The organism is Dactylosporangium maewongense (assembly GCF_039531485.1).
GTDB lineage: Bacteria > Actinomycetota > Actinomycetes > Mycobacteriales > Micromonosporaceae > Dactylosporangium > Dactylosporangium maewongense.
This window is the reverse complement of sequence record NZ_BAAAQD010000027.1, coordinates 115,344-164,817: the sequence shown is the minus strand read 5'-3', so window position 1 is coordinate 164,817 and position 49,474 is coordinate 115,344. Positions and strand designations below refer to the sequence as shown.

The window sequence follows — 49,474 nt, the reverse complement described above, 5'->3', positions numbered from 1 at the left end:
CGGAGCTCATGCCGTTCTGGCTGGCCGAGGCCATGTCCGACCAGTTGGTGAACAGGCCGAAGCTCATCGAGCCGTACGACCCTCCACTGGAGACGTTCGACGCGTAGACCAGGTGCTTGCCGTTGTAGACGACGCTGGTGAAGTCCTTCAGCGACACCCACCCGGACTTCGGGTTGGCCAGCGCGCCTGTCGACGTCCACCGGTACGACGACGGCAGCGAGCACGACCCGCCCGGCGGCTGGGACGGCGACTGCGACGGCGAGGACGGCGGCGGCGAGGTCGGGCCGCCGAGCGAGACGAGCTTGAACTGCTGGTTGGCCTGGCCGTGGCAGTCGTACAGCTGCACCTGCTGACCGTTGCCGGTGCCCCACACGTCCAGGCAGCGCCCGGATTGCACGCCGCTGATCGTGCCGTTGGCGTTGACGTTCCACTGCTGATTGGTCCCGCCGTTGCAGTCCCAGATGATGATGGCGGTGCCGTTGGCGGTGCCGTTGGCGTTGGCGTCCAGGCACTTGTTGCCGTACACCTGCAGCGCCTTGCCCGACGTGTACGTCCATTGCTGGTTGGACTGGCCGTGGCAGTCGTACAGCTGCACCCGGGTGCCGTTGGTCTGCGTGGCGTTGGGGACGTCGAAGCACCTGCCGGACTGCGTGCCGACGATCTCGTTGGTGCCGCCCGGCGTGCCGGGCGGGGTGCTCCCGGTCGGCGAGGAGGTCGGGCTCACCGTCGGCGAGGTGGTCGGGCCGGCGGCGTTGAGGGCGTTGAGGACCGAGGTGTAGGCGGCCTTCTTGTTGCCGCCGCCGTCGAACAGCAGCGGGCTCTCGTTGGACCGCCACGAGTCGCTGTCCCGCACGCCCCAGACGGTGATCCCGACGCAGCGCGGCACGTTCATGCACGCCTGGGTCAGCCCGCCGTACTGCGACGTCGAGGAGTTCGTGACGTCGACCTCGGTCAGCGCCACGTCCACCCCGAGCGCCGCGAAGCTCGACAGCGTCGTCTGGAAGTTCCCCGGCAGCGAGCTACCCCCGGTGAAGTGGGTCTGCAGACCCACACAGTCGATCGGCACCCCACGGGACTTGAAGTCCTGGATCATCCGGTAGACGCCCTGCGTCTTGCCGTAGGACCAGTTCTCGATGTTGTAGTCGTTGTAGCAGAGCTTGACGGACGGGTCGGCGTTGCGCGCAGTGCGGAACGCCACCTCGATCCAGTCGTTGCCGGTGCCCTGCAGGTTGGACTGCCGGCGGCTGCCGTCCTCGTTGAACGCCTCGTTCACCACGTCCCAGTAGGCGAGCTTGCCCCGGTAGTGACCCATCACCCCGTTGATGTGGTCGATCATCGCCTGCCGCAGGTTGCTGCCGGACAGGCTCTGCATCCACCCCGGCTGCTGCCCGTGCCACGCCAGGGTGTGCCCGCGCACCTTCATCCCCCGCTGGGTCGCCCAGTTGTAGATCTGGTCGCCCGAGCTGAAGTTGAACTGCCCCCGCTGCGGCTCCGTCGCATCGGGCTTCATCTCGTTCTCGGCCGTGATCATGTTGAACTCACGGCCGGCGATCGTCGTGTACGTCGAGTCGCCCAGCCGACCGGCCGCGACCGCCGTGCCGAAATACCGGCCCGACTGCGCCGCCGCCGCACCCAGCGTGCTCGCCGCCGCGTCCGCCGCCGGCATCATCACCGCGGCCACGGCGACGGCCACGACACCGACCACACCAGCGGTCAGCGCTCTGATGGCGGACGATCTCTTCCGCCGGCTTCCAGCCACCTCGGTCTCCCTTGCTTCCGGTAATCGATGCACCGCGTGAGCGCTAACATCCCAGACCGGGCGTGACCTTGGCGCCAGCAGCGCCGGCCAATCAGCGAGCGCCTGGCGGAACGTTCGCACCTGAGACCGCGACGCTGCCAGAATCGCCGGCAACATTCAAGTCGAACGACTGCAGAATCGTACCCGAAAATACATATTCCCAGTTGGGACGACCTGCCTGTCGATCCACGGATTGCGTAATTTTCGGCGACGACCCGGCCGCATGGTCACGAATAACAGTTTTCCGGAGCCAATTCCGGGGACCCGAACAGCGGCCACGGTTTTCGAAACAATTGACCCGCCAGACGCATGCACGCAGAATTCAGCAATCGATCAATATCGAATTCTAAGGAGCGCCATGACCGACTCGCACATCGCACCCGGCGGTCGCAGACGACCGGCCGTCGCGGCCGGCGCCCTCGCGGTGGCCGCGGCGCTCGCCGGCACGGTCGTGGCCGCCCGCACCCCGGCTCTCGCCGCGCCGATCGTGCCGGGACAGAGCACACCCATCGTCGGTGCCCAGTCGGGACGGTGCCTGGACGTCAACGGCGCCTCGACCGCCAACGGTGCACAGACGCAGCTGTGGGACTGCACCGGCCGCACCAACCAGCGGTGGACGTACACCTCGGGCAGGCAGCTGACGGTGTTCGGCACCAAGTGCCTGGACGCCTACGGGCGCGGCACCACCAACGGCACGGGGCGACCCACGACCAGCGCGGCGTCTCCGCCTTCAGCCTGGCCGACCGCTCCCGCACGACGGTCGCCGCCGACTACGACGGGCGGCTGTTCAACTCACCCAACGACCTCACCGTCGCCGCCGACGGCACCGTCTACTTCACCGACCCGACCTACCAGCGCGGCAACCGGCCCGATGCCATGAACGGCGTGACCGGCGTCTACCGCGTGCGCGGCGGCCGCGTCGAGCTCGTCGACGGCGGCCTGCGACAGCCCAACGGCATCGCCCTCGCACCGGACGGCCGCACCCTGTACGTCGCCGCCATGGGCACCAACCAGATCTTCCGGTACCCCGTCGGCGCCGACGGCAGCATCGGCGCGCGCACCCTGTTCGCGTCGATGAACGGCCCGGACGGGGTGACGATCGACTGCGCCGGCAACCTCTACTGGGCGTCGAACCCCGACGGCACCGTCCAGGTGTACGCCCCGAGCGGCACGCGGCTGGGCACCATCACCGTCGGCCGCGGCACCACCAACGCGGCCTTCGGCGGCCCCGACGGCCGCACCCTGTTCATCACCTCCGGCACGCCCTCGTCGGGCTCCGGCATCTTCAGCGTGCGCCTCAACCTGCCCGGCAACCCGTACTGACCCGGGCCGCGCCACACGCCGCCCAGTGCCGCCCGCGGCGTCCGCCAACGCCGCGGGCGGCGGGGCGCCGCACGGCCGGCCGGTGGATCCGGCCGGCCGTACGACCCAGGCAGCGAAAGCCTTCAGCCGCGCAGGCTCCACTGCTGGTTGCTGCCGCCGTTGCAGGACCAGAGGATGATCTTCGTGCCGTTGCCGGTGCCGGCTCCGTTGGCGTCCAGGCACAGGCCGGACTGCACGCCGGTGATGGTGCCGTTGGCGTTGACGTTCCACTGCTGGTTGGCCTGACCGTTGCAGTCCCAGATCACCACGGCCGTGCCGTTGGTCGTGCCCCGGCCGCTGGCGTCCAGGCACTTGGTGCCGAACACCGTCAGCTGCTTGCCCGAGGTGGCGGTGAAGCGCTGGTTGGTCCCGCCGTGGCAGTCCCACAGCTGCGCCTGCGTGCCGTTGGCCGGGTTCGTGCCGCCGATGTCGACGCACCGGCCGGACGCGCCCCCGGCGATCATCACGTTCTGCTGGCTGCTGCCGCCGCCCTGCTGCCGCACGAGCCACTTCGACTCGGCCGACCGGTTTCCCTGCGCGTCGAGCACGAACAGCCGGTACTCCCCCGCCGACGCCGGCACGGCGATGGACGTCGCGGTGCCACCCGCGCTGGTCATCGTCGGACCGGCGACGAAGCTGGTCGTGCCCGACGGGGCCAGCCAGACGGTCCTGGTCGCGTCGCCGGCACTGCGGATCGGGACGCTGGCCGTCGCGCCGGCGACGAAGGTGCTGGCCGGCAGCACGAGGTTCGCGGCCTGACCCGAGGCGACGATGTCGCGGTACGGCTCCTCGATTCCGGCGTTCACGGCGATGCCGTACGCGGCCGCCGGCCACACGTAGTCGGCAGAGACGACGATGTCCTGGACGGTGCTGTTCGGCAGCGTCTTGTTCGAGACCTTGTTGATGGCGCCGTACGTAGCAGTGATGCTCAGGTCGTGCTTGCGGCCCCAGTCGTCGGAGTTGATGAGCCACGTGACGTTCTTGTCGACGCTGAGCACGTTGTCCCTGAAGGTGATGTACGCCGATCCTTCGTCCGGATGCAGTCCGTACTTGTGACCGGCCGGGACGCCCTCGAGGTAGTTGTTGGTGACGGTCGTGCCCGGCTGGCTGCCCAGCGTGTAGATCGGGGCCGTGTCGCTGAGGCGCTGCACGGTGTCGATGATGTGGTTGTAGCTGATGGTGTTGTTCCGCGCCGTGGTGGTCGGCCGGTTCGGCGCGATCGAGCCCGCCGACCCGTCGAAGTTCCACCAGCCCCAGCCGAGGGTGATGCCCGCCCAGGGCGCCTTCTCGATCCGGTTGTGCTGGATGCTCAGCGTGTCGGCGAAGTACGCGGAGACGGGGCTGTGCCCGTTGAACAGCACGGCGCTGTCGTACAGGTAGTTGTTCTTGATCTCGATGTTCTTGCTCAGGCCCTCGACCTGGGCGGAGTACTTCTCGCGGTTCGTCGAGGTGCCGTCGCCGATGTACACGTGCTGCGGATGGCCCACCGTGACCGCGGAGCCGGCGATGTCGTTGGTGGCGTTCCCGATCAGCCGGCTGTTCTGCACGTCGTTGACCATGTTGACGCCGTCGGCGCCGGTGTGCTGGATGCGGTTGCGTTCCAGCACGATCCCGTCGGCGTTGTCGATCTGGACGGCACCGGGTGCGACGTCGACGTTGCGGTAGTAGTAGTCGTGGAAGTTGCCCTTCGCGTACGCGAAGGCACCGAGATTGCCCTGCTGCGCCTGCTTGAAGGCGGAGCCGGCGACGTTGAACAGGTTCCAGTCCGAGTGCTCGACGGTGAGCCCGGAGAAGGTGATGTTCCGGACGTGGCTGCTCGTGGACTGACCGGCGACCCGCAGCGCGGTGGTCACGTTGTTCGGCGCGTACACCGGCGCGGTCGTCATGTCCTCGGAGCTCGACTTGTAGTAGTACAACACCCGGCTCGTCTTGTCGAAGAAGAACTCGCCGGGCGCGTCCAGGAACTCGTAGGCGTTCATCAGCTTGTGGCTGCCGCCGGCCTGGGCGTCGCCGTTGTACGAACCCTGGGCGATCGCCGCGCCGGGCTGCTGGAACAGCGCCACCCGGTTCGCGCCGTCCGCGCTCGTGGTGACCTGGCGGACCCCCACGATGGCGGTGGTCCAGGTCGTCGCCGTCTCGATCTCGATGTCGTCCTGGTTGCGGGCGACGGCGGGGAAGTCCGCGAGGCTGTACTTGGACCCGTCGCATTCCGAGCCGGACTCCCACGCCCAGGCGGCCTGTCCCGCGCTGACGGTGTAGGTGCCGTAACACCCGGCCGAGTTGACGGTCTTGGTGGCCATGACCGCCCGCTTGCCGTTCACGTACAGCGACCGCAGCTTGTTGCTCCGGTTGAGCGGTGCCTTCCAGATGTTGCCGCTGTGCTGCGTCCAGCCGGTGACCTGAACGCCGGCCTCCAGCACGGGGCGCTCGTTCTGGTAGGCGGCGTACACGACGCGGTAGCCGTTCGTGCCGGAGTCGCTCGGCGTGAACTCGATGGTGCTGGAGATCGGATAGCTGCCGCCGCGGAGGTACACGTAAATGTCGCCGGTCATGTTCGCGTTGACGGTGCGGACGGCGTCCCGCGCGCGCTGCACGGTCTTGAACGGCGCCGCGATCGTGCCGGCACTGGTGTCGCTACCGTCGGGGGCGACGTAGAACGTCGCCTGCGTGGCGGCCGCGGCCGGTGGCGGGCTTGCGACGGCCGGCAGCAGCACGGCGGCGACGGACACCGCAACCGCCGTGAGCAACCTTCCAGCGGTGGAGAACGCTGACTTCACGTTTCGGTCCCTTCTTCTCTGCCCGTCGGCGGGGCTCGCCGGCCGTTCGTTCGGCGGTGAACGGCGCGCCGGCGGGTGATCGCGTCGGCTGGGGTGCCGGTCGGCGCAGGGCTCTCACAGGGCGGCCCGTCACCTCGGACCGACGCGCCACCACGCAGAGAGTAAACATCATACGTATGAGGAGCAAGGTCTTGCATGTGTCGATGCTTCCCTCTGCGCGGAATGCGGCCGTGCGCGTCGAAGCCGCCGGGAAAGTTCCGGAACACCGCGCCGGCCCAGGACGGTGCCGCCGCCGGGAACGTCGGCTACGACGGCGGCATCGCACCGGTCCGCCGGGGAGCGCCCGGCACAGGTGACGCGCCCGGGTCATCGGCCGAGCCAGCCTCCGTCGACCGGGATGACGGCGCCGTGCACGTAGCTCGACGCGTCGGAGGCGAGGAACACCGTGACGCCGGCCAGGTCTTCGGCCCGGCCCCAGCGCCCGGCCGGGATCCGCTCCATGATGGCGCGGTTGCGGTCAGGCTGGTCCCGCAGCGCCTGGGTGTTGTCGGTGGCGATGTAGCCGGGTGCGATCGCGTTGACGTTGACGCCGCGGCCGGCCCACTCGTTGGCCAGGGCGCGGGTCAGACCGGCGATGCCGGACTTCGCGGCGGCGTAGCCGGGCACCGTGACGCCGCCCTGGAAGCTCAGCATGGACGCGGTGAAGATGATCTTCCCGGCGCCGCGCCGCAGCATTCCCCGGCCGACGTCGCGGGCGAGCACGAACTGGGCGCTGAGATCGACCTCGAGGACGTGGTCCCAGTCCTCGTCGGTGTGCACCTCGGCCGGAGCCCGGCGGATCGTGCCCGCGTTGTTGACCAGGATGTCGACCGTGCAGGCCGGCCCGCTCAGCCACGCCGCGAGCTCGCGGACGGCACCGCGGTCGGACAGGTCGGCGCGGTACGGCGTGAACGACCGGCCTTGGCGCTCGACCCTTTCGGCGATCTCGCTGCCGGTGTCCTCCAGCGCGGCGCTGACGCCGATGATGTCCGCGCCGGCGCCGGCCAGCGCTTCCGCCATCGCCATGCCGATGCCGCGGCGGCATCCGGTCACCACGGCGAGCCTGCCGGTCAGGTCGAACGGGTTCGGGACCGACGGGCTCACGTGTCGCCTCCGCAGTCGACGAGCACCTTGACGTCGCCGCCGGCCTCGAGGGCCTGGAACGCGGCCGCCACGTGCTCCAGCGGCACGATGCGGGAGATGAGCCGTCCGGCCGGCACCTGCCCGCTGTGCACGAGGCGGACGGCCTCGTCGTAGTCGTCGCGTTGGTAGACCCGGACGCCGATCATCTCCAGTTCGCGCCAGAAGACGCGGTGCAGGTCGACCTCGCGCGGGGCCGGGTGGATCGCGACGACGACGAGGCGCCCCCGCACGGCAAGGAGTTCCGTGGCCGTTCGTACTCCGGCAGCGGATCCGGACACCTCGAACACCACGTCGGCGCCCGCGCCGCCGGTGGCGTCCCGCACGTGGGCGGCGGGATCGAGCGCCACCGGGTCGACGGTCGGCAGGCCGAGGTCCGCGGCGACGGCACGGCGGTGCGGGTCGAGCTCCAGGACGGTGACCGCGGCGCCGGTGGTCTGGGCGACCTTGGCGATGAGCAGCCCGACCGGGCCGGCTCCGATGACGACCGCGTGCTCACCGGCGCGGAGCCGGGAGCGGCGCACGTCGTGCACCGCCACCGCGGTCGGCTCGATCAAGGCCGCGTGCCGCAGGGGCAGGTCCGCCGGGAGCGGCACCAGGATGCCGGCCGGCACGGTCCAGCACCGTTGCATCGATCCGGTCGAGTCGATGCCCACGAAGTCCAGCCGGTGGCAGATGTGGGTGTGCCCGGCGGCGCACGCGGGGCAGTTCCCGCACCAGTTCAGCGGCATGACCGTCACCGGATCGCCGACCGTGTGCCCGGTGACGCCCTCGCCGAGCGCTGCGATGCGGCCGGACATCTCATGCCCGATGACCGCGGGCAGGCGCACCCGGTGGTCCATGGCGCCGTGCAGGATGTGCAGGTCGGTGCCGCAGATGCCGGTGTACGCCACGTCGATGCGCACCTGCCCCGGACCGGGTGGCACCGCATCGGTGTCCTCGACGACGAACGTGCGGTCGCCCACGTAGCGGGCACTGGGGTTCATGCGTCCTCCTCGTTCAGGTGCCACACCTCGCGCATCGGGGCCCACCAGTGCCCGGAGCCGGGCTCGGCCAGGGACTCCTGACACGGGTCGGTGAGCGTCCACCACTGCTGGGTCTGCGGGTCCGCGGCGATCCTGGCCTGGTCGGCGGCGTGGTCGGCGCCGACGTACTCGTAGTAGCCGAACAGCAGATCGCCGTGCAGGAAGATCGTGTAGTTGCGGATGTTCGCCTGTCGCAGCGTCCGCTGGACGCTGGGCCACACGGCGGCGTGCAGCCGCAGGTACTCGTCCCGGTGCTCCGGCCGGAGCCGGATCACGGAGCCGTAGCGTTGCATCTGGGTCCTCTTTCGGATGTGGTGTCGTTGTCCTCGCCGGAGCCGGCACGGCCGGGGTGTCCGACCGCGGCAAACATCTGATGTATCTATAGTGGAGGTCCGCCGGGACGCCTCCCGTGCCGGCGGGTCCAGGACCGGCTCGGAGGAGACGCGGTGGCACTGACCGACGAGGCGATCACCAGGATCCGCACCATGATCCAGAGTGGTGAGCTGCCGCCGGGTTCGCGGCTGCCCCCGGAGCAGCAGCTCGCCGCACAGATGGGGCTGTCGCGCAGCGGGGTGCGGGAGGCGGTGAAGGTGCTCGAGTCGGCCCGCGTGCTCGACGTGCGCCGCGGGGACGGCACCTACGTGACGAGCCTCGCGCCGCGGCTGCTGCTGGAGGGTCTCGGCGTCGCGGTCGAACTGCTGCGCGACGACACCCTGCTGGAGGTCATGGAGGTGCGGCGCATGCTGGAGCCGGTGGCGACCGGCATGGCGGCGCTGCGCATGTCCGAGGATGACCTCGACGAGCTCGCGCAGATCCTCGAGGACATGCGCGGCGCCGCCGGCGACGCGGAGAAGCTCATCGGGTTCGACACGGCGTTCCACCGCACCGTGGTCGCGGCGACCGGCAACGAGACGCTGACCTCGCTGCTGGACGGGCTGTCGAGCCGCACCCTGCGGGCCCGGGTGTGGCGCGGGCTGATCGAGGGTAACTCGGCGCACAAGACGATCGACGAGCATCACGCCATCTACCTCGCGCTGCGGTCCCGCGATCAGCTGCTCGCCCACGCCAGCGCGTTGCTGCACGTCAACACCTCCGAGGCGTGGCTGCGCGCGGTGCTGTCCGCTCCGATCGGCGACGGCCGGTAGCAGGACGCGGCGCGGCAGGCGGCCCGCGACGGCGCCGCGGGTCATGCCGGCGCGCCGGACCGCCGTGCGGGCCGCAGCCGCCCGGCCAGGCCGTAGGTTCGGATCGCCGTCCCGGCGAAGATCTCGGCGTGGTCCCCCGGCGACAGCGCAGGCAACGCGTCGCGCAGGGCGGCGAGCACGCCGCGGTAGTCGGCGACCAGCAGGCACACCGGCCAGTCCGAGCCGAACATCAGCCGCCCGGGGCCGAAGCACTCCACCGCGACGGCGACGAACGGGCGCAGCGCCTCGACCGACCACCCGGGCCCGGCCTCGGTGACCATCCCCGACAGTTTGCAGGTGACGTTGGGACTGGCGGCGAGGGCGGCGAACGGTTCACGCCACCGCCGTAACCCCTCCTCCCGCTCGTCGATGCGTGGCTTGCCCAGATGGTCGAGCACGAAGCGCAGGTGCGGCACCGCCCGCGCCGCACGCGCGGCGCTCGGCAGCTGATCGGCCCGGATCACCAGGTCGAAGACCAGCCCAGCCGCGCCGATCTCGGCGAGGCCGCGCCGCACGGCGGGCCGGTCGAGGTAGTCGGGGTCGTCCTCACCCTGCACCTGCGCGCGCAGCCCGACCAGCAGCTCGCCGCCACGCAGCCGGCGGTACCGCCGGATGGTCGCCGCCACACCGGTTGCCGCCACGTCGATCCACGCCACGACGCCGGCGATCGCCGGGGTGTCGGCGGCGTGTCCCAGGAACTGCGCGGCCTCGCCGGGGTGGCAACGGCCGCCCTCGACGAGGACGGTGCCGGCGACACCGGCCTCGGCGAGCTCGGCGGTCAGGTCGGCGGGTGTGAACGGCCGCCGGATGGCTTCCAGGCCCGGCTCGTCGAGCCAGTGATAGCCCTGTTCGGGCTGCCACAGGTGGTGGTGGGCGTCGAGGATCACGTCGCCTCCGTGGTCGTGGTGGATGCGGGCGTCAGGCGACGGTGGTGAGCGGCTGCGCCTCCGCGGCCCATTCCGGGCCGTCCGGGAAGCGGAACGCGGCCAGCGACGCGGGGACGATCTGCGCGCTCATGCCCGGCGCCGTCGGTGCCAGGTAACGGCCGCCGCTGATGCGCACCGGGTCGACGAAGTGCTCGTGCAGGTGGTCCACGTACTCGATGGCCCTGTCCTCGGTGCTGCCGCTGACGGCGACGAAGTCGAACATCGCCAGGTGCTGCACCAGCTCGCACAGTCCCACGCCGCCGGCGTGCGGGCAGACCGGCACCCCGAACTTCTGCGCGAGCAGCAGGATCGCCAGGTTCTCGTTGACGCCGGCGACCCGGCACGCGTCGATCTGCACCACGTCGATCGCGCCGGCCTGCAGCAGCTGCTTGAACATCACGGCGTTGTGGCCGTGCTCGCCGGTGGCGACCTTGACCGGCGCGACCGCTCTGCGGACCGCGGCGTGGCCCAGCACGTCGTCCGGTGACGTCGGCTCCTCGATCCAGTACGGGTCGAAGGCGCTGAGCTCGCGCATCCATCCGATGGCGTCGGGCACGCCCCAGATCTGGTTGGCGTCCACCGCGATGCGGATCTCCGGACCGACGGCCTGCCGGGCGATGCCCATCCGGCGCACGTCGTCGGCCAGGTTGCCGCCGACCTTCAGCTTGATCAGCTGATAGCCGGCGTCGACGGCCTCCCGGCACAGCCGGGCGAGCTTCTCGTCGTCGTAGCCGAGCCAGCCCGGGGTCGTGGTGTAGGCCGGATAGCCGCGCTCCAGCAGGATCCGTTCCCGGTCCGCCCGGCCGCCGGCGGCGCCCCGCAGCAGCGCGAGCGCCTCGTCCTCGGTGAGCGCGTCGCGCAGGTAGTGGAAGTCGATCTGGGCCACCAGCTGCTCGGGGGTGAGGTCGGCCAGCAGCTTCCACAGCGGCTTGCCGGCCCGCCGGGCGGCGAGGTCCCACACGGCGTTGACCAGCCCGCCGGCGGCCATGTGCACGACGCCCTTCTCCGGTCCGAGCCAGCGGATCTGGCTGTCGCCGGTGAGGCGCCGGGCAACGGCGCCCGGGTCGGCCAGCAGCTCCTCGACGGGCTGCCCGACGATCATCCCGGCGAGTGACCGCATCGCCGCGACCGCGATCTCGGTCCCCCGGCCGACGGTGAACACGAGCCCGTGGCCTTCCGCGCCCGAGGTCGTGCGCAGCACCACGTAGGCGGCGGAGTAGTCCGGGAACGGGTTCATCGCGTCGGACCCGTCCCGGTGGCGGGAGGTGGGGAATCGGACGTCGACGGTGTCCACGGACGAGATGCGCTCAGTCACCAATGCTCCTTGGAGGGTCGTGGGGTCTCGGCGCTGCACGGCAGCACCGGGCGATCGCGGGCCGGCTTACGTTTGGGCCTTGCCCCCGGTGATCCGGGACAGCACCAGCGCGACGAGGATGACGGCGCCGTTGAGGAAGTTCGTCCATTGGGCGGGCACGCCGGCCAGCGTCAACACATTTATGATCATGAACAGCAGCAGGACGCCGGTGAACGCACCGAACACGGTGCCCTTGCCGCCGTTGAGGCTGACGCCGCCGATGACCGCCGCGGCGAAGACCTGGAAGATGGCGCCGTTGCCCTGCGCGGCGGGCACGGCGGCGAGCCGGCCGCTCATCATCAGGCCCGCGAGCGCCGCCAGCGCACTGGCGACGATCAGCGTGGTCCACAGGATCCGGTCGGTGCGGATGCCGGCCGCGCGGGCCGCGTCGACGTTGCCGCCGATCGCGTAGAGCGCGCGGCCGGGGCGGGTGTAGCCGAGCACGACGATCCCGGCCGCGAACAGCAGCAGCGAGATCCAGACCGATGCGGGAACCCCGAGCCAGGCGGTGGAGCCGAGGTAGGTCATCGACGTCGGCAGGGCGAAGAAGGTCTTGCCGCCGGAGATCCCGGTCAGCAGGCCGCGCAGGACGATGAGCATGCCGAGGGTGACGATGAACCCGTTGAGGCCGAAGCGGACGATGAGCAGACCGTTGAAGGCCCCGACCAGGACGCCGACGAGCAGCACGACCGGGATGGCCAGGGCCGGCGGCAGGACGTGGACGCCGAGGCCGTGGGTGACGGCCGGGTCGATGATCAGCCAGGCGGCGATGCCGGGGGCGAGCCCGAACGTCGACTCCAGCGACAGGTCCATCTTGCCGGTGATCAGCACCATGGTCTGGGCGAGCACCAGGACGGAGATCTCCGACATGCTCTGCAGCACGTTGACGATGTTGTCCGACTGCAGGAACACCGGATTGACGATGTATCCGACGACGGCGACGGCGACGATCGCCGGCACCAGCGCCAGGTCCCGAAGCCGCGCGAAGGCCAGACTCCGGCGTACCTCGGACGGCGCGGACACCGCGGTCTCGGGCAACGTGTCAGTCATGGTCGACATCGACCCCCTCCATGGCGGCTACCAGTTCGTTGTCGGTCCAGCCGTGCGCCTTCTCCCCGACCACCCGGCCCCGGAACATCACCAGCACCCGGTCGCACTGGCGCAGGTCGTCCAGCTCGTCGGAGACGATGAGCACGGCGGTGCCTTGCCGGCGTACCGTCTCCACGACGCCGAGCAGCGTCTGTTTGGAGCGCACGTCGACGCCGGCGGTCGGCGTGATGAGCACGAGCAGCTTCGGGTCGCCGGCCAGGGCGCGACCCATCACGACCTTCTGCTGGTTTCCGCCGGAGAGCTCGGAGACCGGCACATGCGGGCCGGGTGCCTTGACGGCGAGGTCGGCGATCGCGGCACGGGCGAAGACGTCTCGGCGGGCCGGGGAGATGAACCCGTTGCGTCCGATGCGATGCGGGACGGTCATCGTGACGTTCTCCCCGATGGACAACTGCGGCACCAGGCCCTCCCGGTGCCGGTCCTGCGGCACCAGGCCGACGCCGGCGTCGAGCGCGTCCGGCACGTCGCCCGGGCGCAGCACCCGGCCGTCGAGCACGACCGTCCCGGCCGCAGGGCGGGACAGGCCGACGATCGCCTCGGCGACCTCGACCTTGCCGCTGCCGCCGCCGCCGGCGATGCCGACGACCTCTCCCGCCCTCGCGTCCATCGACAGCTCGGCGCCGGAGCGGGTGGCCAGCCCGCGGACGGACAGCAGCACCGAAGCGTCGGCCGCCAGCGGCCGGTGGGTGGCCTCGGGCATGCTCACGTCCTCGCCGGTCATCGCGGCCACCAGCGCCTGGCGGCCCAGGTCCGCCACCGGCGCGGTGAGGATGTGCCGGGCATCGCGGAAGACCGTCACCTGATCGCAGATCTCGTAGATCTCCTGCAGGTGATGGCTGATGAACAGGAAGGTGACCCCCTGCGCGCGCAGGTCGCGGATCCGTCCGAACAGCCGGTTGATGCCGGCGGCGTCCAGCTGCGCGGTCGGCTCGTCGAGGATGATGAACCGCGCACCGAACGACAGAGCCCGCGCGATCTCCACGAACTGCCGCTGCTCCACGGACAGCGTTGAGGCCGGCTGGCGTACGTCGACGTCGACCGCCCAGGTGGCGAGCAGTTGCTCGGCCTCACGCCGCAGCGCGGACCAGCGGATCAGCCGGCCCGGCCCGCGTGCGTGCCGGTTGAGGAAGAGGTTCTCCGCCACGGTCAGCGCCGGGATGATGGTCGACTTCTGGTACACGCACGCCACGCGCCGCCGCCACCCGTCTCGATCGCCGAGCGACGGCGCCGGCGTGCCGTCGAAGGCGACGGCGCCGTCGTCGGGCGCCTGCAGGCCGGTGAGGATGCTGACGAGGGTCGACTTGCCGGCGCCGTTGCGCCCGACCAGGGCGTGCGTCTCGCCCTGGTGCACCACGATGCCTGCCTCGGACAGCGCGACGGTCGAGCCGAACCGCTTGGTGATGTTCACGGCCTCGACGACGGGCCGGCCGCTGGGGACCGGCCCGTCGGTCGTGCCTTGCCGGGTGGAGCTCATACGCTGTTGCCCCACAGGGACTTGTCGTCGAACTTGAGGCTGGGCTGGCCGCCGATGGTGGCACCGTCCTGGGTCACCAGCGGCGCGGCGAGCTGGTCCTCGAGCAGGCCGTCGCGGACCTGGATGATGGTGCTGCCGTGGTCGGTCGGGCCGGGCTGGAACGTCTTGCCGTCGATCGCCGCCTTGACGTAATAGAGCCCGTACTTGGCGTAGAGGTCGGCCGGCTGGCTGACGGTCGCGTCCATGGCGCCGCTGCCGATGTTCTTGAGTTCTTCGGGGATCCCGTCGTTGGAGACGATGAAGACGTGCTTCGGGTCCGACGGCGGGACCTGCATGCCCTTCTGCTTGAGGATCTGCAGCGTGCCCGACAGCGCGAACGACGACTGCATGTAGATCCCCTTGACGTCCGGGTCGGACGCGAACCGGGTCTGCAGCTTCGCCGCGGCGACGTCGGCCTTCCAGTCGGTGGCCTCGCCGAAGACGGTGATGCCGGGGAAGTCCTTCTTCATGCACTCGTTGAAGGCTTCGGTGCGGTCCCGGCCGTTGATCGAGGCGAGGTCGCCCTGCAGCATGACGACCTTGCCCTTGCCGCCGAGCTTCGTGCCCAGGAACTGGCACGCCTTGGTGCCGTAGGCGCGGTTGTCGGCCCGCACCACCATGAACACCTTGCCGGTGTCGGGCCTCGTGTCGATGGTGACGACCGGGATCTTCTTCGCCTCGAACTGGCCCAGGGTCGGGGCGATCGCCGCGGTGTCCTGCGGCGCCATCACCACACCCTTCACGCCCTGACTGATGAAGGTCTGCGCGTTGGAGATGAGGTTCGCGATGTCGTTCTGCGAGTTGGTGGCCTTGAGCTCGACACCCAGCTCCTTGGCGAACTGCGGCGCGTACTTGATGTAGGAGTTCCAGAAGTCGGTGTCCGAACGCGGGTAGTCGACCCCGACCAGCGGCGCCGAGCCCCCTGTGGTGCCAGTCCCGGACCCGCCGTCGTTGCCGCAGCCAGTGGTGAGCGTGGCCACGCCGAGCGCGACAGCCAGACCGCAGCCGAGCAGAGCTTTACGGTTCACGGGTCTCCTTTCGTAGTGCGCTTCGAAATGGGTGCGCGCCGCGAAGCGCAGGTCGGCACGGTCGACCGCCGCTGCCCGCGGACGCGGGAGCGTGGACCGGATGTCGGGGTGTGGGTGGCGCAGGCGGCGCGCGAGGGGGTGTTGTGCGGGGCGTACAGCGGACCTGACTGACGAGGAATCCGCCAGACATCAGATGTATTTATAGACCAGGCTTTGAAGGCTGTCCATAGCCCTGCGCTGATGACCCACCGTCACCGACACTACCGGCGCTTTTCGACTGGAACATCTGATGTTCCTGCCATCGACGCCGGCGGTCAGACCGCGGTGACGGTCCACTGCAGGTTGGTGCTGGAGCCCGCCGCCCACAGCTTCACCCGCGACCCGACGGTGGTGTCGCCGCCGCTGTCCAGGACGGTGCCGGTGCCGCGGTTGACGATCTGATAGCGGCCGTTGCCCATGCTGTCGAGCCGCCACTGCTGGTTGTTGCCGCCGTTCCACGGCGCCTGCCGCGCGGTCGCGCCGTTCGCGGTGTCGCCCCAGCTGTCGGCGACCATCCCGTTGGTGCGGTTCACGATGCGATACCAGCCGCTTCCGGCGTCGACCAGCTGCCACTGCAGGTTCGCGCTGCCGTCCCAGCTCCACTGCTTGAGCTGCGATCCGGACGCGACGCTGCCGCCGCTGTCCAGCGCCAGGCCCGTCGCGACGTTGGAGATCCTGGCCCAACCGGTGGGGACACCGGTGCCGCCGCCGAGCGCCGGGATGGAGCCGGAGAAGGTCAGCTTCACCACGTACGCAGGAGCGCTGTACGGCGCCGTGCCCGACGGCATGGTGATCCGCAGGCCGCCGCCGTCCTGGGTCCGGGTGGGCAGGTTGATGTACGTCCCGGCGGTGGAGCCCAGCAACTGCACGGAGGTCAGCGTGCCGAGGTTGATCCGGCTCGCGGACAGGGTGGTGATGTTGACCGTGCTGCCGGGCCAGCCGAGGATCGTCGCGTACAGCACCCGGTTGTCCTTGCTGCGGGTGAACCGGATGTCCTGCGCGGTGCCGGTCCGCGGCGTCTGGAACGTCCCGCCGCCCATCTGCGTCGGCCCCTCGCCGTAGGCGCTCCAGGCCCGGGTGCTGTAGACGGACTCGCCGAAGCGGCGCAGGTAGTCGCCGATGCTCAGCAGGACCGTGCGCTGCCCGGACGGGATGGTGCCGTCGGCCATCGGCGCGATGTTGAGCACCATGTTGCCGTTCTTGCTGACCCGGTCGATCAGCGCGTGCAGCAGCGCGTTGGCCGAGTAGTAGCCGATGCCGACCGTGTAGCACCAGCTGGAGCTGGAGATGCTGTCGTCGGTGAGCCAGTACGGGCTCTGGATGCCGGCCGGCCCGCCGCGCTCGAAGTCGAAGACCTCGCCCCTGGTGTTGAAGCCGTCCTTGTAGGTGGCGACGACCTCCTTGTTCCAGGCGACCGCGCGGTTGTAGTAGTACGACAGGAAGTCCAGCCGCCGCGACTCCGGCAGCTGCGACAGGTTGAAGTCCTGCCACAGGATGTCGGGCTGATACCCGTCGATCACCTCGCGCAGCTTGTCGTACCACAGCTGCTGCTCGGCGGCGGCGCCGAGCTGGCCGTAGAGCTTGCGCAGGCTCGCGTCGGACTGCGCCGGCACCCACTGGTAGAAGCCGGTGAAGTTGTACGCGTGGTGCATCGCGACGAGCAGCTTCAGGCCCTTGCCGCGGATCGCGTCGGCGTGCAGCCGCAGCAGGTCGAGTCGGGGTCCCCTGCTGACCGAGTTCCACTCGTTGACGGTGCTGTTCCACATGGAGAAGCCGTCGTGGTGCTCGGCCACCGGCCCGGCGAACTTGGCGCCGGCGTCGAGGAACAGCTGCGCCCACTCGTCCGGGTCGAAGTTCCCGCCGGCGGAGCGCAGCCTGGGCGCGAACTGCACGACGTTGCCGGCCTTGTCCCGGGCGCCGTCGATGAAGTTGTTGTACGGCCACACCGACGGGTCGCCGAAGACGCTGCGGTGGTGGTTGTTCTCGTTCGAGCCGTTGTTGTACATGTTGCGCGGGTACCACTCGTTGGCATACGCGGGCACGCTGAACACGCCCCAGTGGTAGTAGATGCCGAACTTCGCGTCCTGGAACCACTCAGCGGCGGGTGGATGCTGGTCGACCGACGCCCACGTGGCGGAGTAGCTCGCCGGCCCGGGGATGGCGGCCGCCGCGGGCAGGGCGCGGATGAGCTCCGCGCCGCCGGCGGCCACCGCCGCGCCGGTAGCGCCGAGCACGGTCAGGAACCGGCGGCGGGAGAACGGGGATCGAGGCATGTGATCCTCCAAGAGACGGTTGCAGCACACACCTGCCGGACGCACGTCTCTGGCCGGTGCGCGGCAACGGGTGCCGTTGTGAGCGCTCACACGCAAGGCGGTGCGGTGCAGCGGATCAACGACGGCTTCGGCGGAATCGCTCGGATCGAGCGTCCACTGACAGTGCCAGAATGTCGCGCGGGCTTCAAGGGGTGAACAGCAGCGGAACAGCGCGCGGTCCACATCGGCACGACTCGGCGAGGAGGCGTCAGATAACGCTTTCCTCGCGGCCTGCACATCTACCTCGGCTGATGTTTGCGTTCTCACGCACGGCATTGACGAGAGACATCAGATGTTTGTAGCCTGGCCGCCGCAAGGGCCCATCGGCTTTGGAGACCCAGATGCCTGAAGTTTCACGACGGCACGTGCTGATGTTCGGAGCGGCCGGAGCCGGCGCCGCACTCCTGCCGTGGACAGCCGACCCGTCGGCGGCCGCGGCGCCCCCCGAGGTGCGCGCCGCCGGCGACCTCGCGTTGTGGTACGACCGCAGTGCCGGCACCGACTGGCTGCGCGCGTTGCCGATCGGCAACGGCCGCCTCGGTGCCATGGTGTTCGGCAACTCCGATGTGGAACGGCTCCAGCTCAACGAGGACACCGTCTGGGCCGGCGGGCCGTACGACCAGAGCAACCCCCGCGGCGCCGGGTCCCTCGCCCAGATCCGCCAGCTGGTCTTCGCCAACCAGTGGAGCCAGGCACAGAGCCTGATCGACCAGAACATGCTCGGCATCCCCTCCGCCCAGCTCGCCTACCAGACGGTCGGCAACCTGCGGCTCACGTTCCCCAGCACCGCGGGGGTGTCGGAGTACTCCCGCTACCTCGACCTGACCACCGCCACCACCGCGGTGTCCTACCTGCAGAACGGCGTACGGTTCCGGCGAGAGGTCCTCGCCAGCGCGCCGGACCAGGTGATCGCGATGCGCCTGACCGCCGACAGGTCCGGCTCCGTCACGTTCTCCGCCCGGTTCGACAGCCCTCAGCGCACGACGCTGTCCAGCCCCGACAGCTCGGCGGTGGCGGTCGACGGCATCTCCGGGGACCAGCGCGGCCTCGCCGGCAAGGTCAGGTTCTACGGACTGGCCCGGGCGGTCGCCGACGGCGGCACCGTCAGCAGCTCGGGCGGCACCCTGCAGGTGACGGGCGCCAACAGCGTGACCCTGCTGATCTCCATCGGCTCCAGCTACGTCAACTACCGTGACGTCTCCGGCGACTACCAGGGCATCGCCCGGCGCCACCTCGACGCGGCCCGCACGCGGACCTGGGACGACCTGCGCGGCCGGCACGTGACCGACTACCAGCGGCTGTTCGCCCGCACGACGCTCGACCTCGGCCGCACCGCCGCGGCCGACCAGCCCACCGACGTACGGATCACGCAGCACGCCACCGTCAACGACCCGCAGTTCTCGGCGCTGCTGTTCCAGTTCGGCCGGTACCTGCTGATCTCCTCCTCGCGGCCGGGCACCCAGCCGGCCAACCTGCAGGGCATCTGGAACGACTCGCTGAGCCCCTCGTGGGACTCCAAGTACACGATCAACGCCAACCTGCCGATGAACTACTGGCCGGCCGACACGACCAACCTCCCGGAATGCTACGAACCGGTGTTCAAGATGGTCGGTGAGCTCGCGGTCACCGGCGCCCGCACGGCGCAGGTGCAGTACGGCGCCGGCGGCTGGGTGGCCCACCACAACACCGACGCCTGGCGGGGCTCATCCGTCGTCGACGGGGCCCTGTGGGGCATGTGGCAGACCGGTGGGGCGTGGCTGGCCACCATGATCTGGGATCACTACCGCTTCACCGGCGACGTCGCGTTCCTCCAGGCCAACTATCCGGCGCTGAAGGGCGCCGCCCAGTTCTTCCTCGACACCCTCGTGCAGGAGCCGGCGCTGGGGTATCTGGTCACCAACCCGTCCAACTCCCCGGAGCTGGCGCACCACTCCGGCGTCAGCGTGTGCGCCGGACCGACGATGGACAACCAGATCGTGCGGGACCTGTTCACCGCCGTCTCCCAGGCCGCCCAGGTGCTCGGCGTCGACACGGACTTCAGGACCCGCGTGCTGGCCGCACAGGACCGGCTCCCCCCGATGAAGGTCGGCTCACGCGGCAACATCCAGGAGTGGCTCTACGACTGGGTCGAGCCCGAGCGCACCCACCGGCACATCTCCCATCTCTACGGCCTGCACCCCAGCAACCAGATCACCAAGCGTGGCACCCCCGCCCTCTACACCGCCGCGCGACGCACCCTCGAGCTGCGCGGGGACGACGGCACCGGCTGGTCCCTCGCCTGGAAAATCAACTACTGGGCGCGGATGGAGGAGGGCACCCGCGCCCACGACCTCATCCGCATCCTCGCCACCCCGGCCAAGCTCGCACCGAACATGTTCGACCTGCACCCGCCGTTCCAGATCGACGGCAACTTCGGCGCCACCTCCGGCATCGCCGAGATGCTGCTGCACAGCCATGCCGGTGAACTGCACATCCTGCCGGCGCTGCCGGCCGCCTGGCCGAGCGGCAAGGTCCAGGGGCTGCGCGGCCGCGGCGGCTACACCGTGGGCGCGACCTGGAGCAACGGCCAGGCCACCGAGATCACCATTCGGTTCGACCGCGACGGCACGGCCAAGGTGCGGTGCCGGGCCTTCACCGGCACCGTCACGGTCACCGACACCACCACCGGCGGCACCGTCACCGTGACCCGGCCGGAGACCGACGTCGTGCAGCTGCCGGGCCTGTCCGGACGCACCTACCGCCTCACGGTCCAGACGCAGGTCCAGGGGTACGTGCGGATCGCCAACGCCACCACGGGCCTGGTGCTGGACAGCGGCGGGAACGTCGCCTCCGGCAGCGGCGTCAAACAGTGGAACTGGGACGGCAGCACCAACCTGCAGTGGCAGATCATCGACCTCGGCAGCGGCTGGTGCCGCATCGTCAACCGCACCAACGGCCTGGTCCTGGACAGCCAGGGCAACACCGCCAACGGCGCCCCGTGCCGGCAGGCGGCGTGGAGCGGCGGCGACAACCAGCAGTGGCGCCTCGACGACGCCGGCAGCGGCCGCCGGCGGATCGTCAACCGTGGCACCGGGACCGCGCTGGACGGCATGGGCAGCACCACCGCCGGCTCCGCCGTGGCGCTGTGGGCACCCAACAGCAACACGAACAACCTCTGGACCGTCACAACGCTGTGATGCCACGCCACCCGGCACCGGGCGCCGACGGTGCGTGGCGTCAGCCGGACCCGCGGCACCGACCAGCGCCGCGGGTCCGGATCGTCCGGTTGCAGGTCGCCGGTGCGGACGGCAGGAATGGATGGTGCGCGGCTCGCCCGCCGGGTCAGTCCGCCGCCAACGGCAGGCCGACGTGAACAACGAACCTCCCGGTGATCATGCCGGCCGTGAACCGGCCGCCGGCCGACTCGGCGCGTTCCCGCATGCCGATCATGCCGTGGCCCGTGCCCGGTCCTTGCACGCCCGGCTGCGCAGGATTGGCGAGCATGATGTCGAGTGTGTCCTCGTTGTACCTGACGTCCAGGTCCACGGCTCCCCCGCCACCGTGCTTGCGGGCGTTGGTCAGTGCCTCCTGCACGATCCGGTAGGCGGCGAGGTCGGCGGTGCCGGTGAGCGGTCGCGGGGCGCCGGCGCGGGTCAGGCGGACTTCGAGCCCGGCCTGGCGGAACCCGTCCAGCAACGCGTCGAGCCCGGCGAAGGTGGGTGCCGGTTGCCGGTCGTCCGGCTCGTCGTCGGCCCGCAGCAGGCCGACCGTCGCCCGTAGCTCGTCCAGGGCCGCCCGGCTGGTCTCCTTGATGCCGGCGAGGGCCTGGTAGGCGCGGTCCGGATCGGTGCGCAGCAGGTGGTGCGCGACGCCGGCCTGTGCGTTGACCAGGGTGATGTGGTGAGCGACGACGTCGTGGAGGTCGCGGGCGATACGGACGCGCTCCTCGCGCACCTGCCGGCGGGCCTCCGTTTCGCGGTCCCGTTCGGCCTCTGCAGCCCGGCGACGTTCCTGGGTCAGGAGCGTGCGCTGGTTGCGCACCGAATCGCCGATCGCGACCGCGGCAGCGATGTAGTTCAGTGGCAGGAGGTTGCGGATGTCGAAGAGATGCCCAGGAAGCCACCACATGGAGCTGCCGGTGAGCAGCAGCACGGCGACGGCACCGTACGCCGCCGCGGTGCGCCGTCCGGCCCGCAGCGCGAGGGTGTACAACGCCACCATGGTCGGCACGTCCGCCAGCACGAGGTGCGGCGGGAACGCCGGCAGGGCCGCCCCGCACAGCACCGTGACGACCACGACCGCGCGAGGGTGGCGCTGCCGCAGCAGCAGCGCCCCGGCCCCAACCAGCACGAGCACGAGCTGGGGAATCGTCGGCTTGAACAACCCGGGGCCGTGGCCGTAGGCGATCTGCGCCAGACCGATCAGCACGACCACCAGCGAGAGCCCGCCGGCCCGCAACCCGCGCACGGTCAGCTCCGTCCCGGTGTGACGAGGCCCGTCTCGTAGGCGAACACCACGAGCTGGGCGCGGTCGCGCGCGCCGATCTTCATCATGGCGCGGTTGACGTGTGTCTTGGCGGTCGCGGCGCTGATCGACAGCCGCCGGCCGATCTCGTCGTTCGACAGTCCCGTGCCGGCCAGCGCGACGATCTCCCGCTCTCTCGTGGTGAGCTCGTCCAAGCGGGCGTCGGAGCCGGCGGTGGCCCGGTCCGGCATCGTGAGGAACCGGCCGATCAGCGCTGTCGTCGCGGCCGGCGACAGCAACGACTCACCCGCGGCGACAGTGCGGATCGCCTGCAGGAGGTCGGCGGGGTCGACCCCCTTGCCGAGAAAGCCGCTGGCCCCGGCGCGCAGCGCGGCAAGGACGTGCTCGTCGGTCTCGAACGTGGTGAGGATGAGTACCCGGGTGCCGGTCAGGCTCTGCGCCCCGGCGATCCGACCGGTGGCGGCGATGCCGTCGCTGCCGGGCATCCGGATGTCCATCAGGACGACGTCAGGGCCGGTCTGCAACGCCTTCGCGACGGCCTCGTCGCCCGTGGAGGCCTCGGCGACGACCTCGATGTCCGCGGCGGCGTCCAGCAGCAGCCGGAAGGTGGCCCGTAGCAGCGCCTGGTCGTCGGCGAGGAGGACGCGGATCGTCACGTGCAATGCCTTCCCTGGTCATTCGGTCGGTTCCATCATCCGCTGACGGTGGGGTGCCCGGACACGGGACGCATGTCCGGGCACCCCGTACTGCACTCAGCCGACGGCGGCCGGCTCCCGTTCTTGTGCCGGCTGCGTCTCCGGGGTGCCCTCGACCGCCACATGCGGCGTGACCTTCTCCGCCCAGCGCGGATACCACCAGTTGTACCGGCCGAGCACCGTCATCAGCGCCGGGACGAGGGTCATCCGCACGACGAAGGCGTCGATCAGCACGGCGACCGCCAGGCCGACGCCGATCGCGGCGACGATCCGCTGGCCACCGAACGCGAAGGAGGCGAACACACCGACCATGATCAGCGCAGCGGTGGCGATGACCCGGCCGGTCTCGCTCACGCCGACCCGCACGGCCCGGCGGTTGTCGCCGGTGTGCCTCCACTCCTCATGCATCCGGCTGACCAGGAACACCTGGTAGTCCATCGACAGACCGAACACGATCCCGACGATCATCACGGGGACGATGTACATGATCGGCCCACCGGAGCCGACCCGCATCAGCTCGCTGCCCCAGCCGAACTGGAACACGGCCGTGATGGCGCCGAGGCCGACCAGGATGCTCGTGATGTTGCTCAACGCCCCCACCAGCGGCACCAGGAAGCTGCGGTACGCCACCGCCAGCAGCAGGAACCCGAGAACCGCGATGATGCCCAGGTACAGCGGAAGCCTGCCCATCAGCGCGTCGGCCAGGTCCTGACTCGAGGCCGCCTTCCCACCGACGTAGACGCGCAGGCCGGTCCCGGCTTCCGCTGACGGGATCACGTCACCACGCAGACGCTCGATCAGGTCCGCCGTCTCCGCGGCCTGCGCGCTGCCGGCGGGGACGATCGTCGTCATACCGGCCGTGCCGTCCGCCGACGCGCTCACCGGAGTCACCGAGACCACACCGGGCACCCCGGCGAGCCGGTCGGCCAGCTGCGCGAACGCCTGCTTCGACCGGGCGTCGGGGGTGCTCGCCGCGACGACGAGCGGGTTGTCGAAGCCCGCGCCGAACGCGGTCGACGTCATCACGGCGTACCGGTGCGACCGCGACCCGGACGGGTCGCTGCTCGCGTCGGTGTCACCGACGCGCATCTGCAGGACCGGCGCCGCGAGCACCACGACCGCCACCAGCGCGAGCGGAACCACCAGCCACGGCGCCCGTTGGACCAGACGGGCCCACCCTGCGGCGAGTCCGCCCGGGCGGTGGTCCTCGACGACACCCTCGGCCAGCTGCGCGCGCTGCCGCTTCGACAGCACCTTCACCCCCAGCGTGCCCAGCAACGCCGGCAGCAACGTCAAGGCGGCCAGCACCGTGCACGCCACCGTCACCGCGGCCGCCTCGCCCATGCCGGTGAGCACCCCCATGCCGACGACCCGGATCCCGGCCAGCGCCACGATGACCGTCAGCCCGGCGAAGACCACCGCCCGGCCGGAGGTGTCGGCCGCCCGGACCACCGCATCCGCGACCGAATGACCGGCGAGCAGCCCTTTGCGGGTGCGGTTGACGATGAACAGCGCATAGTCGATGCCGACGGCCAGACCCATCATCGACGCCATGGTGATCGACGTCGCATCCAGCGTGACGACGTGCGAGGCGACCACGACGAGCAGCAGCGACACGACCACGCCGGCGATCCCGGTGATGAGCGGCAGCCACGACGCCCACCACGACCGGAACATCAGCATCAGCAGCACCAGCGCCACGACCAGGCCGACGGCCTCACCGCCGTGGCTCGGCTGCGGCTGGTGGTCGAACGCGGTGCCGCCGTAGGTCAGCTCCACTCCTTTGAGCGCAGCCCGGTCCAGGACCTGCTCGACGCCGGCGACGTCTGCGTCGGAGCGCAGGATCACCTGGGCATATGCCGTGTTCGCGGACGGTGCCACCTGTCGAGCGCCGGCCTCGCCGTACGGACTCACCACGGAGACCACGCCCGGCTGCCTACCGACCTCGTCCAGCAGGCCATCGATCTGCTGTCGCACCTGCGCCGACGTCACCGAACCAGCCGTCGCGTGCCATGCGACCCTGCCTGCGGTCGTCGCCTCGCCCGCGCCGCCGGACACCCGAGCGAGCAGCGCATACGCCTTCGACGACTGGCTGTCGGGCATCTCGGCAGAGGTCTTGAACGCCGTCCCGCCGACGATCACCAGCGCGAGCAGGCCCACCACCACCAGCAGCCAGCCGGCGAAGACGGTCTTTCGGTGCCTGACGCACCAGCGTGCCAGCACAGACATGGAGCAGGTCCCTTCGTCACCACGGTGGAGCAGAACGCCTCCACTGTCGCGACCAGACCCGTCCTACGTCGTCGGCCGACCACGGTGATCGCACATACCGCGCTCGCCGCAGCCGGGCCCTGCGTACCGCCGATGCGGTATCCGGCGAGCCCGGGCTGCATCGACGACGTCAACCCGCCGCTGTCGGCGGGAGCCGACCCACTCGACGGTCGCCGGCGCGTGGCCCGGTGCGCGGGAAGCTCGTCGACCTCGGCTTCCCGGCAGCGACACCGCGCCGACACCGGCGCGGTGTCGCGGCTATTTGACCGCGCCCATGGTCAGACCCGAGGACAGCAGCCGCAAGCTGGCCACGTACACCACGAGCACAGGCACCGCGGAGACGACGGCGAACGCCATCATCGCCGGCCAGTCCGCGCCGTAAGCGCCGGACTGCACCGCGATCAGCGACGACAGCGGGTACTTCTCGGGCGAGAGCATGAACGTCATGCCATAGAGGAACTCGCCCCACGAGACGAGGAAGATCACCGAGGACACGGTGAGGATCCCGTTCCGGGCGAGCGGCAGCGCCACCGACCAGAACGTGCGGATCGTGGAGCCACCGTCGACGCGTGCGGCCTCTTCGATGGCGGTCGGGATCTGCCCGAAGAACGGGCGCAGCAGCAGGATCGCCCACGGAAGGAACATGGCCGCGTCCGCGAGCACCAGGCCGAGCGTCGTGTCGAGCAGTCCCCACTTCGACAGCAGCCAGAACAGCGGGATGAGATTCGCGGTCTGCGGCACCATCTGGAGGACGACGAGAAGGACGAGCGCCGGCACGACGATCGCGCTTCGCGCTCTGGCGAGCGCGTACGCGGCGGGCGTCGCGAACGCGAGGCACACGGCCGTCGTGCCGATCGCCACGGTCGCCGACTGACGTACAGCGGCACCGAGCGCCGGATCAGCGATGGCGGCGCGGTACGCGTCGAGCGTCGGATGGAACATGATCGAGGCCTGACTCGACAGCACCTCGCCCTGGCTCTTGAGCGACGTGAGGACGATCCACAGCAACGGAAGCCCGTAGAGCACATAGAGCACGGAACGGAACGAGAAGGCGACCGGCTCGCGGCGGCGGATCATGCCTCCCCCTCGGTTCGGCGGACGTCGCGGGAGTAGATCAGCGCGAGCACGACGACAACGGCGAGCGCGATGAGCGCCGTCGCGGCCCCCCGTCCGTAGTCGAGCGTCAAGAACGCTTCGGAGTACGCGAGAAACGGCAGCGTCGTGGATGCCGTTCCCGGTCCGCCGGACGTCATGACGTAGATGAAGTCGAAGCTGCGGAAGGCGTACACGATCGTCAGGATCGTGAGTACGGTCGCCGCGGTGCGTCCCGCAGGCATCAGCACATGCCATACCCGCTTCCACGGCCGCGCCCCATCGAGCTCCGCGGCCTCGAGCACCTGCGGGTCGACGCCGAGCAGTGCCGCGCGCAGAACCAGTGCGTTGAACGGCACGACTGCCCAGGCATTGACCAGCGCGACCGACCACAGGGCGAGATCGGAGTCGTAGAGGAACCCCACCCCGTGACCGCCGAGGGTTCGGAGGATCTGGTTGACCAGGCCCTGGTCAGCCAGGAGGAACTTCCAGATCGATCCGTTGACGACCGGTGGCAACGCCCAGACGAACACCATCAGACCGAGCAGGAAGGAGCCACCGCGGGTCGACGACAAGACGGCGACCGCGACCATGAAGCCGCCGACCATCCCGATCGCGGTCACGATGATGACGAACGCCAACGTGTTGGCCAGGACCTGACCGAAGTCACGCTCGCGCAGCATCGCCGCGTAGTTGTCGAGACCGACGAGGTCCCAGTTGGAGTTGAGGGTCGCCGCACTCACCGCGTGCAGGCTCATGCCGCCGAGCTGTACGAGCGGCCAGACGGCCAGCGCGAGCAACAGGGCGCCTGCGGGAGTCGCCAGGGCGATACGACGGTCGACGGTGCGGCCGTGGCGCCGACCTCTCCGCGCCCGTGCGGGTGCGGAGAGACCGGCGGCGGTCGTGCTCGTCGGCGTGGGCACCGGGGGCACGCTCGAACTCATCCGACCTCAGCCCTTCAACAGGGGCGTGAGCTGGTCGATCAGCTCGTTGGCGAGTTGTTCCGGCTTGCCCTGACCCGAGATCGCCTTCGACCAGGAGTTGCCGACGAGCGTCTCGACCTTGTCGACGTTCTTGGACGGCACCTGTGGGCTCGGCGACGGGCGCCCCTGCTGCTGCACGATCTTGCCGAACACGCTGAGGACAGGGTCACTGCTGATCTTCGCGGACGCCGCGGCGTCCGCGCGCGCCGGGATCGAGCCGAACGCGTCGAGCAGCGTGAGCTCGCCGTCGACCGAGAAGAACGCGTCCTCGAGGAACTGCTTCGCCAGGTCGGGGTGCTTCGAGAACGCCCCGACGTTCTGCACCTCGCCGCCCAGCAGGACGCCGCCCTGCGAGGTGATCGGCAGAGGTGCGACGCCGTACTTGAACTTGGCCTGGGCCGCGGCGGCGATCTGCCAGTTGCCGTTGACCGCGAACACCGACGAGCCGCCGGCGAACTGCTGGAACGGGACCACCTGGTCCCACGCCGCCGCCTCTTTGGACAGGTATCCCTTGGCGGTCCAGTCCTGGAGCATCGTGTATGTCTGCGCCATGGGCGCGGCTTGAGCGTTGCCGTAGGTGAACCCGTTCGACGTGAACCAGGGGAAGCCCTGCCACTGGCTCTCGAGGCCCGGCTTGCCGGTGAGCGTTATTCCCTGCTTGCCGGCCTTGACGGCCTTCGCCATCACGCCCTCGAGCTCGGGAATCGTGGTGGGGACCTGGGCGCCGAGCTGGTCGAGCAGGTCCTTGTTGTACCAGAGGCCGAGCAGGTTGACGTAGCCCTGGACGCCGTACAGCTTCCCGTCGACCTTCTGCAGCACGCCGTCGGGGAACTGCTTGGCGTCGGAGTACGTGGACCACCAGTCGTCCATCGGCTTGATCGCGCCGGCCTGTGCCAGCGGGTAGGTGCCCGAGGCACCGAAGACCAGCACGTCGGGGCCCGTCTTGGCGCCCGCGGCGGTGACCGCCTTCGTCGTCATCTGCTCGACCGGCACGTACTGGAACTGGACGTGCACGCCGGGGTGTTTGGCCTCGAACGCGGTCGCAAGCCGCTGCAGGCCCTGCACCTGTCCGTCGGTGTTGTAGTAATGCCAGACCGTCAGCGTGGTCGAGCCCTCACTGCTCGGACTGCCGGACGAGCAGGCCGCCAGGCCGAGCGTTGCGGCCCCGACCAGCGCGACGAGCGCGCGGGCGAGGCGTGCGTTTCTCATGAGCTGTCTTCCTCCTGTCGCCATGGACCGTGCGGCGATGCCGCCGAACCCCAGGTTTGTTTCATCGATGAATCGGCCCTGTTAGGGCAGTGACTTTGCACGCCGAAAAGCTTTTCGTCAAGCGTCCACGGCAAAATTCCGCTTGGTCAGCGGTCACGTTGACGCTGCAACTTCTGTCGCCTAATTTCATCGATGAACAACCGAGAGAGGTAGATCGTCGACGTGGATGACCACACCCCCGCCGTGCCCGTGAGGCTCCGGCTGGCCCGCCGGATCGGCACTGCGAACCCGCGCCTGTTCGGCTCGTTCGTCGAGCACCTGGGCCGCGGCGTCTACGGCGGGCTGTTCGCCCCCGACGACCCGTCCGCGACGCCTGAAGGCTTCCGCGGCGACGTGCTCGAGCTCGTCCGCGAGCTCGGCGTCACCGTGGTGCGCTATCCCGGCGGGAACTTCGTCTCCGGCTACGACTGGCGCGACGGCATCGGCCCGCGAGACGCCCGCCCACGCCGCCTCGACCTCGCCTGGAAGACCATCGAGCCGAACATCTTCGGCACCGACGAGTTCGTGGCCTGGTGCCGGCACGCCGGCGTCGAGCCGATGCTCGCGCTCAACCTCGGCCTCGGCGACACACGCTCGGCGCTCGACCTGCTCGAATACGCCAACTACCCGGGCGGCACGACGCTCTCCGACGCGCGCGTCGCGAACGGCTCACCCGAGCCGCACGACGTGCGCCTGTGGTGCCTCGGCAACGAGGCCGACGGCCGGTGGCAGCTCGGCCACCGCTCCGCAGCCGCCTACGCTGAGCACGCGGCCGTCACCGCCGCCGCGATGCGCCGGTTCGACCCCGCGCTCGAACTCGTCGTGGTCGGCAGCTCGCACGAGCGGATGCCCACGTTCGGCGCGTGGGAGCGGGAAGTGTTGACCCGCACGATCGACCTCGTCGATCACCTGTCGTGCCACATCTACTTCTACGACGAGGGCGACCGCGCACGGTTCCTGCGCTCGTCGGACGTGCTGGACCGGTTCCTCGACGACGTCGCCGCGACCATCGCGCACGTGCGGGCCGCGACGCGCAGCGAGCGCGACATCCGCATCAGCCTCGACGAGTGGAACGTGTGGAACTACACGTCGTACGACGAGATCGAGCCACACCGCGTGTTCGAGGAGGCGCCGCGCATCCTCGAGGAGACCTACACGCTCGCCGACGCGGTCGTGGTCGGCACGTTGCTGCAGAGCATCCTGCGCCACGCCGACGTCGTCGCCGTCGCCGCGATGGCACAGCTCGTCAACGTGATCGGCCCGATCCGCGCCGAGCCCGGCCGGCCCGCATGGCGGCAGACCACCTTCCACCCGTTCGCCGCCGTCGCCCGCAGCGCGGGCCACACCGTGCTGGACACCCTGCCGGACACCCTGCTGGACACCGCCGCGGACGCGACGGGCGGCGCCGACGCGACCTGCGTCGTGACCGTCTCCCCGGGCGGCGACCACGCGCTCGTCCATCTGGCCAACCGTTCGACGAGCACGGTCACCGACATCGCGCTCGACCTGCGCGAGCTGGCCCCGCGCGTCGTCGAGCACGCCGAGCTGTTGTGGGCGCCGGACCCCACGGCGACGAACACGGCCGACGACCCCGACGCCGTCGTGCCGCGACCGCTGGACACGCGGCTCGACGACGGGACGCTCGCCCTTCGGCTGCCGCCTGTATCGTGGGCCACCGTCCGCATCGGCTGCGCAACCGGAAGTGGGTGAGCAGATGGCACGCAAGGACGAGAGCGTCACGATGGCCGACGTCGGCGCCCGCGCCGGTGTCACGGCCCGGACCGTGTCCAACGTGCTCTCCGGGCACACGTCGGTGCGGCCCGAGACGCGTGACCGCGTGCTGCGCGCCGTCGACGAACTCGGCTACCGCCTGAACACGTCAGCGCGCAGCTTGCGCACCGGGCGAACCGGCACGATCACGCTCGCCATCCCTGACCTGACGATCGACTACTTCACCGACCTCGCCGGGCGCATCATGACCGAGGCCGAGCGGCACGACTGGACCGTCGTCATCCAGCAGACCGGTGCACGCCGCGACATCGAGATCGCGATCCTCTCCGGCGCACGCCGCCAGCACTCCGACGGCCTGATCTTCCAGCCCCACGCGCTCGGGCCCGGCGACGAGCGGTACCTCACGGGCAACGACCGGCTCGTCATCCTCGGCGAGCGGATCTTCCGCGGACCCGTCGACCACGTCACCATGGCCAACACCGAGGCGGCCCGGCTCGCGACGCAGTACCTCATCGACCGCGGCCACCGCCGCATCGCCGCGATCGGCGCGAACCCGCGGGTCGCCACCACGTCGGCCGCGTCGCTGCGCCTCGATGCGTTTCGCGACACGCTCGCCAAGAACGGCCTTTCGCTGCCCGCCGAGCACGTCGTCACCGCCGAGGAGTGGCACCTGCGCGACGGTGCCGCCGGGATGGCGCGCCTCCTCGGCCTGCCGCAGCCGCCAGATGCGGTCTTCTGCTTCAACGACACGATGGCGTTCGGCGCGCTCCACACGCTCGCGGCCCGCGGCGTACGCGTGCCCGACGACGTGGCCGTCATCGGATTCGACAACGTCGCGATGGCGGAGTTCACCACGCCGCCGCTCACCACGATCGAGCCGGGCACCGCGCAGGTCGCCAAGCAGGCCGTCGACATGCTCGCAGCACGCGTCGCCGGCCGTGGCACACCGCCGACCGAGGTGCTCACGGACTACTCGCTCGTGGTGCGCAGATCGGCCTGACCGCGCTGAGTCCAGGTGCGGGGCGGGGCGGACTGGTTGCCCTTGACCTGGACCGGCAGGTCCGCACCCCGGGGCGCCTGCGACTGCGGCCCCGGGGTGCGGAAGATCGCATCAGCTGTACGAGGCGGAGAACTCCGCCGTCACCGCCTGCCCATCGATGATGCCGGTGGCCTTGACGGTCACGGTGCCGGCCGGGATCGACGCGGCCCGCGAGTTGAACGACTGGTACGCCGACTTGCCGGGCGCCACCCCGGCGACCGTCCGCGAACCGTACGCCGTGATCAGCTCGATGGTGAGCGACACGCTGTCGTCGTTGCGCGCACTGACCGAGACGTACCTGGTCGCGCCGATCGTCTGTGTGCGGGCCTCGACGGCGACGCTGAGCGACGGCCCGGTCGCGAGCTCGCGCTCGGCCGCGACCGCCGCGGCCACCACCGCGTCCTTCTCGGCCCCCGTGTACAGCTGGGCCGCGAGGTCGTTGACCGCCGCCATGAACTGGCCGTGGGTCGCGAACGGCGCCCGGTCCCACAGCAGGTCCAGGAACGTCGGGCCGTCCGTGCCCGGGGACGTGACGCCGGTGACGGGGACGTCGTAGTTCGGCAGCCCGTCGTTGCGTTTGCGGTTGGGCACCCCGGAGTCGATCGAGCCGAAGACGACGGTCGGCTCGACCCGGCGGAAGTACGACGAGGCGGCCTGGGTGTCACTGATGTAGTACGGCCGCAGCGTGAACCCGCCCGCGGTGAACGTCTGGTCGCCGGCGGCCGTGACCGCCCCGGCCGTGACCGCCGCGCGCGAGTAGTCGCCGTCGCGCTTCAGGAAGCGGTACAGCGACAGCTCCCGCCAGGCGCCGCTGCCCGGGTTGCCCATGATCTGCAACAGCACCGGACCCCAGAAGATCGCCTGGGTGTCAGGGCGGTCGATGGCCCGCTCGATGTGGATGCTGAACGGAATCTTGATCTCGACGACGTCGCCGCGGCTCCAGCTGCGGCTGAGCGTCACGTACGAGCCCGGCTGCGCGTTCAGGTTCTGTGCGACGCCGTTGACCGTGACGGCGAAGCCGCGCCGGCACCACCCGGGCACGCGCAGCTTCAGATCGAGCGGGCCGGTGCCGTCGATCGTGAGCTTCGTCTGGTCCGCGCGCGGGTACGTCGTCGCCTGCGTGACGGTGAAGCCCTTCTCGGCCCAGGTCAGCGTCGACGGTAGGTAGAGGTTGACCCACAGCGTGGTGTCGTCGTCGGACTTGAGGTAGATGGTCTCCTGGTACTTCGTGTGGTTCTCCAGCCCGGTGCCGCCGCAGCAGGTGCCGGTGTTGCCGTAGCTGCGCACGGTCCCCGGCGCCAGCGGCTGGAAGTACGTCACCTGGGGGTCGCCGGTGGAGGCGGTGTCGGCCCGCGACCCAGGGATCATGTTGAGCAGGCCGCGCTCGTAGTAGTCCATGTACGCCGGGTCGTGCTCGTGCAGGAAGAGGTTGCGGGCCAGCTTCATGACGTTGTACGTGGTGCAGGTCTCCGCGCCGCTGGTCGGCACCGAGTTGGCGATGTTGTCGCGGTTCTGGAACAGCTCGAGGTTGTTGTTGGAGCCGGGGTAGTTGCCGCCCGTGCCGCCGTGGGCGAACATGCGGTGCGGCACCATCATGCCGTAGAAGTTCTTCGCGGCGGCGAAGTACTCCTGTCCGCCGCCGTGCTCGAAGACGCGCAGGTATCCGATGAACTGCGGCACGTGGGTGTTGGCGTGCAGCCGCTCGCCACGGCGCCGGCCGGGCCGGTTCTGCGGGGTGACCACGAGGATGTCGCGGTTCTCCACGCAGGCACCGAAGAGCGACTCGCGGTTGTCGAAGGCCTTGGCGGTCTCCAGGTGCTTCGCCTCGCCGGTGAGCGCGTAGATCTCCGGGAAGATCTCGTTCGCGCCGCCGAACTCGCCGCCGATGTAGAGGTCCCACATGTAGTTGAGGTCGTCGCGGGTCAGCGGGCCCTTGTAGTCGGGGTGGTTCTTGTCGCCGATGGTGAGCGCCAGGTGGGCCCAGTCCGCCATCTTCGTGACGACCTCGAGGGCCTGGGCGTTGTCGGTGTTGTAGTACGCGTCGAGCAGCCCGCGCATGATCTTGTGCTGCGTGTACCACGGCGCCCAGGTGTTGGTCTGGGCGTTGCCGCCGTAGACCGCCCAGCGCGGCGGGCCGAGGCGCAGCACGGCGTCCTCCGGGATGGCGCCGAGGTAGCCCGGGAACGTGGGGATCCAGTCGGCCGGCCCGGCCGTGGAGGCGGCCACGATGCCCGCGTCGCGGCCGTTGGGCGAGGAGTCCTTGAGCGCGGTGCCGTCGGCCTCGTCGAACTTGTACCACGCGATGTTGCCGCCCCCGGTGCTCCCGGCCGGGGAGTCCAGCATCGACAGCAGCTCGGTCTGGCTCAGCGCCCGGTCGAAGATGTGGAACTCGTCGATCGCCGCGTCCAGGAACGGGTCGCCGTACTGCGACCGCCCGATCCACCGGTTGCCGGGGTTGCCGAGGTTGGACGGGTTCAGCGTCATGTTGGCGTTGGTGCCGGCCGGCTGGGCGTTGACGTACAGCGTCCCCGTCTTGCCGGACAGCGTGACCGCGATGTGCACCCACTGGTTGGTGGGCAACGCCGAGCTGCCGTTGATCTGCTGCTCCTGACCGGACCCGCCGACGGTGATGGCGAAGCGCGGCACGTTGCCGGTCACGCCGGCCCGCGGGGTCAGGAACATGTTGACGGTCGTGGACTGGCCGAAGTCGAACAGCCGGGTCCAACTGGTCGTGGACGCGAGGTTGATCCAGGTCGCGATGGTGAAGTCGGTGAGCTGGTTGATGGCCTCCTGGGGCAGCGTGCAGTACTGCGCCTTGCTGGTGCCGTTGAGCTTCAGCGCGTTGCCGAAGCGGCCCGGCACGCGGCCGATCTGCGGGGCGGGCTGCTCCCCGCCGCCGGTGCCGCCGGTGCTCATCCGGGCCGTGATGGCGGCCTGGCACGCGGCCAGCTCCCCCACCATCCAGTCGAGCTTGGACTTGTAGACCGCCTCGCCCTGGTCGGCGTACGCCTGTGCGAGGGCGGTCATGTGGTGCCCGGCCCAGTGGCCGCTGAGCAGCCCACCGTCCTCCCAGCCGCCCGGGACGTTGACCCCAGACGGGTTCGACCGGCCGGCCTGGTTGTTGAACAGCACCAGGAAGCGGCGCTCGTCGTAGGCGCGCAGGAACGCCTTGGTCCGGTCCCGCTTCTCCTGCAGCACGCCGCTGCCGAGCCGCACGTCGCGCAGCTGGAAGGGGCGGACGGGCGCGGTCCCGCCCGGGCCGGGCTGGGGCGGGGCGGCGGCCGCCGTGGTGACGGCCGCGGCGGCGGAGGCAGGGTCGAGCAGGCCCGCGCCGGCGATGGTCGCGGCGCCGAGCGCGGAGGCCTGCAGAATCTGACGTCGATTGGCCACTGAAGGTCATTCCTTCCCGAGGGGTGTACTGCATCCCATTGTTAGCGCTCACTTCGGATTGGGTCAATAACCCGTTTGAAGTGCGATCTCCTCAATTGTTAGCGCTAACAATACTCACTTCACCGCGAGTGCCGAGGCCCGTCCTTCCCGCCGCGCCTCGTCCAGCAGGCGGGTCAGGCGACGGCGCCGGGTGCGCCGGAGGGTGCGCTGGACGAAGAAGAGCGCCACGAGCACCACCAGCACGAAGAGCTGCGTCCAGGGCACGATCCAGGCCGTCACCTCCGCCGTCGCCGGGCTCGCCCGCGTGCCCGCCCCGGCATCGCCGAGCACCGACGGGGTGAGCACCACCGTGGTTCGCACGCGGACCAGGCCCCACACGCCGCCGATGCGGGTGTCGGCCTCGCGGCCGCCGCCGGGCAACAGCTCCCCCGTCTCCACGCCTGCGTCGCGGCGGTGCGCGCCGAACAGCTCGGCGACGGAGGCGCCGGCGCGGGCGTCGACCCGCACGTTGCCGGTGTTGACCAGCGTGTAGGTGACATGAACCGCGCCGGGGCGAAGCGGGTTCCACGAGCGCTCATAGCGGGCGGTGAGGCCCCGCGCGGCCAGGGCGGCCTGCACGCTGCCGCTGGCGCGCAGCATCACCCGGAACCCGACCCGGCTCTCGACCTGGACGGTGCCGTTGCTGCTGAGCACCGAGGCGGCGATGCCGGCCGGGTGGTCGCCCGGGGCGGCGTCGCGCGGGACGGTGATGGTGAACGGCACCACCTTGGTCTCGTTCGCGCCGACGGTGATCTGCGGCTGCACCGCGATCCAGGTGCCACCGTCCTTGGAGGGCTGGTCGGCGGGCAGCATGTTGAAGCGGCCCTTGTCGGTGAGGTAACCGTCGGCGGCCGACAGGACGAAGACCGCCGGAATCTTGCCGAGGTTGCGCACGGCCATGTGCTCGGTGACGACCTGACCCGGGTCGAGGGTGCGCTCGACCCAGCGGCGGCCGTCCGGCCCGCTCTCGGTGGCGGGCTGGACGGTCCAGGTGAGCTTGCCGGCGGGGCTCGGGCTCGGGTCCGCGACGGCTGGGGTGGGGGCGAGGGGGGCGGCCAGGACCGCGGTGAGCACCATCACCGCGGTCCGGGCCGAGCGGGACAGGATCATTACTCGAACAGCGAGATCGTCAGGGTGGCGTGGTAGGAGCCGGCCGCGACGTCGGCGGGGGTGCGCAGGAACAGGTCGGCGTTCACGTCGTACGAGCCGCCGGCCACCGCCGCCGAGTCGTACGTGGAGACCAGCAGCTCCTGGTCCTTGAGGCCGACGTTGTTGCCCGGCTGCGTCGGGTCGTCGAGCACCGTCACGACCTCCTCACCCTCGCTCACCTGGCCGGTCTCGCCGCCGTCGATCAGGCGCGGCTTCCAGCCGAGGTGGTCGGCGGTGATGGCGGGCTGCCCCGCGGTGCCGGTGAAGTTGCTGGACGTGCCGAGCACAGCCCACGCGGCCCCGGGCGGGACCTCCTCCGCGGTGCGGGTGTCGGTGACGGTGACCGTCGGCAGGGTGCCGGTGAACTGGCGCACCAGGCCGGTGGAGCCGTTCTCCGTCAGGTTCACCGCGTTGGCGGCGACGCTCAGGGCCAGGACGCCGGGCTGGTGGATCGCGGGGATGTCGACGGTCACGTTGACATCGCTGGAGTCCCCCGGGTCGGCGGCCGCGACGCCCGCGAAGGCGGTGCTACCCGCCAGCACGGCCGTGGCGGTGGCCAGGTGAAGTCGAGCGCGTGTGTTCATGCTGCTCCTAACAGGTGAGGGTGCCGTAGTCGGCGGTGATGGGGGTGGTGACGTCCTTGCCGCCGACGGTGCCGGTGGCACGGACGGTGACGGTGCCGGCCGGGATCGACCCGGCACGGACCGCGAAGGACTGGTAGGCGTTGGCGCCGGGGACGACGGCGGCGAAGGCCCGGTCGCCGTAGGCGGTCTCGACGGCGATGTCGACCGCCGAGTCGTGGTCGTTGCGGGCCTGCACGGCGAGGTACGCCTTGCCGGCGATGCAGCGCGGCTGGACGGTCACCGTGACGGGCACGGTGGCCGGGACGGTGCCGGGGTCGTCGGCGAAGACGCGCCACTCGGTGACGGCGACCGCCGAGTAGGTGGTGCCGTTGCCGTTGGCGTTGACGGTCGCCCGCAGCCGGCTGGTCGTCACCGGGGTGAACGACACGGTGTTGAACGCCGTCGTGGACGTGCCGTAGGCACCGGCGGCGGCGACGTCGAGCCAGGCGGCGCCGTCCCAGTACTGCAGCTTCCACCCGTCGGGTTCGGCGACGCCGTCGCCGGTGCCACGGTTGGAGTCCTTCCAGAACTTGAGCTCGGCGCCGGTGAGCCGGATCGGCCGCGCCCAGTCGTACTGCACCCACTGTGTCGCCGGCCGGGTGCCGGACCACGTGCCCCAGATCTGCGCCTGGGCCGGGTTGGCCGGGTCGGCGTTGTCGTTGAGCGCGGTGACGCTGTTCCAGGAGGCGGTGTACGACGCCGTCGGGGTCGCGATCGGCCCGACGTTGCCCGACATCGGACCGGACAGGTCGGCGGCGATCGTGGCCGTCCTCGCCGTCTCGAGGTTGCCGGCGTTGTCCAGCGCCCGGAACGACACCGTGTGCTTGTTCGAGTCCGGCGCCGCGATCGCCCCGGTGTACGTGGCCCACGCTCCGGTGTCGACTGCGTACTCGATACGGGCCACGCCCGAGGTGGCGTCGCTCGCCGTCACGCTGACCCTTCTCGCGGCGGCGTCGACCGTGCCCGTGCTGACGGGCGCCGTCGCGTCGATGCGCACCGGCAGCGTGGCCGCGGCCGAGGTGTTGCCGGCCCGGTCCGTCGCCGTGGCGCTCACGGTGTGCTGCCCGTCGCCGGAGACGGTGACGTCGGTGTACCGCACCGGCGACGCACTGGCCGCCGCACCACCGTCCACCTTGGACTCGATCGTCATCCGCCCGCCGCGGTCGTCGACCGCCGCGACCCGGACCTTGACCGTGGAGCGGAACCAGCCACCGGTGCCCGCGCTGCCGCTCGGGGTGAGCGTCAGGGTCGGCGCGGTCACGTCGCCGGCGGTGTCGCCGGGCGAGACCACGGTCACCGGGGCCGAGACCTGGCCGGCCGCGTAGCCGAGCACGGATCCCTTGACGGTGAACTGGTGCGGCTCGGCGACGTCGGCCGCGGTCACCGGGTCCCAGTAGACCGGCACCTGCAGCGTCTCGGCGCCGAACGTGACCGGCACCGTGCCGGGCAGATCGGTCTCGCCGACCTCCACGGTGATCGCCGGGGCGGTGACGGACGCCGGCTGCGCGGCGAGGACCTTCCACTCCTCGACGGCGACGGCCGAATAGGTGCTGCCGTTGGTCGAGGCGTCGAAGATCGCCCGCACCTGCGTGGTGGTGACCGGATCGAAGGTGGTGTTCTGGAAGCCCGCGGTCGCCGTCGGGTACCCGCTCGGGTTGGGCACGTCGGCCCACTGCCCCGTGCCGAGGTTCCAGTACTGGATCTTCCACTTGGCCGGCGCGGCGACGCCGACGCCGCTGCCCTGCGGCTGGTCGTTCCAGAAGTCGATCTGCGAGCCGCTGACCCGCATCGGCTGGTCCCAGGTGTACTGGACCCACTGCTGCGCGGGGTTGTTGCCGGTCCACGTGCCCCACATGTCCGGCGGGAGCGGGTTGGCGCGCACGATCTCGTCGTTGAGCGACTTCACCCAGTACTGCGTCGGCACGGGGTCGTTGGAGACGGTGACCTTCGCCTCCTGGGCGATGTTCGCCCGCGGGGTGCGGTCGCGCTGCTTCACCGGCGTCTGCACGACCATCTTCATCCGCGGCGGCGACTGGGTGTCGTCCCACTCCACCTTGTCGATCGCGACCGAGCGGCGGAAGTGCCCGCCGCCGACCGCGTCGGCCGTGTGGTACGTGATGTACCACTGCCCGTTGAACTGGATGATGCCCGGGTGGCTGGTGGTCGAGGACACCGGCGTGAGCACGGTGCCGCGGTAGGTCCACGGGCCGGTCGGCGAGGACGACGTCGCGTAGGCGATGCAGGCGTGGTAGTTCGCCGGGGTGCACGACGAGGTCGGGCCGGCGTTGTTGCCCGCGTACGCCAGGTAGTACGTGCCGTTGCGGGCGAACAGCCACGGCGCCTCGAAGAACCCGGTGAGGCCCGTGACGGACTTCTGGGTGCCGACCGGCGTCTTCATGTCCGGTTGGTACTCGAGCACCCGCAGCTGACCGAAGGTGCCCCAGTAGACGTAGACGTGGCCGTTCTCGACGAGGACGGTCGGGTCGATGTTCTGGATGTCGTTGGCCGCCGGCACCCGCTGCGAGATCAGCGGGCCGCCGATGTAGTCGGTCCACGGCCCGGTCGGGCTGTCTGACACGGCCAGGCCGATGGCGAACTTGTCGGCGGCGGTGCTGTTGCGCTCGCTGACCGGCAGGTACCAGTAGTAGCGCCCGTCAGGGCCCTGGACCACCTGGCCGGCGTAGGCGCGACCGGCCGTGGCCCAGCTGAACAGGGTCTCGGGGCGGGCCAGCGACGGGAAGTGGGTCCACTGTCCACTCTGGACGTCGCCGGTGCGCAGCGTGCCCCACTCGTTCATCTGGAAGTCGTTGGTGGTGGGGCCGGCCTGGTCGTGGCCGGTGTAGATGTACAACTGGTCGCCGGCGACGAGCGGGGCCGGGTCGGCCGAGTAGTAGCTGCCGTCGGCGAGGATCGGGTTGCCCTGGTGGGTGAAGGTGTATGAATCCGCGGCGTGGGCCGGACCGGCCGGGCTGACGAGCAGCCCGGCCAGCACCAGACCGGCGACCGCGATCATGCGGAGCGGTCTCAAGGTTTGCCTTCCTAGCAGCTGGAAGCGGTGTAGGGGGCAGTGATCTCCATGCTTCCGCCGGTGCCGGTGACCTTCACCGTGGCCGTCCCGGCCGCCACGGCGGCGGAGCGGGTGGTGAAGGACTGGTACGCGGTCTTGCCCGGGGCGACCCCGGCCACCGTCCGCGACCCGTACGGCGTGACCAGCTCGATGGTGAGCGTCTGGTCGTCGGCGTTGCGGACGTTGACCGACACGTACGCGGTGCCGGCGATGCACTGCGTCTTGGCCTGGACCTCGACGTGGAACTTCGGCGCCGGGTTGCCCGGCACGTCGTACACCTCCCACTCCTGCACGCCGGGTGCGCCCTTGCCCTCCTCGGTCCCGCTCGCGGTGAGCAGCGCCCGCAGCTTCGTGGTCGTGACCGCCTTGAACGTCACGGTGTTCCACTCGGTGGCGGAGGTGCCGTAGGCGCCGGGCTGCTCGACGTCGGCCCAGGTGCCGGCGCTGGTCCAGTACTGCAGCTTCCAGGTCTTCGGCGGCGCGACCCCGGCTCCGGAGTCGTCGACGTCCTGGGTGAACCAGATCCGGCTACGGTCGACGGTGACCGGCGAGGCCCAGTCCAGCTGGATCCACTGCTCGCCCACCTGCGGCCAGGTGTTCCACACGTCGGTGTTCGGCCCGACCGGCCCGGTCGGCTGGACACCGTCGTTGAGGTTGTCCGCGGTGACCCAGGCCGGGGTGTAGGACGCGGAGGCGGTGGCCGTGCGGGCCACGTTCACCGGCGCCTGACCCGCCGCGACCGGCAGCGAGCCGGTGGCGGAGGTGTTGCCGGCCTTGTCCACGGCCCGGTAGTCGACGATCGTCGCCGCCGAGCCGATCGGCACCGCGCCGTTGGCCGTCGTCCAGTCCTGGGTGACCACGCCGCCGACGGTGAGGCGGTACTGCACCGCCCCGATGCCCGACAGCGCGTCGGTGCCGGTGATGGTCACCGAGCGGCTGGCGGCGTCGAGTGCCGCCGCGGCCGTCGGCGCGGTGCGGTCGATGCCGACGGTGCGCTCGGTCACCGGCGAGACGTTGCCCGCCTTGTCGGTGGCCCGGGCCTTCACCGGCGTCGAGCCCTCCGCGGAGATGGTGACCGGTCCGGTGTACGCCTGGAAGGCCCCCGTCCCGACCGCGATCTCGAGCTTCGGCGCCGGGTCGGCGTTGTCGGTCGCCGTCGCGGTGACGGTGACGTTCGACGTCGTCCAGCCGCTGGCCGGAGCCGGGTCGGCGGCAAGGACCGCGACCGGCGGGGCGGTGTCGCTCGGGCCGCCGTCGCCGACGGTGACCGTCGCGGTGGCCGTCTTGTCGGTGCCGGCCACCTGGCCGCTCACCTCGAAGGTGCTCGCCGACGCGTACTTGGCCGGGTCGATCGCCGCCCAGGTGACCGCGATGCCGCTCTGCCGCGACCCGTCGTTGTACCCGACGGTCACCCCGGTGGGCAGCTTCGGCGCGACGCCGACCTTCGTGGCGACCGCCACCGGGTCGATCGTGTTGATCTGCACCGGGTCTGGGCCGCGCACCCACACGTGGGCGGTGGCGGTGAGCGTGGTGCCGGTGACGAAGCCGGAGACCGTGAAGTCGCCGACCGCGGCCACCTTCGCCGGGTCGATCGCGCCCCAGGCCACCGCGACCGGCAGCGTGGTGCCGTCGGCGTAGGTGACGTCCACAGTGGACGGCAGGGTGGGCACGACGCCGACCTGGGTCCGCGCGTCCACGCCCTTGACGGAGCTCGCGGCGGCGGCGAAGACCCGCCACTCGGAGACGCCGACCGCCGAGTACGCGGTGCCGGCGGCGTTGGGCAGCGCGTTGAGCGTGGCCCGCAGCCGGGTGGTGGTGACCGCGTCGAACGTCACCTGGTTGGTGCGCCCGCGCACCGCCGGGTCGAAGCCGCCCGCGTTGGTCACGTCCTGCCAGGCCGTGCCGTTCCACCACTGCAGCTTCCACGACTTGGGCACCGCGACGCCGCTGCCGCCCGTGGTGCTGTCCGACCAGAAGTCGATCGAGGCGTGGTCCACGCGCACCGCCGACGGGAAGTCGTACTGCAGCCAGCGGGTGGCCGGCTCGCTGCCGGTCCACGTGCCCCACAGGTCGGTCTGCACGCCGCCGCTGAACAGCGCGGGCTTGCCGTCGTTGACGGCGTTGACGTTGTTCCAGCCGGCCGTGAAGCTCGCCGACGCCGTCGCCGTGCTCGCCACGTTGATCTCGCCCTCGGCCAGCGCGGTCGCGTTGACCACGAGGTCCTTGGTCGAGGTCCCCTGGCCGTTGGAGACGCTCAGGCGCAGGGTGTACCGGCCGGACTTGGTGAACCGGGCCACCGTGCTCGGCGCGTTGGCCGGGTCGAAGGCAGCCGAACCGCCGTCGGGCGCGTCGACGACCGTCCATGCCGCGCTGAGCGCCGAGCCCGGGTCACCGTCGTCCTGGGCGAGGCCGATGATGCGGGCCGAGCCGGCCTGGCTGTAGGACGAGTCGAGCCACGCGTCGGCCAGCGGCGGGTTGTTCACCGCCGCTGGGGCGGCCACGCCGGTGCCGAACGCCTGGACCTCCTTGACGCCGGTCTTCGCGCCCGGCGCGTGCTGCACGGTGATGCGCAGCTTCTTCGCCTTGACCGCGGGGAACCGGACCTGGTTGAGGTTGCCGCGCGGGTACGCGGGCGCCCGGAACTCGCTCGGGACCAGCTTCCAGCCGGAGCCGTCGTCGTAGGAGACCGTGAACTGGGCCGGCGGCGCGTAGCCGGCGACCGTCGCGGTCGTGGTGGTGTTGTAGAAGTACACCCGCACGTCGTCGATCGACCGCTCGCCCTGCAGATCGATGTCGATCGAGTCGCTGGTGTTGGGCGATCCGGCGGTGCCCCAGAAGGGCTCGTTGATCGTCGTGCCGTTGACGGCGCCGGCCGGGGCGCGCCCCGCCGCCGAGAACGTCGCGGTGGCCGGGCGGCCCTGGGCGAAGTTCTCCGAGCCGGTGCTGGCCGGGGCGATGTCGGCGCCCGCCTTGGCCATCACGTCGACGACGCGGTCGCCGGCGGCGTAGGTGACGTCCTGCGGCGCCTTCACCGCGATCGCGGTGTGGGTCAGCACCTGCACGCCGGGTGCGGCCTCGACCGTGCCGGTGGCCGGGTCGTAGACCAGCTTGCCGAGCTTGTCCGCGGTGAACGCGAGCTGCCCGTCGAGGTAGACGGAGTAGCCCTCCGGGACGCCGGTGCCGTAGTACCGCGTGCCGCCGGGCGCGTCCCAGACGATGCTGAGGTCGCGGTCGCGGTAGCGGATGTTGTTGGCGGTGAAGTGGTCCCAGCCGATGTCGATCGGGTCGAGCTCCACCTTCGCGTCGGCGCGCGGGCGCAGGCCCATCGCGTCCTCGATGACGGTGAAGTTGGTGGCGCCCAGGATCGTGTGGTGGATCCAGGAGCGGTAGCCGATCGTCCCGGCCGTCGCGGAGCCGTCGGCCCAGAACTCGTTCTGGTCCGGGTACCGGTTGTCGCCGTTGTTCTGGTACTGCGCCCAGGCGTTCCAGTACAGCAGCTTCTTGTACCACTCGGCGTCGATGTAGCTCGTCGGGTAGTTGCGCAGCACCGACGACAACATCCGGAACGTCACCGTGGAGTTGATGATGGAGAAGTTGTTGCTGCCCGGGTAGCCCGCCGCCGCGGCCGCGGCCTTGTCGGCCTGGTTCGCGGTGGTGAACGGGAAGATCGGGTACTGGGAGCCGTCCGCGAACAGCCGCAGCGCCTCGACGTAGGGCTGGGTGTAGTCGGCGTCGCCCGGCTTCGGCATCAGCCCGACCGAGAACGGGTAGTAGTTGTTGATCTCCTTCCACGGCACGAGCTGGTTGCCGGAGACCAGGCGGTGCTTGAGCAGGTTGCCGTAGAGCCCCATCTGGTCCGGGGTGCTGCGGGCGGGCTCCCACAGGTACTGCAGCACGGCCGCCTTGATCCGTGCGGCGAACGCCTCCATCTCGTCGGCCTTGGCCGTGTCACCGGCGGTGCGGTACGCGGCCGCGGCGGCCTTGGCGTTGGAGTACAGGTACGCGTTCTCGGCGCGGTCCATGTAGCCGGACTTCCAGTCGAACGACACCGCGTCGGCGTCGTTGCCGGTCATGGCGCCCCAGTTGTACTCGATGAGGCCGTTGCCGTCGAAGTCGTACGCCTGCTGCAGCCCCTTCACGTCGTTCTCGGCGTACCCGGCGAGGTTGCGGGCGATCGCCTTCGGCCCGCCGTGCAGCTGGTACGAACGCCAGGCGGCCTCGGAGATGTACTCGGTGTAGGAGTTGGACCAGTTGGCCGGGTCTCCGGGGTTGTCGACGTACTTCGAGCTCTTCGACACCTCGCCGGCCGACACCCACGGGCCGTAGGAGTAGACGGGGTCACGGAAGTACTTGAGGTCGTCGACGAACATGCCGGCGGTCAGCACGATCGCGTTGTTGTAGCCGAGCACGCCCTCCATCGACGTCGGGAACTGGTAGTCGTTGCCCGGCAGGTCGGCGTCGAGGAAGTTGTACCGCATGAGCCACCAGCGGTAGAACAGCGTCTTGTCGATGTTGTTCTCGGGCGTGTCCAGGTAGGGCACGTTGTCGGCCCACCACCGGTTGTAGGCGGTGACGTGCTCCTTGTAGGCCGCGGCCGGGGTCAGGCCCCGGTAGCGGGTGTACTCCGTCTCCGCGGCCGGCTGCTCCTTGGTGATGAAGCCCAGCTGCACCTTCGTCGTCACCGCGCCGGACGCCGGCACGCTCAGGGTCTGGCGCAGCGTGCCGTCAACGGGCGCGAAGCCGTCGCCGGAGAAGCGCGGGAAGAGCGTGGTGAGCTGGTTGAACGCGCGCACGGCGCCGGTCAGCTCGCCGTTGTCGCCCGCGACGGTCTTGGCGAACGCCGAGCTCGCGGTGAGCGTGACGCTCTTGGCCGCGCCGTTGGTGCTGGCGACGTCCACCGAGGTCACCGCGACATTGGCGTCGGTGATGTACTTGGTCTCGGTGATGCGCAGCCCGCTCGCGGTGTTGTTGAAGACGGTGCGGAAGTAGCTCGGGGTCTGCTTGCGCTGGTTCACGTCCTCGGTGAGCGCGACGTCGGCGCCGTTGACGGAGGCGGTGATGGTGTACGCGCCCTGGCCGCCCGCGATCGACTCGATGTAGGCGACCTCGCCGCCGAAGCCGAGCACGTTCGGGCTGTGCGTCTTCATAAACACGGCGCGGCCGCGGCTGAAGAGGTACTGGTTCGCGTCGCCGTTCGACCCGCCCGGCTGGTTGCCGGTGCGGGCGAGCATGCGGTCGATCCAGAAGTCGTTGTCCGGGCCCGTTCCGGCGCCGGCGGTGACGTCGGCGTCGAAGATGGCCTGGAGCTGGTTGCGGGGGTGGTAGCCGGTGCGCTCGTCCGGCACGGGGTTGGCGCCGCCGGTGAACGTCGGATAGGGGGTGGCGGTGTTGGGTGCGGCCTGAGCCGGCACGGGGGTCAGGGTGGTCAGCAGCAGGCCGGCGACCGCGGCAGCGGCCGCGACGCGTGGCCGGACTGTTCTCACGAACGGGCACCTTTCTCGGTGGGGGTGAATTCGTTCGTCTTCAGGTCGGCCCGCGCGACCTCGTCCCCGTTGCGGGCGAGCACTTGCACCTGGGCCTCGTCGGAGAGCACCCAGGCGATGAAGTTCCACGCCTGGTCCGCCTTCTTCGAGTCGCGGGAGATGCCGATGCCGTCGCCGCCGTCCTTCGCGAGCACGAACGGCACCGCGTGCTTGGCGCCGTCCCTGGTCCCGGCCTGGATCGACGGCTGGTCGAGCTGAGCGGCGAAGGACAGGCGCGCGACTCGCCCGGTGATGTCCTGGTAGAGCCCGCGCCCGGTCCACCCGGGCACATCCGCCAGGCCGCCGGCGAGCAGGTCGGGCAGGGCCCCGGCCTGCGCGGCGCCGTCGATGCGAACGTTCACATCGGCGCCGTTCACCAGCGCCAGCTCGACCTGGTTGGCATGGGTCGCGTTGTACGCGTCAACGAGCAGGGTCGCCTGGACCTCGAGCTGGGACCGGGTCCACAGGACGAGCCGGCCGCCGCTGTCGGCCCCGTCGACGGGCGGCGGCGGTGCGGACTTCGGCGACCCGGAGCACCCTGCGAGGACCACGACCGCGGCGACGGCGACGAGCGTGCGACGAAGCATGAACACCTCCCTCGAAAACCTTTTCGGAAAGAGTGGCAACACGTTACGGCCATGTCAACGGTTGATTTCCGCCGTTCTACGGGTTGTTACAACTGAGACAGTCGCCGTTTGGGTCCTTACAAACCGAAACGTTTTCGGTTCGAAGCGCCCACCTGCCTGGAAGTGCTCCCACCAGCGCGATCGCCGACAAGGAACGCAAATGTATGAATGTGACGAGTTGTCGACGCCCTCCTTACCGGCAATTAGGAAAGGTCGGGCTAATCGGACGCAGCCCTGCTCCACGATGGTGGCGGTGAAGGCTGGAGAACTCGCCCGGGCGAAGCCCGGCAGCCCCGCACGCAGCGGCGATCCCGTCGCAATTCCTACCGGCTGCGCCGCGTTCCCGAGCCGGCATCCGGGTCGTCGACATGGCGGCGCGGCGCAGCCGGCCGATCAGCCGCGCAGTGCCGAACTCCCCCGGTTCGGCAGGGCGCCCGGCCCCGAGTCAGCCCGCATCGCCGCACGCCGCACGGTGATGACCATCCGGCCATGCGGCAGCGAACAGGTGGCAACAGACGCCTGGTGGACGAGCCGATGTACGGCGGGTGGTCGAGTGCCCCGGGAGTCAGCCGCGCACTGCGCCTGACATGAAACCACGAACGTAGCTGCGCTGCAGAACGAGGAACAGCACCAGACAGGGCACCGCCATGAATGTCACGCCGGCCTCCAGCGCGGCGTAGTCGATGGCGCCGAACGTGGCGGTGCGCATGTTCACCACGGTGAGCATCATGGTGAACTTGTCGGTCGAGTTGAGCAGGATCAACGGGGCGAAGAACTCGCTCCACGAGGTGAGGAAGGCGAAGAGCCCGACGGTGATGAGGCCCGGCTTCACCGCGGGCAGCATGATGCGGGTCAGCGCCCGGAAGCTGCCGCAGCCGTCGAGCAGCGCGGCCTCCTCGATCTCCTTGGGCACGGCCTCGAAGGAGTTGCGCATCATGAACACGGAGAAGGGCAGCTGGAACATGATGAGCACGAGACTCAGGCCGATGAGCGAGTCCTGCAGACCGATCCAGCCCAGCAGGACGTACAGCGCGATGAGGATGGTCGCGTAGGGCACCATGAGGATCGCGAGGGTGAGCAGGAACAGCGCGTCGCGGCCGGGAAAGGTGAACCGGCCGAACGCGTAGCCGCCGAGGGTGCTCACGACCAGGGTGCCGCCGACGGTGAGGACGCTGACGGCGACGGAGTTGAACACCTGCTCGAAGTGGATGCCGTTGTCGGCGTTGAACAGCCGTGCGTAGTTCTCCAGCCCGAACCCGCTCGGCGTGCGCACCGAGGCGAACGCGCTCCAGGCGAGCGGGAACAGGAACAGGATGGCCAGGGCGGCGCCGGTGAGCCGTCGCATGTCAGCCCTTTCTGCGCAGCATGCCGAGCTGCACCACGTTGAACAGAACCAGGACGACGAGGAGCACGACGGAGATGGCCGCGGCGGATCCGAGGTCGAGCTCGATGAAGGCCTTGCGGTAGATGATCATCACCAGCGAGGTGGTGGAGTTGTCGGGCCCGCCGCGGGTGAGGATCCAGAACTGGTCGAAGGCGAGGAGGGAGCCGGTGACCATGAGCGTGAGGACGAGGGCGAGGGTGGGGCGCATCAGCGGCACCGTGATCCGCCGGAATGTCGCCCAGCGGGAGGCGCCGTCGAGGCGGGCGGCCTCGTACACCTCGACTGGAATCGCTTGCAGGCCGGTGAGCAGAATGAGCATGTTGAACCCGGCGAAGCGCCACAGCACGAGCCCGACCGCGGAGCCCAGCGCGCTGCCGGGGCTGCCGCTGGTCCACGACACGTAGCCGTGCAGCAGACCCAGCGACTCGAGGATCCGGTTGACCGGGCCGATCTCGTCGCTGAGCAGGCCCAGAAACAGCAGGGAGGCGCTGGCGAAGCCGACCGCGGCCGGAATGAAGTACGCGGTGCGCAGCAGCCCGACACCCCGGCCCGGGTGCTGCACGAGCAGCGCCAGCCCGAAGGAGAGCCCGAAGAGCAACACCGTGACCACGACGGTGTACTTGAGGGTGAACCAGGCCGCGGTGGCGAGCAGCTCGTCGTCGGCCATGCCGGCGTAGTTCTCCGGCGCGTTGAGCTCTGGCGCGCCGAGCAACGGCCAGTGGTGCAGCGACATGTACGCCACGAGGCCGAGCGGGACGAGGAAGAACATGCCGACCATGAAGGCGGTGGGTGCGGCGTACAGGGCGCCCACCCACCGGCGGGTGCGTCGGGTGCGGGGCCGGGCGGCCGGCGGGGAGACCGCCGTCCGCTCGTCGACGAGCAGGGTCATCGGTCTCTACTTCACTTCTTCAGGGAGGCGGTGAGCGCGGTCGCGCCGTCGTCGAGGGACTTCTGGGCGTCGCCGAACAGCGCACCCCGGAACGCGGTCACCCACGGGCTCTGCGGGTCGTTGTAGGTGACGTTGAAGTTCTTCGCGTACGGCGTGCGGCCCTTGGCCATGAGATTGTTGATGGTGACGGTCCGCGGGTCGGCGGAGGAGTACTTGTTGGCGGCCAGGTCCGTGCGCACCGGCACGCCCTTGTTCTTGGCCACGACCTCCACCTGGGCCTCGTCGCCGAGGGTCCAGGCCAGGAAGTCCCACGCCTCGGCGGCGTGCTTGCTGGTGGCACCGATGCCGATCGCGTCGCCGCCGACGAACGTCGACTCACCCCCGTCGATGCCGCTGATCGGGGCGATCCCGAGCTTGAACGTCGCCTTCTCCTCGATCAGGCCGAGCCAGGCCGCCGGGCCGGGCGCGATGCCGATCTTGCCGCTCTGCAGCGCGCCGAGCCACGTCGGGCCGGCCTCGTCCTTCGACGCCGGCGCGGCCACGCCCTCGTCGTAGAGCTTGCGGTACAGCGCGAAGACGTCGGCCATCGCCTTGCCGTTGACGGTGCTCTCGGTGCCCTCGGCGTTCATCACGTCACCGCCGGAGGCCCACACCGACGGCCACAGGGTGAACACGTTGCAGCCACCGCAGTTGCCGCCGAAGTAGGTGCCGTTGACGTCGCCGCCGAGCTTGTCCACGGCGCGGGCGGCGTCGGCGAACTCCTGCAGGGTCGTCGGCGGCTTCTCCGGGTCGAGGCCGGCCTTGGCGAAGAGGTCCTTGTTGTACAGCATGACCGACATGTCGATGGTGTGCGGGACCGCGTAGTTCTTCTTGTTCCAGGTGCCGTTGCGCACGTGCGCGGGGGCGACCTTGTCCTTGACCGGCAGGGCGTTGAACTTGTCGGTGATGTCCAGCCACAGCCCCTGCGAGGCGTACTGCGGCGCGAACACCACGTCGGAGGCGAACAGGTCCGGCAAGGCCTTGGCGCCGGCGGCGGACGCGAGCTTGGCCGGATACTCCTCGTTCGGGTACGCGGTGACCTCGACCTGGTTCTTGTGGGTGGCGTTGTACGCGGCCGCGTAGGCCTTGGACTGCGATTCGGTGGCGGCCCGTGTCCACAGCTTGAGCGTGGTGCCACTGTCCGCGTCGGCCGGGGTGCCGGCCTTGGTGTCGTCACCGCACGCGGCGGCGCCCAACAGTAACGTCGCAGCGACGATGCTGCCCATCCAGCGTTTCACGATCGTTTCCTTTCCCAGGTGATCCATTGTTTGTGAGCGTTCTCAAAGTGCAAGGGGTGTCGCCGTGGAACCGCGCACGATCAGGCTCGGCGCGGAGCGGAACTCCCCGCCCCGCCGCGAGCCCGTCGAGATCTGGTCGACGAGCAGGTCCAGGCTGCGCCTGCCCAGCTCGGCGAAGTCCTGCCGGACCGTGGTGAGCGGCGGCAGGAGGTACGGGGCCTCGGGCATGTCGTCGAAGCCCACGACGCTGACGGCGTGCGGCACCGAGCGGCCGGCCTCGTACAAGGCGCGCAGGACACCGACGGCCACCTGATCGTTGGCGCAGAAGACCGCGGTCACCTCCGGCCGCTCCGCCAGGGTCCGGCCGGCGGCGTAGCCGGC

32 protein-coding genes and 1 pseudogene (1 of these 33 running past the window's edge) are annotated in these 49,474 nt (G+C 70.3%); 6 read left to right on the top strand and 27 right to left on the bottom strand.

What is annotated here, in order from left to right:
- Positions 1-1,669 (bottom strand): non-reducing end alpha-L-arabinofuranosidase family hydrolase (locus ABD332_RS47110; protein WP_425552399.1); only part of this gene is annotated, 1,669 nt, incomplete at its 3' end.
- Between the two features lie 352 nt (positions 1,670-2,021).
- Here ABD332_RS47110 and ABD332_RS47105 point away from each other — a divergent pair.
- Both ABD332_RS47105 and ABD332_RS47100 read left to right on the top strand, forming a co-directional pair.
- Positions 2,022-2,435, top strand: a pseudogene (locus ABD332_RS47105) (RICIN domain-containing protein); the annotation flags it as partial.
- Positions 2,436-2,455: 20 nt separating this feature from the next.
- Positions 2,456-3,121 carry an SMP-30/gluconolactonase/LRE family protein gene (locus ABD332_RS47100; protein ID WP_344511369.1) on the top strand — a complete coding sequence of 222 codons (666 nt, stop codon included), beginning with the start codon at positions 2,456-2,458 and terminating at the stop codon, positions 3,119-3,121.
- A gap of 122 nt (positions 3,122-3,243) precedes the next feature.
- Here the strand turns inward: ABD332_RS47100 and ABD332_RS47095 are convergent, their stop codons facing one another.
- The 4 genes from ABD332_RS47095 to ABD332_RS47080 form a co-directional block, all read right to left on the bottom strand.
- Positions 3,244-5,937 (bottom strand): ricin-type beta-trefoil lectin domain protein, encoded by a 2,694-nt coding sequence (locus ABD332_RS47095; RefSeq protein WP_344511359.1) that lies wholly within the window; start codon positions 5,935-5,937, stop codon positions 3,244-3,246.
- 366 nt (positions 5,938-6,303) lie between these two features.
- The gene (locus ABD332_RS47090; protein WP_344511357.1) at positions 6,304-7,080 is read right to left on the bottom strand and encodes an SDR family oxidoreductase; all 777 of its coding nucleotides are present in this window, start codon (positions 7,078-7,080) and stop codon (positions 6,304-6,306) included.
- Positions 7,077-8,102, bottom strand: a complete 1,026-nt coding sequence (locus tag ABD332_RS47085) for a zinc-dependent alcohol dehydrogenase (RefSeq protein WP_344511355.1) — start codon at positions 8,100-8,102, stop codon at positions 7,077-7,079. The genes ABD332_RS47090 and ABD332_RS47085 overlap by 4 nt, the downstream gene beginning before the upstream one ends.
- The gene (locus ABD332_RS47080) at positions 8,099-8,434 is read right to left on the bottom strand and encodes an L-rhamnose mutarotase (RefSeq protein WP_344511353.1); all 336 of its coding nucleotides are present in this window, start codon (positions 8,432-8,434) and stop codon (positions 8,099-8,101) included. The genes ABD332_RS47085 and ABD332_RS47080 overlap by 4 nt, the downstream gene beginning before the upstream one ends.
- Positions 8,435-8,587: 153 nt before the next feature.
- Here ABD332_RS47080 and ABD332_RS47075 point away from each other — a divergent pair, with 153 nt between their 5' ends.
- Positions 8,588-9,286, top strand: a complete 699-nt coding sequence (locus ABD332_RS47075) for a FadR/GntR family transcriptional regulator (protein ID WP_344511351.1) — start codon at positions 8,588-8,590, stop codon at positions 9,284-9,286.
- Positions 9,287-9,327: 41 nt separating this feature from the next.
- Here the strand turns inward: ABD332_RS47075 and ABD332_RS47070 are convergent, their stop codons facing one another.
- The 6 genes from ABD332_RS47070 to ABD332_RS47045 form a co-directional block, all read right to left on the bottom strand.
- Positions 9,328-10,212, bottom strand: coding sequence for an amidohydrolase family protein (locus ABD332_RS47070; protein WP_344511349.1), 885 nt, complete (start codon positions 10,210-10,212; stop codon positions 9,328-9,330).
- Between the two features lie 31 nt (positions 10,213-10,243).
- Positions 10,244-11,566: an enolase C-terminal domain-like protein gene (locus tag ABD332_RS47065; RefSeq protein WP_425552398.1), complete on the bottom strand. Its 1,323-nt coding sequence runs from the start codon at positions 11,564-11,566 to the stop codon at positions 10,244-10,246.
- Positions 11,567-11,632: 66 nt separating this feature from the next.
- A complete protein-coding gene (locus ABD332_RS47060; protein ID WP_344511345.1) occupies positions 11,633-12,655 on the bottom strand; it encodes an ABC transporter permease in 1,023 nt (340 codons plus the stop codon).
- Positions 12,648-14,189, bottom strand: a complete 1,542-nt coding sequence (locus ABD332_RS47055; RefSeq protein WP_344511343.1) for a sugar ABC transporter ATP-binding protein — start codon at positions 14,187-14,189, stop codon at positions 12,648-12,650. The genes ABD332_RS47060 and ABD332_RS47055 overlap by 8 nt, the downstream gene beginning before the upstream one ends.
- Entirely contained in the window at positions 14,186-15,256 is a 1,071-nt protein-coding gene (locus ABD332_RS47050; RefSeq protein WP_344511341.1) for a sugar ABC transporter substrate-binding protein, read from the bottom strand. The genes ABD332_RS47055 and ABD332_RS47050 overlap by 4 nt, the downstream gene beginning before the upstream one ends.
- Before the next feature lie 314 nt (positions 15,257-15,570).
- Positions 15,571-17,568: an alpha-L-fucosidase gene (locus tag ABD332_RS47045; protein WP_344511339.1), complete on the bottom strand. Its 1,998-nt coding sequence runs from the start codon at positions 17,566-17,568 to the stop codon at positions 15,571-15,573.
- A gap of 380 nt (positions 17,569-17,948) precedes the next feature.
- On the opposite strand from ABD332_RS47045, the gene ABD332_RS47040 reads away from it, so the two are divergent.
- A complete protein-coding gene (locus ABD332_RS47040) occupies positions 17,949-20,783 on the top strand; it encodes a glycosyl hydrolase family 95 catalytic domain-containing protein (RefSeq protein WP_344511337.1) in 2,835 nt (944 codons plus the stop codon).
- Positions 20,784-20,928: 145 nt separating this feature from the next.
- Here ABD332_RS47040 and ABD332_RS47035 read toward each other — a convergent pair whose 3' ends face one another.
- The 6 genes from ABD332_RS47035 to ABD332_RS47010 form a co-directional block, all read right to left on the bottom strand.
- A complete protein-coding gene (locus tag ABD332_RS47035; RefSeq protein WP_344511335.1) occupies positions 20,929-22,053 on the bottom strand; it encodes a sensor histidine kinase in 1,125 nt (374 codons plus the stop codon).
- A 2-nt stretch (positions 22,054-22,055) separates the two neighbouring features.
- On the bottom strand, positions 22,056-22,727 hold the full coding sequence (locus ABD332_RS47030) for a response regulator (protein WP_344511333.1): 672 nt from the start codon (positions 22,725-22,727) through the stop codon (positions 22,056-22,058).
- Positions 22,728-22,823: 96 nt separating this feature from the next.
- On the bottom strand, positions 22,824-24,995 hold the full coding sequence (locus ABD332_RS47025) for an MMPL family transporter (RefSeq protein ID WP_344511331.1): 2,172 nt from the start codon (positions 24,993-24,995) through the stop codon (positions 22,824-22,826).
- Between the two features lie 297 nt (positions 24,996-25,292).
- A complete protein-coding gene (locus ABD332_RS47020) occupies positions 25,293-26,111 on the bottom strand; it encodes a carbohydrate ABC transporter permease (RefSeq protein WP_344511329.1) in 819 nt (272 codons plus the stop codon).
- On the bottom strand, positions 26,108-26,926 hold the full coding sequence (locus ABD332_RS47015) for a carbohydrate ABC transporter permease (protein WP_344511327.1): 819 nt from the start codon (positions 26,924-26,926) through the stop codon (positions 26,108-26,110). Before ABD332_RS47015 ends, ABD332_RS47020 begins: the two co-directional genes overlap by 4 nt.
- A gap of 150 nt (positions 26,927-27,076) precedes the next feature.
- Positions 27,077-28,318, bottom strand: a complete 1,242-nt coding sequence (locus tag ABD332_RS47010) for a sugar ABC transporter substrate-binding protein (RefSeq protein ID WP_344511325.1) — start codon at positions 28,316-28,318, stop codon at positions 27,077-27,079.
- 243 nt (positions 28,319-28,561) lie between these two features.
- On the opposite strand from ABD332_RS47010, the gene ABD332_RS47005 reads away from it, so the two are divergent.
- Both ABD332_RS47005 and ABD332_RS47000 read left to right on the top strand, forming a co-directional pair.
- Positions 28,562-30,067: an alpha-N-arabinofuranosidase gene (locus tag ABD332_RS47005; protein WP_344511323.1), complete on the top strand. Its 1,506-nt coding sequence runs from the start codon at positions 28,562-28,564 to the stop codon at positions 30,065-30,067.
- Between the two features lie 4 nt (positions 30,068-30,071).
- Positions 30,072-31,088: a LacI family DNA-binding transcriptional regulator gene (locus ABD332_RS47000; RefSeq protein WP_344511321.1), complete on the top strand. Its 1,017-nt coding sequence runs from the start codon at positions 30,072-30,074 to the stop codon at positions 31,086-31,088.
- A gap of 111 nt (positions 31,089-31,199) precedes the next feature.
- Here the strand turns inward: ABD332_RS47000 and ABD332_RS46995 are convergent, their stop codons facing one another.
- The 10 genes from ABD332_RS46995 to ABD332_RS46950 form a co-directional block, all read right to left on the bottom strand.
- Positions 31,200-34,517 carry a beta-L-arabinofuranosidase domain-containing protein gene (locus tag ABD332_RS46995; RefSeq protein ID WP_344511319.1) on the bottom strand — a complete coding sequence of 1,106 codons (3,318 nt, stop codon included), beginning with the start codon at positions 34,515-34,517 and terminating at the stop codon, positions 31,200-31,202.
- Between the two features lie 114 nt (positions 34,518-34,631).
- A complete protein-coding gene (locus tag ABD332_RS46990; RefSeq protein ID WP_344511317.1) occupies positions 34,632-35,666 on the bottom strand; it encodes a hypothetical protein in 1,035 nt (344 codons plus the stop codon).
- Positions 35,666-36,289 carry a hypothetical protein gene (locus ABD332_RS46985; RefSeq protein ID WP_344511315.1) on the bottom strand — a complete coding sequence of 208 codons (624 nt, stop codon included), beginning with the start codon at positions 36,287-36,289 and terminating at the stop codon, positions 35,666-35,668. The genes ABD332_RS46990 and ABD332_RS46985 overlap by 1 nt, the downstream gene beginning before the upstream one ends.
- A 7-nt stretch (positions 36,290-36,296) precedes the next feature.
- A complete protein-coding gene (locus ABD332_RS46980) occupies positions 36,297-39,356 on the bottom strand; it encodes a family 43 glycosylhydrolase (RefSeq protein WP_344511313.1) in 3,060 nt (1,019 codons plus the stop codon).
- Between the two features lie 11 nt (positions 39,357-39,367).
- Complete coding sequence (locus ABD332_RS46975; RefSeq protein ID WP_344511312.1) at positions 39,368-44,878, bottom strand: OmpL47-type beta-barrel domain-containing protein; 5,511 nt, start codon at positions 44,876-44,878, stop codon at positions 39,368-39,370.
- The gene (locus ABD332_RS46970; RefSeq protein WP_344511310.1) at positions 44,875-45,504 is read right to left on the bottom strand and encodes a hypothetical protein; all 630 of its coding nucleotides are present in this window, start codon (positions 45,502-45,504) and stop codon (positions 44,875-44,877) included. The genes ABD332_RS46975 and ABD332_RS46970 overlap by 4 nt, the downstream gene beginning before the upstream one ends.
- 604 nt (positions 45,505-46,108) lie before the next feature.
- A complete protein-coding gene (locus ABD332_RS46965; RefSeq protein ID WP_344511308.1) occupies positions 46,109-46,888 on the bottom strand; it encodes a carbohydrate ABC transporter permease in 780 nt (259 codons plus the stop codon).
- Between the two features lies 1 nt (position 46,889).
- Positions 46,890-47,816, bottom strand: coding sequence for a carbohydrate ABC transporter permease (locus ABD332_RS46960; RefSeq protein ID WP_344511306.1), 927 nt, complete (start codon positions 47,814-47,816; stop codon positions 46,890-46,892).
- Between the two features lie 11 nt (positions 47,817-47,827).
- Positions 47,828-49,093, bottom strand: a complete 1,266-nt coding sequence (locus ABD332_RS46955; protein WP_344511304.1) for an ABC transporter substrate-binding protein — start codon at positions 49,091-49,093, stop codon at positions 47,828-47,830.
- A gap of 42 nt (positions 49,094-49,135) precedes the next feature.
- Positions 49,136-49,474, bottom strand: the end of a protein-coding gene (locus tag ABD332_RS46950) for a LacI family DNA-binding transcriptional regulator (RefSeq protein ID WP_344511302.1). The gene runs 663 nt beyond the window's last position; only the last 339 of its 1,002 coding nucleotides appear in the window; its start codon lies off the right edge, out of view — the gene reads right to left on this strand; it ends in the stop codon at positions 49,136-49,138.

Bases quoted from the DNA above. Each gene is read 5' to 3' on its own strand.
- ABD332_RS47085 (WP_344511355.1), bottom strand. From the start codon at position 8,102: ATGAACCCCAGTGCCCGCTACGTGGGCGACCGCACGTTCGTCGTCGAG.
- ABD332_RS47080 (WP_344511353.1), bottom strand. From the start codon at position 8,434: ATGCAACGCTACGGCTCCGTGATCCGGCTCCGGCCGGAGCACCGGGAC.
- ABD332_RS47060 (WP_344511345.1), bottom strand. From the start codon at position 12,655: ATGACTGACACGTTGCCCGAGACCGCGGTGTCCGCGCCGTCCGAGGTA.
- ABD332_RS47055 (WP_344511343.1), bottom strand. From the start codon at position 14,189: ATGAGCTCCACCCGGCAAGGCACGACCGACGGGCCGGTCCCCAGCGGC.
- ABD332_RS47045 (WP_344511339.1), bottom strand. From the start codon at position 17,568: ATGCCTCGATCCCCGTTCTCCCGCCGCCGGTTCCTGACCGTGCTCGGC.
- ABD332_RS47040 (WP_344511337.1), top strand. From the start codon at position 17,949: ATGCCTGAAGTTTCACGACGGCACGTGCTGATGTTCGGAGCGGCCGGA.
- ABD332_RS47025 (WP_344511331.1), bottom strand. From the start codon at position 24,995: ATGTCTGTGCTGGCACGCTGGTGCGTCAGGCACCGAAAGACCGTCTTC.
- ABD332_RS47020 (WP_344511329.1), bottom strand. From the start codon at position 26,111: ATGATCCGCCGCCGCGAGCCGGTCGCCTTCTCGTTCCGTTCCGTGCTC.
- ABD332_RS47010 (WP_344511325.1), bottom strand. From the start codon at position 28,318: ATGAGAAACGCACGCCTCGCCCGCGCGCTCGTCGCGCTGGTCGGGGCC.
- ABD332_RS47000 (WP_344511321.1), top strand. From the start codon at position 30,072: ATGGCACGCAAGGACGAGAGCGTCACGATGGCCGACGTCGGCGCCCGC.
- ABD332_RS46990 (WP_344511317.1), bottom strand. From the start codon at position 35,666: ATGATCCTGTCCCGCTCGGCCCGGACCGCGGTGATGGTGCTCACCGCG.
- ABD332_RS46985 (WP_344511315.1), bottom strand. From the start codon at position 36,289: ATGAACACACGCGCTCGACTTCACCTGGCCACCGCCACGGCCGTGCTG.
- ABD332_RS46970 (WP_344511310.1), bottom strand. From the start codon at position 45,504: ATGCTTCGTCGCACGCTCGTCGCCGTCGCCGCGGTCGTGGTCCTCGCA.
- ABD332_RS46965 (WP_344511308.1), bottom strand. From the start codon at position 46,888: ATGCGACGGCTCACCGGCGCCGCCCTGGCCATCCTGTTCCTGTTCCCG.
- ABD332_RS46960 (WP_344511306.1), bottom strand. From the start codon at position 47,816: ATGACCCTGCTCGTCGACGAGCGGACGGCGGTCTCCCCGCCGGCCGCC.